Origin of the sequence: Vibrio sp. B7 (genome assembly GCF_963888765.1) — a bacterium.
In the GTDB taxonomy this organism is placed as follows: Bacteria; Pseudomonadota; Gammaproteobacteria; order Enterobacterales; family Vibrionaceae; genus Vibrio; species Vibrio anguillarum.
The window spans coordinates 115,343-173,013 of the sequence record NZ_CAWPKR010000011.1 but is presented as its reverse complement, the minus strand read 5'-3'; the positions used below and the strand labels follow the sequence as shown (position 1 = coordinate 173,013).

Below are 57,671 nucleotides of genomic sequence, written 5' to 3'. Positions count from 1 at the left end.
CATCTCTTTACCCATAGTACTTGGTGATGCTGGCTGTCCGTGGGTACGAGACAATAACGGAATATCGCGATACTCTTCTGCTAAGTGACGAATCGCATCAATAATGTTGCGCATTTCAGGAAGAAGCACGGTATCGCGCGCTTCTTTGAGCATTAGCGCGTGAGATGTGTTGTTGATATCTTCTGAAGTACAAGCAAAGTGAATGAATTCATTAACGGCGTGCAGCTCAGGAACACCCGCTACTTTTTCTTTTAAGAAATACTCTACAGCCTTAACATCATGGTTCGTTGTGCGTTCAATTTCTTTAATACGAGCGGCATCTTCTTCGCTAAAATTGTCTGCTATCGCATTAAGAAATTGATTGGCTTCATCACTGAATGCTGGAACTTCGGAAATTCCAGCAGTGGCTGAAAGCTTCTGTAACCAACGAATTTCAACAATGGTCCGATACTTGAGGAGACCAAACTCACTAAAGATACTGCGTAACGCAATCGTTTTACTTCCGTAGCGGCCGTCTACCGGTGAAACAGCAGTCAAGGCTGACAGTTCCATGTTTTTCTCCTGAATTTTGAGGTTAAGTGTGAGAGTGAATTCTTTGCGTCAATATTAGACTCGAGCTAATAAAATCTGAGCTTGTTCGATCATTTTCTTACGACCGAAGATCAGATGGCGACGCTTTCCTCCAACCTGACGCCACAAGACAGCGCAACGAATTCCTGAAAGGAGTAAGGCGCGCACTTTGTGCTGGGTTGAAGTTTGTTGAAGTATGGTAGGGGTTCCAGTGACTTGGATTCTCGGGCCAATAGGGCTGATAACATCCAAGTAGATACTGGCAAGGTTGCTGATCATTTGATCATCAAGCAAGTCAAAGTGGTTGACTTGACGTTCAATCGTTTGAATACGATCGCCCAGCTGTGACATCGCATCACGACGAGCGCTTAATTTACGCTCTAATGCCATCAGGCTAATGATATAGCGAGTGATTTCACTCCCTGATGGCGTGCTATCAATACCTTTCACCAAACATTCGAGGCCAATTTTTAAGTTGGCCTCAGAGCCGAAGACATCAAGTGTATTGTTTGGATTAGTACTTAAGATAGCCGTTAGAGAAGTTTCAAACGCGTCTGAATCACAGTGACCATTTTTTGCTACGTGTTGCACTAAAGCGACAGCTTGGCAGATACCCGCAAAAGCGATGGTACGGTCATAAAGGGTGTTAGCCACGTTTATTACTCCTAAGTTGTTTAAATTCGCTGCTCAATAATTCCACCGCCAAGACACACATCGCCTTGATAGAAAACCGCGGATTGACCAGGCGTGACGGCCACTTGTGGCTCATCAAAAATGACTTTAATGTTTTCATCATCAATAGGGATGATGGTACACGCTATATCCGTTTGACGGTAACGCGTTTTTACCGTGCAGCTTAGCGTTGCTTGGATTGGTGTACGATCAACCCAGTGTAATTGGGAAGCGATCAAGCCATGAGATTTCAATAATGGGTGATCAGCGCCTTGGACTGCAATCAAAACGTTACGTTTAAGATCTTTATCAGCGACATACCATGGGTCTTCGTTACCGCCACCGCCTTTTTGGCCACCAATGTGTAACCCTTTGCGTTGACCTAAAGTGTGGTACATCAGGCCTTGATGTTCACCAATAACGAGACCTTCTGGTGTTTCAATTTTACCCGGTTGTGCTGGTAAATAGCGAGACAAGAAGTCGGTAAATTTGCGCTCGCCGATGAAACAGATACCAGTTGAATCTTTTTTCTTCGCCGTCACCAAACCTTGTTCTTCCGCAATGCGTCGAACTTCGGGTTTTTCTAAATCACCGACAGGAAATAAGCTACGAGCCACTTGTTCATGGCTTAGTGTATAGAGGAAGTAGCTTTGGTCTTTGTTGTTGTCCAAGCCGCGCAGCATTTTTGGTTTGTCATTACCTTCAGGGAAGGTGCGTCGAACATAGTGGCCCATGGCGATATAATCGGCATCTAGCACTTCATCTGCAAACTCTAAAAAGGCTTTAAACTTGATTTCTTTGTTACAAAGAATGTCTGGGTTGGGAGTTCGCCCTGCTTTATATTCCTCAAGGAAATATTCAAATACGTTGTCCCAATATTCGGCGGCAAAATTAATGGTATGAAGAGGGATGTCTAACTTATCGCACACGGCTTGTGCATCGGCTAAATCTTCCGCCGCTGTACAATATTCCTCGTTATCATCTTCTTCCCAGTTCTTCATGAACAGGCCTTCGACTTGATAACCTTGCTCTTTGAGAAGATACGCCGAAACGGAGGAGTCAACACCACCGGACATGCCGACGATGACTTTCTTTTGGCTGTTTGCGCTGCGGTTGTCTGACATTACTTAATACCACTCAATTGACTTGGTCGCAGATTCTAGCAGAAAGATTTTCGTCGCGACAGATCCGAGACAGCAATCACACTTCTATCTGGTTTAATTGGCGTCGTATCTGTCAATGTCAGCAGAAATTAGTTTTAGAATTCTACAATGGCTTATGGCATAGTGCGTGCCATTTTAAAGCGTAACAAAAGGCCACAAAATGCAAGATGACAATCAGATTATGGATGACGCGTTCCTCATCGAAACAGTAGAGAATCAACTCGCGGACGGAAATCCGTTAAAGGTCAAAGAAACCTTGATGCGCTTGATGATGACAGGTCACTCAAGGGAGGATGCTGTTGCCTCTATTGCTTGTGCGCTTGCAATTGAGATTTTTGATGTGATGAAAAACGAAGGGCAATTTGACCTAAAACGCTATTCAGAGCATTTAGATAGGTTACCTGATCTCAGCTTTATGGAAGGTGAATAAAAATAATTAAGAGCAAACGTTTGCTATAATTGCCTTAGTTGCCGCGCTAATGGGTGCGCGGTAGAATCGCGCATCTTTTTCTCCTCTACTCAGACTGACGTTATGAAATTTCCTGGCCAACGCAAATCAAAGCATTACTTTCCTGTTCATGCACGTGACCCACTTGTTATCCAAGCACAAGAAAATAAAAAAATGTCACGTACACATATTATTGGTATTGACCAGACCTTGGTGGATATAGAAGCGAAAGTAAATACTGACCTCATCGAAAAATATGAGCTTAGTAAAGGCCATTCGTTAGTGATTGACGATCAGAAGGCCGAAGCTTTGTACACTGAGCTCAAACAAAATGGTCTGATTACTAACGAATATGCTGGGGGAACGATTGGCAACACATTACACAATTATTCGGTGCTGGCAGATGATCGCTCAACGTTGTTAGGCGTGATGAGCCAAGATATCAAAATTGGTAGCTACGGTTATCGTTATTTATGTAATACATCAAGTCGGATGGATCTGAATTATTTACAAGCGGTCGATGGAGCGATTGGGCGCTGCTTTGCCTTGATCACAGAGGATGGAGAAAGAACCTTTGCTATTAGTGAAGGGCAAATGAACCAACTTCGCGCAGAAAGTGTTCCAGAAAAAATATTTAAAAGTGCTTCAGCCTTAGTATTGACTGCTTATTTAATTCGCTGCAAAACTGGTGATCCAATGCCAGAGGCAACAATGAGAGCGATTGAATATGCTAAGAAATATGATGTACCTGTTGTTTTAACCTTAGGTACTAAATTTGTTATTCAAGATGACCCTCAATTTTGGCAAAATTTTTTGCGTGATCATGTCACTGTTGTTGCCATGAATGAAGATGAAGCCGAAGCATTAACCGGGGAAAGTGATCCTCTTGCAGCGTCAAATAAAGCTTTAGATTGGGTCGATCTTGTATTATGCACCGCAGGACCAGTCGGTTTATTTATGGCAGGATATACTGAAGATGCAGCGAAACGTGAAACATCGTTGCCACTATTACCTGGTTCTATTGCTGAATTCAATCGTTATGAATTTAGTCGCCCAGCATCAAAAATAAGTTGTGAAAATCCGATACGTGTTTATTCTCATATTTCACCGTATATGGGTGGGCCTGAGAAAATTAAAAATACTAATGGTGCGGGAGATGCGGCGTTGTCGGCATTGCTGCATGATATGGCAGCCAATAAATATCATAAAGAGAACGTCCCTAATTCGAGCAAGCATCAGAATAACTTTTTAACCTATTCATCCTTCTCGCAAGTTTGCAAATATTCCAACCGTGCCAGTTATGAGGTGCTAGCCCAGCATTCACCTCGTCTGTCACGTGGTTTACCTGAACGTGAAGACAGCTTAGAAGAAGCGTATTGGGAAAGATAAAAGATTAAAATAATAAAAAGGCTCCGTTAGGAGCCTTTTTATTTGCTAAAGAGTTATTAAATCTCGAATTCTTCTAGAGATTTACCTGCATCAAGTTGCTCTTGAATTGCAGAAGGTGTGCGACCTTGACCTGTCCATGTTTTTTCTTGGCCATTGGCATCAAGATATTTGTATTTTGCTGGACGAGGTGCGCGTTTGCCTTGAACTTTAACTTTGTTCTTAGTTTCACCAGAAAGTGCAGAAATTAATGCGCTTACATCAATACCGTCTTTGGCAATCTGTTCTGCAATCGCAGCCAGCTTCGCTTCTTGTTCTGCGCGAGCAGAGCGTTCTTCTTCTTCCGCTTCTCTGCGTTCTTGAACAACGATCGTTAATTTATCTAGTGCTTCTTCAAGCTGCTCTAGAGTGAGTTCACGGGAAAAAGCGCGTAGGCTACGAATATTAAGTAGAGTTTTTGTTAATTCAGACATGACTATTCCTATTTGATTTAATTTAGTCGACACAGCAATAATAAACTGCTGAATTGGTACTTACAATATTAGATTCAAATATTAATGAAAATTTTATAGATAAATAAAAATCAAAAAAATATGAACTTGTTAGTGATGAGCTAATTTCATACATAAGTAGTAGTATCAAGAAGATCATCAATGATTTTTAGATAGACTTATAATTAATGTTTTTTATTATAATCTTCGTGATATTCATTGCACCACATTATGAAAGAAGTCTCAATGTTTCTTAATGAATGTGACCAATAATTGATGCACTTTGATGACATGATCGGTTGCAATGCATTCGTTGTTAAGTACAATGTCATTTACCTAAAGCGAAGTAAGACATTTATCATTGTTAAAATGACTTAATAACGGTGATTTATTGTACTTTCTTTGACGTAGAGGTGCGGTAAAAAATAGTAACTTTTGTTGGGGTAATGCCAATGAACAAAAGTGAAAGGTTTTATCGCCGAAGTAAGTATGCACATTAAAGCAGCTTGCTGGGGTTGTATTCGAATAGGAACAACACTGCCATAGTCTATTCTTTTTTTAAACTATGGAGCGCTACTGTAGGGTTGGGTGAAGTGTTCGCTTCCCTTTCGCTTAGTTCAACATGAATTACGTGGTTATCTTAGCTCGTAATTTGTCTGCAGTAGATCTCTAACCATTTACTTACTGGTTTTTGAAGATCATGAATTTAATCGATTTTGCATCATCTCCTCTGTCGCTGTTACCGCCTCTGGTAGCATTAAGTTTGGCTGTTCTTACACGCAGAGTACTTGTTTCATTAGGTGTCGGTATTGTATTAGGCGCGGTATTACTCGCGGATTATTCTTTTGGTAGTGCATTCAGTTATGTTGCTACTAAGGTATCAAGCGTCTTTGTTGCTGATGGCGGCATTAATACTTGGAATATGAGTATCGTCGGATTTTTGCTTTTATTAGGTATGATGACCGCGCTATTAACTTTGTCTGGCGGTACTCGTGCTTTTGCCGAATGGGCACAAGTCCGCGTAAAAAGTAAACGTGGCTCAAAACTGCTGGCGGCATTTTTGGGTGTGTTTATTTTCGTTGATGATTATTTTAACAGTTTAGCCGTAGGTTCTATTTCTCGTCCTGTGACTGACCGCTTTTATGTATCTCGCGCTAAACTTGCCTATATCCTTGATTCAACTGCAGCACCAATGTGCGTTGTGATGCCAGCTTCTAGCTGGGGCGCGTACATTATGACGATTATTGGCGGTATTCTCGTTTCTCACGGGATTACCGAATATTCGGCATTGGGCGCGTACATGCGTTTAGTACCAATGAATTTTTATGCCATTTTTGCATTACTGATGGTGTTTGCGGTGGTGTGGTTCCAATTAGATATTGGTCAAATGCGCCAGCATGAAATTAATGCCTCCCAAGGCCGTGGATTTGACGACGCAAATGAAAACGATAGCCAAGACGCACATGAGTTAAATGAAGAGCTTGATATCAAAGAGAGCGAACATGGCAAAGTGTTGGATCTGGTTCTGCCTATCGTATTACTCATCATTGCAACGGTTTCAGCCATGTTATTTACGGGTGGTCAATCTTTAGCCGCAGACGGTAAAGCATTTGATCTACTGGGTGCGTTTGAAAACACCAATGTCGGCGCTTCATTGATTTACGGCGGGCTAGTTGGCTTGGCGATGGCTCTGTTTACTGTATTTAAGCAAAAGCTGCCAATGAATGACATCAGTAATACATTGTGGATCGGTGCTAAATCGATGTTTGGTGCGATTTTGATCCTGATTTTTGCGTGGACAATTGGCTCTGTTATTGGGGACATGAAAACCGGTGCGTACATGTCATCTTTGGTTCAAGGTAATATTGATCCGCATTGGCTACCGGTCATCTTATTCTTACTATCGGGCGTGATGGCGTTTTCAACCGGCACTTCTTGGGGAACGTTTGGCATCATGTTGCCCATTGCTGGAGATATGGCTGCGGCGACCGATATCGCTCTAATACTCCCTATGCTGAGCGCGGTGCTCGCTGGTTCCGTTTTTGGTGACCACTGTTCTCCTATTTCTGACACCACCATTTTATCGTCGACAGGCGCGCGTTGTAACCATATCGATCACGTTGCGACACAATTGCCGTATGCACTGGCTACGGCCTTGGTTTCGAGTGTCGGTTTTGTTGTTTTAGGAATGACAGCGTCAGTGCTGATCTCGTTGGCTTGTGCTTCTGTTGCATTTATCATTGTGTGCATGATTATGGCCGCTATGGCGAAATCAAAAATGACACATTGCGAGACGTTGTAGCCGTATTTTGGTTAAATAGAGTTGATAAAAGGGAAACGAAAGTTTCCCTTTTTTATTACTGGTGCACGACGGCGAAAAAAGATTTTAAAAAAGCAAAATTTTTAGTTGAAAAAGAACATCAGCTTGGTTAGTGTGGAGTCAAGACAGCAAACCAATAAGAGCTGATAAGTATGCGTAATTTTGTAATGAACATTCATCATCACCATCACCCTAAATAATCTTTCGGGGAGATGTACGCATACCCGGGAGGCAGGAAACTCCCGGTGGTTAAGTCAAAGCATTTAGATTAAAACCCTCGGGAGAACGCAAATCTCCCGAGGGTTTTTTCATTTTGCTTTAACTCAATTCCAAATACATTCAATACATTGCACAGGGAAATTGTCATGCAAACACAACGCCTAAGAATTGCCATCCAGAAGAAAGGCCGCTTGAGCTCAGAGTGCCAAGACTTACTTAAAAAATGCGGAGTGAAATTCAATATCATGGGTGAGCGTCTTGTCGTTCACTCTCTCAATATGCCGATCGACCTACTGCTAGTGCGTGATGACGACATACCCGGGCTGGTGATGGACGGTGTGGTTGATCTCGGTTTCATTGGTGAGAATGAACTGGAAGAGGTGCGTTTAGAACGCTTGTCGCAAAATAAGAAAAGTGAGTTTGTTTCACTGCGCCGTCTTGATTTTGGTGGTTGCCGCTTATCCATCGCGATCAATAAAGATCAGCAATACAACGGTCCTCAAGATTTGGCGGGTAAACGCATCGCCACAACTTATCCGCAGCTACTCAAAGCGTACATGGATGAAAAGGGCATTGATTTTAGCACTTGTGTGCTCACAGGCTCTGTTGAGGTTGCGCCACGAGCTGGCTTAGCTGATGCGATTGCTGACCTTGTTTCTACCGGCGCAACATTAGAAGCGAATGGTCTCAAAGAGGCTGAAGTTATCTTCCAATCCAAAGCAACACTCATTCAGCGTCAAGGTGAATTCAGTGAAGATAAGCAAGCATTGATTGCTCGTTTATTGACGCGTATGCAAGGCGTGATTCAAGCCAAAGAGTCCAAATACATCATGCTGCATGCCCCGGTTGATCAATTAGAAGCGATTAAAGACTTACTTCCGGGAGCGGAAGACCCAACAGTGCTGCCTTTATCGGCGGAGAAAAATCGCGTTGCAGTACATGTGGTCAGTACCGAGAACCTATTTTGGGAAACCATGGAGCGCCTAAAAGCATTAGGGGCGAGTTCTATTTTGGTTTTACCTATCGATAAAATGATGGAGTAACGGCGATGAGAACTGTCGTTTGGCAATCGTTGAGTGAAACTCAGCAAGATTCAATTTTAGAACGCCCGGCCATTACTGAAGGAGCCAATGTCACTGCTGCCGTGAGCGCCGTGATTGCGCAGGTGAAAGCGCAAGGTGACCAAGCTTTAATTGAGTTAACTGAAAAATTTGACCGCGTGAAACCGGATTCAATTCGCGTTTCAAGTGGTGAGATTGATGCGGCGTGCGAGCGTCTTTCTGACAAGATGAAACAAGCGCTTCAACAAGCTTATGAGAACATTACTAAGTTCCATAAAGCACAAAAGCTGCAACCGATCAAAGTGGAAACGCAGCCGGGAGTGGTGTGTGAACAAGTCACGCGTCCAATTAATACGGTGGGTTTGTACATTCCCGGAGGCAGTGCGCCTTTACCTTCTACCGTATTAATGTTGGGTGTTCCTGCACAAATTGCAAGGTGTCGTAAAGTGGTGCTCTGCTCACCGCCACCGATTGCGGACGAAATCCTCTACGTGGCCAAGCTGTGTAACATTGATGAGGTGTACAACATTGGTGGTGGTCAAGCGGTTGCAGCAATGGCTTATGGGACTAAATCCGTTGCTAAAGTAGACAAAATCTTCGGCCCCGGCAATGCCTACGTGACAGAAGCAAAACGTCAAGTGAGTAATGATTTTCGCGGTGCAGCGATTGATATGCCAGCGGGTCCTTCGGAAGTGTTGGTGATTGCTGATGATACGGCTGATGCCGATTTCATCGCGGCTGATCTGCTTAGCCAAGCTGAGCACGGACCTGATTCACAAGTTGTGTTAGTGACCCCTTCAGCGGTGATTGCCGATCAAGTAACAGATGCAGTGCAAAAGCAGCTAAAAAGCTTATCTCGCGCCGCCATTGCAGAAAAAGCCTTGGCTTCTAGTTTGATTATCATCGCTGAGTCTTTGACCCAAGCTGTTTCTATCTCGAACTACTACGGTCCTGAGCACTTAATTGTGCAAACGCGGAACCCTCGTGAGCTGTTGCCGTTACTTGATAACGCTGGCTCAATTTTCTTAGGTGAGTGGTCACCAGAATCAGCCGGTGACTACGCTTCGGGTACCAACCACGTTTTGCCAACATACGGCTACACGCGTACTTATTCTAGCCTTGGTTTAGCTGATTTTAGTAAGCGCATGACGGTGCAAGAACTCAGCGCAGAGGGCTTACAAGGGTTAGCGCCAACTGTGGTCACAATGGCAGAAGCTGAAGGATTGGATGCACACAAACGTGCGGTCACCATTCGAGTCGAAAAATTGCAAAAGGCGAAAAAATAATGGAAAAACTGGCTCGTAAGCAAATTCAAGCACTAAAACCTTACTTATCGGCTCGCCGTATTGGCGGCAGTGGTGATGTGTGGCTCAATGCCAACGAATCGCCATTCAATAATGAGTACAAAACCGATTTTGTACGTTTGAACCGTTACAGTGATTGCCAACCTAAAGCTATGATCGATGCGTATGCGGCTTATGCCAAGGTACAACCAGAGCAGGTGTTGACCTCACGTGGTGCCGATGAAGGGATTGAACTTTTGATCCGCGCATTTTGTGAGCCCAATCAAGACGCTATTTTATACTGTCCGCCGACTTATGGTATGTACGCGATTAGCGCTGAAACGTTCGGTGTCGAGCGTAAAGTTGTGCCATTAACAGCGGATTGGCAGCTCGACCTGTCAGCCATTCGTGCCAATTTGGACCGCGTGAAGTTGATCTTCGTTTGTAGTCCTAATAATCCAACCGGCAATTTGGTTAAGCGCCAAGATATTATTGCTTTGCTGGAAATGACTAAAGACCGCGCTATTGTCGTGATGGATGAAGCCTACATTGATTTTTGTCCAGAAGCCTCAACCGTTGATTTATTAGCGCAATACCCGAATTTGGCGATTTTACGCACCTTATCTAAAGCGTTTGCGCTTGCAGGTTTGCGCTGCGGTTTTACCTTGGCCAATAAAGAGCTGATTGATGTGCTGCAGAAGGTAATTGCACCTTATCCCGTGCCAATTCCGGTAGCAGACATTGCCGTGCAAGCGTTATCGGAAGCTGGGCTGGCTCGTACCAAATTCCAAGTGTTGGATCTCAATGCAAACCGTGCTTACTTACAAGCAGGGTTGTATATGGTGCCCAATTTAACTGTGTTTGAAGGGTGGGGAAACTACCTATTAGTGAAATTTCCCGATGGTGATGCGCTGTTTAAAGCCGCTTGGGATCACGGCATTATTTTACGCAATTCTCCGATTGAAAATTGCGTGAGGATCAGTATCGGTAATCGTGAAGAGTGTGAAAAAACACTCGCTTTTATTCGCAATTATTATCAGTAATCGAGCACCATAAATAGCCCAAAATGAATAAGAGCCAGTCGTTTAAGTGACGTTACTGGCCAATAGAAAAGGATATTCCAGTGAGCAAACAGCAAAAAATTCTCTTTATTGATCGTGACGGAACCTTAATTGTTGAGCCTCCGGTCGATTTCCAAGTTGATCGTTTAGACAAACTGAAACTAGAGCCGTATGTGATCCCAAGCCTACTGGCTTTGCAGGCTGCGGGTTATCGGCTGGTGATGGTCACCAACCAAGATGGACTGGGGACGGATAGCTATCCTCAAGCGGATTTCGATGCCCCTCATGCGATGATGATAGACATTTTTCAGTCCCAAGGAGTGATCTTTGATGATGTGCTGATTTGCCCGCACTTTGAAAAAGATAATTGCTCTTGCCGCAAACCCAAACTGGGGATGGTTAAAGAGTATCTGCAAGGAGGCAAAGTCGATTTTCAGCAATCAGTGGTGATTGGCGATCGAATGACCGACCTGCAACTGGCTGAAAATATGGCGATCCGTGGTATTCAATATCATCCGAAAAGTATGGGATGGCGTGAAATAGTTAAAGACTTAACCGTGAAAGCGCGCAGCGCCGAAGTGGTAAGAACCACTAAAGAGACCGACATTAAAGTTGCGGTCAATTTGGATGAAACTGGTGGTAATCAAATTACAACGGGGTTAGGTTTTTTTGACCATATGCTTGACCAAATCGCAACCCATGGTGGTTTTCAATTGAAGTTGAGCGTCAATGGTGATCTGCACATTGATGATCACCACACCATTGAAGATACCGCATTAGCACTCGGGCAAGCCTTAAAAGAGGCATTAGGCGATAAGCGTGGCATTGGTCGTTTTGGTTTTTCGTTGCCGATGGATGAGTGTTTAGCACAATGCGCGCTCGATCTATCGGGTCGCCCTTATCTGAAATTTGAGGCCACCTTTACACGTGAGCAAGTGGGCGATCTCTCCACTGAAATGGTATATCACTTCTTCCGTTCATTAACCGACACTTTGGCCTGTACGCTGCATCTCTCATCCAGTGGTGAGAATGATCACCATATTATTGAAAGTTTGTTTAAGGCTTTTGGCCGCACATTGCGCCAAGCCATTAAAGTGGAAGGCAATGAACTACCTAGCAGCAAAGGAGTACTGTAATGTCGTCAGTCCGCGAAGCGATGAGTGATCACAGCAGCCAGCCGCAAAAGGTCGTCATCATTGATACAGGCTGCGCTAATGTTTCTTCCGTGAAATTTGCCATCGAACGCTTGGGTTACCCAGTCACTATTTCAAAAGATCCTGATGTGGTGTTGACGGCAGATAAGCTGTTTTTACCCGGTGTCGGTACGGCAAGTGAGGCGATGAAAAATCTGCAACAGCGCGATTTAATCACCTTGGTGAAACAGGTTGAAAAGCCACTGCTCGGCATCTGCTTAGGCATGCAACTGTTAGGTCAGCTGTCAGAAGAAAAAGGACAGCAAGCTAACGATCAAGCTAATGACATTGTTGAATGCTTGGGGTTATGTGACGGCGAGGTTCGCCTGATGGATACAGGCGATTTACCACTGCCACATATGGGTTGGAACACGGTCAATGCCGAAAGAGGCCATCCTCTGTTTAAAGGCATTGAGCAAGGCGAATATTTCTATTTTGTCCATAGCTACGCCATGCCCGTCGGTGAATACACGATTGCCGAATGTGAATACGGTAAGCCTTTCACCGCGGCGCTGCAAAGCGGTAATTACTATGGTGTCCAATTTCACCCAGAGCGCTCATCCAAAGCAGGCTCAGCACTGATCAAGAACTTCTTGGAATTATAAAAGGGAATTAGCAATGATTATTCCAGCATTAGATTTAATTGATGGCCAAGTGGTTCGCTTATTTCAAGGCGATTATGGTCAAGTTACCGAATACAAAGTGGACCCTGCAGAGCAGTTTCGCCTCTATCATCAGGCTGGAGCTAACTGGTTGCACCTTGTCGATTTAACGGGTGCAAAAGATACCTCCGCCCGACAGCTTGATCTGATTGCCAAACTGCTTGCCAGTACCCCTGCCAATATTCAAATTGGTGGGGGTGTGCGTAGTGAGCAAGATGTGGTGGATTTATTAAATGCGGGTGCGCAGCGCGTGGTTGTCGGTTCTACGGCCGTAAAACAGCCTGAATTAGTCAAAGGATGGATGGAAAAGTATGGCGCAGAAAAAATTGTGCTAGCGCTCGACATCAACATTGATCAAGACGGCACACGTAAAGTGGCCATTTCAGGTTGGCAAGAAGATTCAGGTGTAACGATAGAAGCCTTGATTGATGATTACCTAACGGTCGGTTTGACACACGTATTGTGCACTGATATTTCCCGCGATGGCACACTAGCCGGTTCTAACGTTGAGTTGTATATCGATTTATGCAAACAGTACCCACAAGTACAGTTTCAATCCTCAGGTGGTATCGGTAGCTTAGCGGACATCAAAGCCTTAACAGGCAGTGGCGTCGCAGGCGTGATTGTCGGTCGTGCCTTATTAGATGGTAAGTTCACCGCTCAGGAGGCATTCGAATGTTGGCAAAACGCATAATTCCTTGTTTGGATGTCCGCGATGGACAAGTCGTGAAAGGGGTGCAGTTTCGCAACCACGAAATCATTGGTGATATCGTACCGCTTGCAAAACGCTACGCCGAAGAGGGTGCGGATGAGTTGGTGTTTTACGACATTACCGCGTCGAGTGATGGCCGAGTGGTGGATAAAAGTTGGGTTGCGCGTGTCGCGGCAGTGATTGATATTCCATTTTGCGTCGCGGGCGGTATTAAATCTGCCGAAGATGCTGCGCGAATTTTAGAATTTGGAGCAGATAAAGTCTCCATTAACTCTCCAGCACTCGCTAACCCACAGTTGATTACTGACTTGGCGGATAAATTTGGCGTGCAATGTATTGTAGTCGGCATCGACTCTTACTTCGATCAAGAAACGGGTCAGTATCAGGTCTATCAATTTACTGGCGATGAGACGCGCACCAAAGCAACACAGTGGCAAACTTGCGATTGGGTACAAGAGGTACAAAAACGTGGTGCGGGTGAAATCGTATTGAATATGATGAACCAAGACGGCGTGCGTAATGGTTATGATCTACAGCAACTCCAGAAGGTACGTGCTGTGTGTCGCGTGCCACTTATCGCTTCTGGTGGGGCGGGAACGATGGAGCACTTTGCGCAAGCTTACCAACAAGCTCATGTCGATGGCGCGTTGGCGGCATCGGTTTTTCACAAGCAGATCATCAATATCGGCGAATTAAAACAATATTTACAAGCAGAAGGTGTAGAGGTAAGACGATGAGTTTTCAAGTATCGAGTGCGGTTGCACTTTCTGAGCGTATTGATTGGAACAAAGTTGATGGCCTTGTTCCGGCGATAGTGCAAGATTTTCAATCAAGTCAAGTGCTTATGATGGGTTACATGAACCAAGATGCGTTGCAAAAAACCGCGCAAACAGGCCAAGTGACGTTCTTTTCTCGCAGCAAACAGCGCCTTTGGACCAAAGGAGAGACCTCTGGTCATGTGTTACAGTTGAAAAACATGGCGCTCGATTGTGATAATGACACTTTATTGGTCAAAGTGAATCCCATTGGGCCAACGTGCCATACTGGAACCACAACCTGTTGGGATAACGATGCACAAGAAGAGTCTCAAATGGTGTGGCTTCATCAGCTTGAGCAACTATTGGCTGCCCGCAAGAGTGCCGACCCTGATTCCTCTTACACCGCTAGCCTTTATGCCCGTGGAACAAAGCGTATTTCGCAGAAAGTGGGCGAAGAGGGCGTTGAAGTTGCACTTGCGGCGACGTCGGGCGATAAGGCGGAGTTAGTGTGTGAGTCTGCTGATTTGATTTATCACTTATTGGTGCTATTGCAAGACCAAGGATTAGCGTTGAGTGATGTGATTGATAAGCTTAAAGAACGCCATAAATAAACACAGTGAAGCCTCTTAAATAAAGAGGCTTCCGTTTTTTGAGAGCGGTGTTAGAGGGTAATTTCTTTCCACTCACCGGGTTGTAGATCGCCTAAAACAATGTCGCCCATCGCGTAGCGCACTAAGCGCAGTGTTGGAAAGCCAATATGCGCTGTCATACGTCGTACTTGCCGGTTTTTACCTTCAGTAATGGTAATCGCAAGCCATGTGGTTGGGATTTGTGCGCGAAAACGAACCGGTGGATTACGTTCCCACAAGGTAGGCGGTTGCAAAATCTCAACCTTGGCAGGCAGCGTCATGCCATCTTTTAGCTCTACACCTTGGCGCAATTTATCTAAATCGTTTTGAGCGGGTTCTCCTTCTACTTGAACCCAATACGTTTTTGGTAATTTTGACTGCGGCTGCGTTAGTCTTGCTTGCAAGATGCCGTCATTGGTGAGCACCATCAAACCTTCGCTGTCTCTGTCCAAGCGACCTGCGGCATACACCTCTTTTACGGGAATAAAATCAGCGAGAGTTTTGCGCCCATCACCATCAGTAAACTGGCTTAGTGTATCAAAAGGCTTATTAAAGATGATGACTTTTCGATCAGCAAGTGATATTCGTTTTTTTACCTCTTCTGCAGATGAAGAGGAGCGGGCGGTTGAGCGCTGATGTGGATCGCGCCGTTTAAAATGAGAAGAGCCAGAGGGTTTTGATACTGATGAAGAATCACGACGCAAGCGGGATGACATGTTAACTACCTTGCAAAAATGTAAATGAAGTGTGTTTGAAAGTTTTCTGAACTTTGGATTTAAGCTATGATTTGCGCGCCCAGAAACAGGATTGACGCACAAGATAATAGACTATTATCCTAGTTTTGTTTAATTATACTCAACCCATGCTATTTGGATTCAGTATCAATAAAGGGTTTGGGTGTATACGTATTTTCACTCAATGACTAAAATCGGATAACGCTCAACGACATTCGATTCAGTTTTTGAAAGAGTGACGCTATCGTGTTCAAGTCGCGAGGATGCTAACCCACTTGACACGGACAATCACACAGCGCTGTTTCATCCAATGGTGCTGCTAGAACAAATAGGGAAATTTTTCATGCCTACAGAAAAACCTACAATTATTTATACCATCACAGACGAAGCACCAGCACTGGCCACTTATTCTTTATTGCCGATTATCCAATCCTTTACCGCCTCGTCAGGTATTAGCGTTGAAACCCGCGATATTTCACTGGCTGCGCGTATCCTTGCCAGCTTCCCAGAACATTTAAAAGAAAATCAACGTGTAAGTGATGCGCTTGCCGAATTAGGTGAACTGGCGACCAAACCAGAAGCGAATATTATTAAACTGCCTAACGTTTCGGCATCGGTCCCACAATTGAAAGCCGCGATTAAAGAGTTGCAGGAAAAAGGTTACGACCTACCAAATTATCCTGAAGAACCAAGTACCTACGAAGAAGAAGCGATTAAAGCGACTTACGATAAAATCAAAGGTAGTGCGGTTAACCCTGTGTTGCGTGAAGGAAACTCCGATCGCCGCGCACCACTATCAGTCAAGAATTATGCGAAGAAAAACCCACATTCAATGGGCGCATGGTCACCGCAATCCCGTTCACATGTTGCCAGCATGCAAGACAAAGATTTCTATGGAACAGAAAAGTCAGTCACCATTGAAGGTGACACTAAGGTCAAAATTGAGTTTGTCGGCCATGATGGCTCGACTAAAGTCTTAAAGAAAGAGTTTGCGCTGCTTGATAAAGAAATTATCGATGCTTCAGTTCTAAGCAAAAAAGCGTTAGTTGAGTTTTTCGAGCAACAAATCGCAGCAGCGAAACAGCAAGATGTGCTGCTTTCCTTGCACATGAAAGCAACCATGATGAAAGTGTCTGACCCAGTCATTTTCGGCCATGCCGTTAAAGTGTACTACAAGGACGTATTTGCGAAGTATGGCGCGTTGTTTGACTCATTAGGTGTTGATGTCAACAATGGCCTAGGCGATGTTTACGCGAAAATACGAGCATTGCCACAAGCACAGAAAGAAGAAATTGAAGCCGCGATTCAAGCGGTTTATAACACGCAGCCACCGCTTGCTATGGTCGATTCTGACCGAGGTATTACTAACCTACATGTCCCAAGCGATATCATTGTTGATGCGTCAATGCCAGCAATGCTGCGCGCTTCTGGTCAAATGTGGGGGCCAGATGGCAAGCAACAAGACACCAAAGCACTGATCCCCGATCGCTGCTACGCTGGCGTTTATCAAGCGGTGATTGATTTTTGTAAAAAGCACGGCGCATTTGATCCCACCACGATGGGCAGTGTGCCAAACGTGGGCCTTATGGCGCAAAAAGCTGAAGAATATGGATCGCACGATAAAACCTTTATCCTCGATGCAGCGGGTTCGGTACGTGTTGTGGATACCTCCGGCAAAGTATTGCTAGAGCAAGCTGTTGAAGCTGGTGATATTTTCCGCATGTGCCAAGTGAAAGATGCACCGATCCAAGACTGGGTGAAACTGGCCGTGACTCGCGCCAGAGCTACTGGCGTTCCTGCGATTTTCTGGTTAGACGATCAGCGTGCGCATGACCGTGAATTGATCAAAAAAGTCAACGTCTACCTTGCTGATCATGATACGGCTGGCTTAGATATTCAGATCCTATCACCCGTTGAAGCGACTCTGTTCACACTTGAGCGTCTCAAAGCGGGTAAAGATACCATCTCAGTTACGGGTAACGTACTGCGTGATTACCTCACGGATCTATTCCCCATTCTTGAGCTCGGTACTTCGGCTAAAATGTTGTCGATTGTTCCCTTGATGAATGGCGGTGGTTTGTTTGAAACAGGTGCTGGTGGCTCTGCGCCAAAACACGTTCAGCAGGTTGAGAAAGAAAACCACTTGCGTTGGGATTCGTTAGGCGAGTTTTTAGCGCTGGCGGCGTCTTTGGAACATTTGAGTGTTGTCACTGGAAATGCGAAAGCGAAAGTACTAGCCGATGCGCTTGATAAAGCCACTGGTAAGTTCCTTGATCTCAATAAATCACCATCGCGCAGAGTTGGTGAGCTTGATAACCGTGGCAGTCACTACTATCTTGCAACCTATTGGGCTGAGGCCTTAGCAGAGCAGACGGCGGATGCTGATTTAGCGGCGGAATTCGCACCGATTGCGAAGCAGCTACAAGAAAATGAACAGGTTATCGTCTCTGAGCTGAATCAGGCACAAGGTACTCCGGGTGATTTGGGTGGTTACTATGCGCCAGTGTTTGAAAAAGCATCAGCACTAATGCGTCCAAGCCAAACCTTGAACGCGATCATTGGCGCTTAACCTTCAGTTATTCACCTCTAAGCAATAAAAAAACCCGCCAGTTCGGCGGGTTTTTCATCAAATACACGTTTGGCAGCGATTATTTTGCAAGTTGACCTTCGATTGGAACAACAGCGCTAGCGTGATAACCTTTCGGCCCCTGTTCAATCTCGTAGGAAACTTGTTGGCCCGCTTTGAGTGTGCGGTAGCCTTCCATTTGAATGGTTGAATAGTGAGCAAAAATATCGGTATCCTCACCTTCTGGACAAATAAACCCAAATCCTTTGGCGTTGTTAAACCATTTTACTGTACCTGTAGCCATGCTTTACATCCCTCATTGCATTTTAGTTACTGATGTTGTTATCGAGAAACTTATCCTAAAAACGTTACCCGAATGTGAATATCAATTCAGCCGCTGCCAAATTTTTAGTCACTAATTGACCAATGTAGTCAATGATTCGGCGCAGTCAATAGGCAAAAGGTATGATACTCGACATATTTGCAAATAAATCACTTTTCAGGTTTACATTGTTGTAACGATTAAATAGGGCGTTAAGAATGAAATAGTTAAAGAAAGCAGTTGCTTTTGTTTTCTTTTTAATCAACTACGCCGTTGATAGTTCGGAATAGCAATGTTTTATTTGCAGCGATACAATTGCTGCATTAGTCTCTAAGTAAGGGTTGTTTTTCAACTGTGTCGGTAGCACTAATAACATTAATAGATTCCAACGACACAATGGTTACTGAGAGGCACACGGTTCCACTAGGTAGAGAAGCACTCTAAATACGGTCATCATGAGTAAACATTTTGAATGGGTGACTCCAGACTCAGATCTTCTGGAGAAAGAGAAGACAGCAATTAAACCACCAGCGATGTACAACGTAGTTCTCAATAACGATGACTACACGCCGATGGAGTTTGTGATTGAAATCCTTGAGCGATTTTTCTCGATGGATATCGACAAAGCAACACAGATAATGCTCAAGGTGCATTATGAAGGGAAAGCAATTTGTGGCACGTTCAGTGCCGAGATTGCAGAGACCAAAGTAGCTCAAGTTACTTTGTACTCAAGGGAAAATGAGCATCCACTGCTTTGTACTATGGAGCAAGCGTAGTCGCTTGCTGGAGCAACAAAGTGGTTCCTTAAGGAGGTACTTATGCTTAATAAAGAACTAGAGTCGAGTCTAAACGGCGCGTTCGCTCGAGCGCGAGACAAAAGACATGAATTCATGACCGTCGAGCACCTCCTACTTGCGTTATTAGAAAATGATGCAGCCAGAGAGGCCTTATTAGCCTGCCAAGCGGATTTAGATGCCTTACGCCAAGAGCTTGATATTTTTATTGATCAAACCACACCTCTTATTCCTGAAAGTGACGAAACACGTGAAACGCAACCTACATTGAGTTTTCAACGTGTGCTGCAACGTGCTGTATTTCATGTGCAATCCTCTGGCCGCAATGAAGTCACAGGAGCGAATGTACTGGTTGCAATCTTTAGTGAGCAGGAGTCACATGCGGCTTACCTACTGAAAAAAAATGACATCAGTCGCTTAGATATCGTCAACTACATTTCGCACGGCATCACTAAAGCTTCCAGCGCAAGTGATAATTCAGCCTCTTCCGACTCTTTTAGCAGCGAATCAGCTGATGAAGTCAGTTCTGATGAACGTTTGGAAAGCTTTGCCAGCAACCTCAACCAATTGGCAAAGCAAGGGTTGATTGACCCGCTAATTGGGCGTGATAAAGAGCTAGAACGAACCATTCAAGTGTTGTGTCGTCGCCGTAAAAATAATCCGCTGTTAGTGGGAGAAGCGGGAGTCGGTAAAACGGCGATTGCGGAAGGGCTGGCGTGGCGTATTGTGGAAGGCCAAGTGCCTGAAATCATTCAAAATAGCGTTATTTATTCACTGGATATTGGCTCATTACTCGCTGGAACTAAGTATCGTGGCGATTTTGAAAAGCGTTTTAAAACCATTTTGAAACAGCTTGAAAAAGAGCAGGACGCGATTCTATTTATTGATGAAATTCATACCATCATCGGTGCGGGTGCCGCTTCTGGTGGTCAGGTGGATGCGGCTAACTTAATCAAACCTCTGCTTAGCAGCGGTAAATTGCGCTGCATCGGCTCAACGACTTATCAAGAGTACAACAACATCTTTGAAAAAGAGCGCGCGCTGGCTCGCCGTTTTCAAAAAATCGATGTGGTCGAGCCATCGTTGGATGACACCACTAAAATACTTATGGGCCTGAAAACAAAATACGAGGCGCACCATGATGTACGTTACACCAATAAAGCGTTACGTGCGGCCGTAGAGCTTTCTGCAAAATACATCAATGAACGTCATTTGCCAGATAAAGCGATTGATGTGATTGATGAAGCGGGAGCACGTTCAAGATTGGCACCTGCAAGTCGCCGCAAGAAAACCGTTGGAGTGGCCGATATTGAAGCGATGGTTGCTAAAATGGCGCGTATTCCAGAAAAATCGGTCTCTTCTTCCGATAAAGACATTTTGCAGCACCTTGATAGAAAAATGAAAATGTTGGTATTTGGACAAGATGACGCTATCGATGTATTGAGTGAGGCGATCAAACTCTCACGCGCTGGCTTAGGTGCCGACAATAAGCCGGTGGGTTCATTCTTGTTTGCTGGTCCAACAGGCGTGGGTAAAACGGAAGTGACAGTGCAGTTATCGAAGCTACTTGGCATTGAGCTGCTGCGTTTTGATATGTCTGAGTATGGTGAACGCCACTCAGTGAGTCGTTTAATTGGTGCTCCTCCTGGTTATGTTGGGTATGACCAAGGTGGCTTGCTAACTGATGCTGTGATTAAACATCCACATTCAGTGGTGCTACTTGATGAGATTGAGAAAGCGCACCCTGATATTTTTAACTTGTTACTTCAAGTCATGGATAACGGCACTTTAACGGATAACAATGGACGAAAAGCGGATTTCCGTAACATCATTTTGGTGATGACAACCAACGCAGGTGTTGCAGAGACAGTGAAAAAATCGATTGGTCTTATCCAACAAGACAATAGTTTTGATGCGATGTCAGAGATTAAGAAAGTATTCACACCCGAATTTCGTAACCGTTTAGATAACATCATCTGGTTTAATCGTTTGGATGAGCGTGTAATCCATCAAGTGGTTGATAAGTTTATTGTTGAACTACAAGCTCAACTCGATGCGAGAGGTGTATCGTTAGAGGTTTCTGAGGATGCTCGTCATTGGCTTGCTGTGAAAGGCTACGATATTGAGATGGGCGCTCGTCCGATGGGCCGCGTGATTCAGGATAAGCTGAAAAAGCCATTAGCGAATGAGTTGTTGTTTGGCTCGTTGGTCGATGGTGGCACAGTGAAAGTGGATTTAGATGGCGAAGAGCTTAAGCTTAAGTACATTGGTTCTCGTGAAGAAGCGGTTCACTAATCGGTAATCCCGATGCTTATCACCTAATAACAAAAGCACGCTGAGGCGTGCTTTCTTCTATGCATTGCATTTAATCCAGTTCTATAAGTAACAAAAAACGGAGCATTTAGCTCCGTTTTTTGTTGCGTTCGAAAATCAGAGATTAACGAGCACGGAAGACGATGCGGCCTTTAGTTAGGTCGTATGGAGTCATCTCTACAGTTACTTTGTCACCAGTAAGAATACGAATGTAGTTCTTACGCATTTTACCAGAGATGTGAGCTGTTACTACGTGGCCGTTTTCTAGCTCAACACGGAACATTGTGTTTGGAAGAGTATCAAGGACAGTGCCTTGCATCTCAATTACGTCTTCTTTAGCCATTTAATCCTCTTTAGAAACTTGGCGATTTTTAACGGACGCATTCTGCCGCTAAAAGATAAATATGTAAAGTTGGGGCGTATTCTACCCTTGCCAACGTTGATTTACTAGCTTTTGATGGCGCTCAAAGCGTACTTTGTAGTTCATTGCTGGGCATTCATCAATTTGATAACCCAAATATAACCATTGTTTCTGTGTGGCTTGGCAATATTGCAGTTGAAATAAAACGCCAAGTGTCCCGAGTGACAGATCTGACTCTGGATCATAAAAGGTATAAAAGGCGCTGGCACTGTTTTGTAAAATATCCGTCACCGCAATCGCGACCAGCTGTCCATTTTGATAAATATGCAGGTATTGAGTATCTAGCCAACGACAAGCGGAAAAGGTTTCAAACTCCTGCTCGTTGGGAGGGTACATGCTGCCCTCTTTATGTCGCGCTTCAATATAGCGGGCATAGAGTGCAAACCAACCCGAATCCATGGTCGGTTTCAGCTGCCACTGAAAAGCGTGTGCCTTTTTGAGTAACCGCTTTTGGCTGGTTGATAGCTTGACTTGGTCAACAAAAACACGCAATGCTTGGCAGGCGTTGCAATTGTCACAGTGAGGTTTGTAAATGGTATCCCCACTGCGTCGAAAACCATTTGCGAGTAGAATTTCATAATTCTCAGGCGATTGCATGGCGGAGTCTAAAGTCACAGCGACACGTTCTTGCCTATCTTTTAAATAGCTACAAGGGTGGTTATTGGTTAAACCGATGCGTATTTGCTGTAAATCTGAGCTCATGGTTATCCTTCATTAGGCAAGGTGATCCACTGGGGTGTAAAGCAGCGCTCATCGACAGAGCTATCTCTAAAAGATAGCAAGGATTTGAGAAAATCGTCGCGCTCTAATTCGAAAGCTCCCAATGATGCCAGATGCGGATTCATCACCTGACAATCAATCAACTGTCCACCGTGTGATTGAAAATGCTGGCAAAAATACCAAAGCGCAATTTTTGATGCATTGGCTTTGATACTAAACATCGACTCACCGCAAAACATTTGGCCCATTTGTATGCCATAGAGCCCGCCGATCAATTTATCTTCCTGCCACACCTCAACCGAATGACAACGGCCAGAAGCCGCAAGGGCGAGGTAGGCGCTGCGCATCTCTTCATTTAGCCAAGTTTGATCTGCGGGTCTTACGTTGGCGCAACTTGTAATTACCTCTTTAGTTGCATGGTTAAGGCTTATTTTATATTGATGTTTTCGCTGGAATTTTTTAACGCTTTTAGCTGGAGAAAAAGTTTGTGGGTTAAACACAGCTCGTGGAGCGGGGCTCCACCAAAGAATAGGCTCTTGTGGGCCATACCAAGGAAAAATTCCGTGTCGATAAGCATTATAAATACGTTCTGGTTGTAAATCTCCACCAAACGCGAGCAGTCCATTTGGCTCTTCTAGCGCCTCATCAGCGGAAGGAAAAGAGAAATCATCAAGCGCAAGTTGAGGAAGGTAAATAGTCATGTTCGATCCGATCTGGGTTAACCATCAAGATAAGGCCACGGAATGAGGATAGTAGGGATTTTTCAATAGTTTGCCAATCATTACTATCAGGCCATATTTGTACTGGAGTTCGCTTTTATTTTTAGATAGGCTGCAAGTACGAAGAATTTTCATTTTCCCAGAGCAAACAGGAGCTCTTTGGAAGATGCAAGGAAACACAACTCGAATGGAAAGCCTCACGTTACAACCAATAAAAAAAATTAATGGGCAAGTCAATTTACCCGGTTCCAAAAGTGTCTCAAACCGAGCGCTACTGCTTGCCGCTCTGGCAAGTGGTACGACTAAGCTAACGAACTTGTTAGACAGTGACGATATTCGCCACATGCTCAACGCACTAGCAAAACTTGGCGTGGAGTATCGTTTGTCAGACGACAAAACGGTGTGTGAGATAAAAGGTTTGGGTCGGCCTTTTAGCATCGAGCAATCCGTTGAGCTGTTTTTAGGTAATGCAGGGACGGCAATGCGTCCACTTGCGGCAGCATTAGTCCTTGGACAGGGTGAGTTCATTTTGACTGGTGAGCCGAGGATGAAAGAACGTCCAATCGGTCATCTCGTTACAGCGTTACGTGAAGCGGGCGCTGATATTGAGTACCTTGAAAACGAAGACTTCCCGCCGTTAAAAATTACGGCAACCGGCCTTAAAGCTGGAACCGTGGCGATTGACGGTTCAATCTCGAGTCAATTTTTGACCGCCTTTTTAATGGCTGCGCCACTGTCTGATGGTGAAATGACGATAAACATCGTTGGTGACTTGGTCTCAAAGCCTTACATTGATATCACGTTACACATCATGGCGCAGTTTGGTGTAAAAGTGATCAACCATAACTACACTCAATTTGTGATCCCAGCTGGGCAATCGTATGTTTCTCCTGGGCAGTTTTTGGTGGAAGGAGATGCATCCTCTGCTTCTTACTTCCTCGCGGCGGCGGCTATCAAAGGTGGCGAAGTAAAAGTTACTGGTATTGGTAAAAACAGTATCCAAGGAGATATTCAATTTGCCGATGCGCTAGAAAAAATGGGCGCACTCATCGAATGGGGGAATGATTATGTCATCGCTCGTCGTGGAGAGCTTAATGCGGTTGATCTCGATTTTAATCACATTCCTGATGCGGCTATGACCATTGCGACGACCGCATTATTTGCCAAAGGCACCACAGCCATTCGCAACGTATATAATTGGCGTGTTAAAGAAACTGATCGTTTAGCCGCAATGGCGACGGAGCTGCGTAAAGTGGGTGCAGAGGTTGAGGAAGGGGATGATTACATTATCATCACACCACCAACGTCATTACAGCATGCGGCAATCGACACTTATGACGATCATCGAATGGCGATGTGTTTTTCGCTGGTTGCACTGAGCGATACCGCAGTGACGATTAATGATCCTAAATGTACTTCGAAAACGTTTCCTGATTATTTTGAACAGCTTGCGCAACTAAGCCACTAGGCATTGAGTGTTTAAACCCAAGAATGAAAAGCCTCGAATGAGGCTTTTTTTCATCAAGAATTACGATTGAACGAGAGTAAATTGCTTTGATAAATGCAAGGCAAGGTACTTGAACATGTTAAATACCGCAGTGGTATTAGGTGTTGGCAGCCCCTTGTCGTCTAAAAAGTAGTTGCCTTTAAAAACTAATACATCCTCTTTTTCTTCAACGCTATCGGCGCGCATGCCAACGATATAAGCGTCATGTTCTTGAATGATTTGGTTTGCAATAAGTAACAAATCAAATTCAGTAATAGATTGTTTTTCGCTCATCTTTTACGGTCCTATGAGTAGATGTGCGAGGATAGTGCCGTAAAAGGGTAGGTAATTTCAATGATTTCAAATAGAATTCGGCGCAAAATTCGATGGAGTGGATTCTCAAGCTTTGACCAAAGAGAGAAGTCACGTCTAAGCTTAATCAAGAAAGCCGATTTTTTATGCAATGAGAATGTGTGACTTACGGCATATTTCATTGGATTTATTTCGCGAACTGATAATACTCACTTTAGTATGAGCGCCAAAGCACGTTTAGTAGAGTGCTGCAGCAATGAAAGTCAAGCTCACAAGTACCACAGGATTCGATTTTAAACTTCTCAATTTAGGTTGGAAGGCTGGCGGAGAATAGACCACTGAGCTCTGGTTGCATTTTGACCAATTATTGAGTGGTTGAATTTTATTTTTAAAAAACATGTTGATCTTCTTGTTAACTGGCTCGATAGTAAAAAAAGAAGCAATAATTTAGAACGTCATGCGATTTACTTTCGCGTAATGATTAAGGGCATTTGAGTCAATTATGGGTAAATCACTCGTTATAGTGGAATCGCCAGCCAAGGCTAAAACGATCAATAAATATCTTGGTAAAGATTTTATTGTTAAGTCGAGCGTAGGGCATGTTCGTGATCTTCCAACCGCAGGTCAAAGTACCGCTAAAAAAGCAACGCCTAGTTCTTCTTCAAAGAACCTTAGCGCTGAAGAGAAAGCACGCTTGAAAAGCGAGAAAGACCGCAGTTCGTTAATTAAGAAGATGGGCATCGACCCTTATCACGGCTGGGAAGCGAATTACCAAATTTTGCCGGGTAAAGAAAAAGTAGTGGCGGAATTGCAAAAGCTTGCTAAAGATGCCGACTGCATTTATCTCGCAACCGATTTGGACCGCGAAGGAGAGGCCATCGCTTGGCACCTTCGTGAGATCATCGGTGGCGATGAACAGCGATACAAACGAGTTGTATTTAACGAAATTACTAAAAATGCAATCCAACAAGCCTTCCAAACACCGGGTGAATTGAATATCGACGGTGTAAACGCCCAACAAGCGCGTCGTTTCATGGACCGTGTGGTGGGTTTTATGGTCTCTCCATTACTTTGGAAAAAAGTGGCGCGTGGCTTGTCTGCGGGTCGCGTCCAATCGGTGGCGGTGAAATTACTTGTTGAGCGTGAGCGTGAAATTAACGCGTTTGTCCCTGAAGAGTTCTGGGATATCCATGCTGATACGAAAACGCAAGATAAAACGGATTTCCGTCTGTTGGTTGCGCAAAAAAATGATGTAGCGTTTAAACCTGTCAACGAAGCGGAAGCTAAATCAGCGGTTTCGATTTTAGAAAAAGCTTCTTACGAAGTGTGTAAACGTGAAGACCGCCCAACCAGCAGTAAACCTTCCGCTCCTTTTATCACCTCGACGTTACAGCAAGCAGCCAGTACTCGCTTGGGTTACGGAGTGAAGAAAACGATGATGCTAGCTCAGCGCTTGTATGAGGCAGGTTACATCACTTATATGCGTACCGATTCAACCAACTTAAGTGCTGAAGCGGTTGAAGCGGTTCGCAGCTATATTGGTAGTGAGTTTGGACAAGCCTACTTACCTGAGAATCCGTTAGCTTATGGAAGTAAGCAGGGCGCTCAAGAAGCGCACGAAGCGATTCGTCCATCCAGTGTGGATGTTAAAGCCGATGATTTACAAGGTATGGAAGCGGATGCTCATAAGCTATACGCGCTAATCTGGAATCAGTTTGTTGCTTGCCAAATGACGCCAGCTCAATACGATTCGACCACTGTGAGCGTGAAAGCGGCAGAATTTACCCTTAAGGCGAAAGGTCGCATCCTTAAATTTGATGGTTGGACACGAGTTCAACGTCCAATGGGTAAGAATGAAGACCAAATTTTACCTCCAGTGAAAGTGGGCGAAACGTTGTTATTGCAAACGTTAGATCCAAAACAACATTTCACTAAGCCACCGGCACGTTATACGGAAGCTGCGCTGGTAAAAGAGCTTGAAAAGCGTGGTATAGGCCGACCATCGACGTATGCTTCTATCATCTCTACCATTCAAGATCGCGGCTATGTGAAAGTGGATCAGCGACGTTTTTATGCTGAGAAAATGGGTGAAATCGTCACCGATCGTCTGGATGACAGTTTCAATGACTTGATGAACTATGACTTCACCGCGCGAATGGAAGAAAAGCTGGACCAAATTGCAGCAGGATCTGCAAATTGGAAAGGAGTCTTGGACGATTTCTTTAAAGATTTCACTGCAGATTTAGAAACGGCTGAACTGGATGAAGAACAAGGTGGTATGAAACCCAACCACATCGTGATGACCGACATTCAATGTCCGACATGTTCACGTCCAATGGGAATTCGTACAGCCTCTACAGGGGTGTTCCTCGGCTGTTCTGGTTATGCACTGCCGCCTAAAGAGCGTTGTAAAACCACCATTAACCTAGGTGACGAAGAAGGCGTCATCAATGTCTTGGAAGAAGATGTTGAAACGGCTGCACTGCGCGCTAAAAAACGTTGTCCTATCTGTGAAACGGCGATGGATGCGTACCTAATCGATGACACACGTAAAATGCATGTGTGCGGGAACAATCCGAACTGCGAAGGTTACGTTGTAGAATTCGGTGAGTTTAAAGTTAAAGGCTATGATGGCCCAGTTGTCGAGTGTGACAAGTGTGGGTCAAACATGGTGCTGAAAAATGGCCGTTTTGGTAAGTACATGGATTGCACCAGCGATGACTGTAAAAATACGCGTAAGATCTTAAGAAGCGGCGAAGTTGCTCCACCAAAAGAAGATCCTATCCATTTCCCAGAATTGCCTTGTGAAAACTCGGATGCGTATTTTGTACTGCGTGATGGCGCTTCAGGTCTGTTTCTTGCAGCGAGCAATTTCCCGAAATCTCGTGAGACACGTGCGCCATTGGTTGAAGAATTGGCTCGTTTCAAAGAGCGCCTAGCACCAAAGTATCAATACTTAGCGGATGCGCCTGTACATGATCCTGATGGTGTGGCGGCGGTTGTACGCTTTAGTCGTAAGTCAAAAGAACACTATGTACGCACTGAGATAGAGGGTAAACCCTCAGGTTGGACGGCGTTGTACGATAATGGGCGGTGGGAAATTACCGATAAGCGTAAAAACGCTAAAAAATAGCCTTTAATGTGATCAATGCGAAAAGGTAGCCTTCGGGCTACCTTTTTTTTGGCTGGAGTTTGAGCAAGTTCAACTATTCATACTATTCATGGAGAATGTGTCGCCAATATTTTGACATTCCATGTGTAAGGCAGTATTGATTAACTATCCGTGAGCGGGCGGGGTGTCGGATGTTCAGAGTCTTGTGCACAGGAGATAGCCTTATTGCACCAGCATGTTGTGAATTGTTCAGTCGGTTCAACAACTAAAATGGAGCTATTTGGTGTAATTAATATTTATGTCTTTAACCTAGTAAACATAGCGTCATAAATTCGTTGTATTTTTAATAAAAAGAGAGTGTATATAAAATTAAGAATGCATCAATAAAGTGAATAAAAATGATTAGTTAATACATTGTTATGTTTATATGTTACACCGAGCTGTAAATGTGAGCTAGGTTAGGAGTTAGCAAACTAAAGGGTTCAGACAAGTCAGAACAGCGTATTTAAAATTGTATTATTTCTTTAATTCGATAACGTATAAACAACCGATTGCATTTAGGGTGGTGAGGGAGTTTCATACAGCCCACTGCAAGTGGTCAATAAGGATAGCATCCATACATCCCCTGTAAATTAAGGTATGGAATGCAAATATAAGAATGAAATAAGGAGAATTAAAATGGCTGGTGTTTTAGGAATGATCCTTGCTGGTGGCGAAGGCTCGCGCTTGATGCCTTTAACGGAATCTCGTAGTAAACCTGCAGTGCCATTTGGTGGCAGTTATCGTTTAATCGATTTTGCTTTGAATAATTTTGTAAACGCGGATTTGATGCGTATCTACGTGCTTACACAATTTAAATCACAATCGTTGTATTTACATATGAAGAAAGGCTGGAACCTTTCGGGCATCACTGATCGGTTTATCGATTCAATCCCCGCACAGATGCGTGATGGCAAGCGCTGGTACGAAGGTACTGCGGATGCTATCTACCAGAACATTCGTTTTATTGAACTCTCTACCCCCGACCAAGTATGTATTTTTGGCTCTGATCATATCTATAAAATGGATATCCGCCAGATGCTCGATTTCCATAAACGTGTAGACGCAAAACTGACCGTTTCTGCGCTGAGAATGCCGCTGAAAGAAGCGTCTCAGTTTGGTGTGATTGAAGTTGATGAAGCCGGAAAAATGGTCGGTTTTGAAGAAAAACCTTGCAACCCTAAAGCGATCCCTGGGCACCCAGACCTTGCACTTGTTTCTATGGGTAACTACATATTCGATACAGATAAGCTCTGTGCAGAACTGCGTCGTGATGCTGAAGATAATCACTCCAGCCATGATTTTGGCAAAGATATTATTCCTAAACTTTTCCCAGAAGGAGAGGTTTATGTCTATGATTTTTCAACCAATAAAATCAAAGGCGAAAAAGACACAACTTACTGGCGTGATGTTGGTACGATTGAGGCCTACTGGGCAGCGCACATGGATCTATTAGAGCATGATGCCGATTTTTCGTTGTATAACCGTAGCTGGCCTCTCCACACTTATTATCCACCGTTACCACCTGCAACCTTTGTTGATTCACACGATCGTAAAGTACAGATCACCGACAGCTTGATCTCCGGCGGAAGCTACATTCAAGGTGCGAAAATTTATAAATCGGTACTAGGCTACCGCAGTAACATCGGAGCCAACACTTTAGTGAGTGAATCCGTGATCCTCGGTGATGTTAAAATTGGCGAAGGATGTACAATTAAGCGTACGATTATTGATAAAAATGTCGAAATAGCGCCAGGTACTATCATTGGTGAAGATTTAGAACTCGATAGACAACGTTTCCATGTTTCTGATGAGGGCATCGTTGTTATCGCAAAAGGAACAAAAGTTGGATTCTAGAATGGAAAAAATCGATGTTTGGTTTACCGTTTCAGAAGCTCAAGGTTTGATCAAAAGTGGTGGTTTGGCCGATGTGGCCAAAGCACTGCCTAAAGCACTGCAAGAGTTAGGTCATCAGGTAGCTATTGTGCTACCTGCTTATCGTTCTATATTGGGCATTTCAGATGCTCCTGTTGTGCTAGAAACTGAGCTTACCCATTGGCCTCATACTTCATATCTGGTCCGTCAGATGGAGCTAGATGGAGTGGCCGTGTACTTAATTGAATGTGAACAATATTTTGGCCGAGCACAAATGTATGGCGAGAATAACCAGGCGTACGCTGATAATGGCGAGCGTTTTGGTTTCTTTTCAGCAGCTAGCCTAGATGTTTTACCTAAGCTCGGTAAAAAACCACAGATTATCCATGCAAATGATTGGCATACAGGGTTGGTTCCATTTTTGTTGAAAACGCGTTACCAGCATGACGCTTATTTTTCTGATATGAAAAGCGTATTGACCGTTCACAACGCGATTTTTAAAGGTATTTTTTCTTATCATCAATTAGAGATCATCCCAGAATTGAACTTATCTGGCATGGAATTTTTACGCTACGGACACGATCACGTCAGTATGCTAAGAGCAGGGATTGCCTTTGCTGACAAAATTAATGCCGTTAGCCCTAATTATGCTTCCGAGCTGCTAACACCGCTTGGCTCTCATGGGTTGGTAGATGATTTTGTTCACCGAGCTAGAGATTTGCACGGTATCGTTAATGGGTGTGATTATAGCGAGTGGGATCCACAAAACGATGAATTTCTTCCTCTTGGCTACTGTGATGAAGCTGAATCACTTCAAGCGGGCAAACGGGCGAGTAAGCGCATGTTGCAAGAGGAGCTGCAATTACCTCAGCGTGACTTGCCTTTGTTTGGGATGGTTTGTCGACTCACCCACCAAAAAGGTTTCCACTACATTTTACCTATACTAGAGTCGTTCTTACGCAATGATGCTCAGCTCATTATTGTTGGCACAGGAGAGCCTGAAGTTGCTGTTCAGCTACATAAAATGGCGGCGAAGCATGCTGATAAATTTGCGTTTGTTGAAGCTTATAGCAATCGTTTTGCACATTTGGTTGAAGCCGGTTCTGATTTCTTCTTAATGCCTTCAGAATTTGAAGCTTGCGGTTTGAATCAGATCTACAGCATGGCTTATGGCACGCTGCCCATCGTTCGTGAAGTTGGTGGTTTAAAAGACACCGTGCGTGATTATGATAAGTTTCCTGAAGAAGCGACCGGCTTTGGTTTTCATGATCCTTCTCCAGAAGCACTGCTTATTGCAATGCAGCGAGCGATGCTGTTTTATCTTCAACATCCCGAAACTATGTTGGAGGTTCAGCAGAGGGCGATGCGACAAAATTTTAGCTGGCAGGATTCAGCGAAAGAGTACATCAAGATGTATCATCTCGCGTTTCATGACTGATGTTTTTATAACAAGTAAGGCGCTTTGGCGCCTTACTTGTTTAGCCGAACGAGCCCGCATGATTTTTTGCTATTCAGCCCCCGTTTTGTGGTAGTCTTGCGTTTCTCAAATTGAAGCTGATTAACGGTTTTGTATGTCTCATAGCCTACTTTTCCATAAGACCTACCTGCATCCCACCAGTGATGAATGGGTTGTTTTTGTGCATGGTGCAGGTGGAAGTTCATCCATCTGGTTTAAGCAAATCAAAGCGTACCGTGAGCATTTCAACCTGTTATTAGTTGATTTACGAGGTCATGGCAAGTCAAACCAACTGTTTAAAGAGTTGATGGCAAATCGTTACACGTTTAAATCCGTCACTCTTGATATTCTCAAAGTGCTCGATCATTTGAAAATTCAGTCTGCTCATTTTGTTGGAATGTCACTCGGCACCATTATTGTGCGTAATCTTGCTGAAATGGCGACTGGGCGAGTTTGCTCTATGGTTTTGGGGGGAGCGATAACCCGTTTGAATGTGCGCTCTCAAGTGCTCGTAAAGTTGGGTAATTTGAGTAAGCACATCATTCCTTACATGTGGCTTTATCGTCTGTTTGCTTACATTGTAATGCCACAACGCAACCAAAAAGAGTCACGCCATCTTTTTATTCGAGAAGCGAAGAAGCTGTGCCAAAAAGAGTTTAAACGCTGGTTTATGCTGACTTCCGAAGTCAATCCTCTGATGAAATGCTTCAAAGAGAAAGAGCTACCCATTCCCACTCTTTATCTTATGGGAGAGAGAGACTATATGTTCATTCAACCTGTTAAAGACATGGTGGCAATGCATAGACAAAGTGTGTTATTAGAAATCCCAGATTGCGGCCACGTGTGTAATGTTGAACAATCTGAGATGTTTAACCGCCATTCAATTGAGTTCATCCGCCAGCATCAGACTCGTTAGTCTGAATCTAAACAACCGCAGTACCAGCAGGCTGCAAACTGCGGCCCATTTTCCTCGTTGCACTGTCCACAAACCCAGTTAGGTTCTTCGTTTATCTCTTCTATCTGATAGGCCAATAATTGTGCTTGAGCCTCGGCGATTTGAGCTTCATCCAACAGCCATATATAAGGCAAGGTTTCTTCTGAAAAAGGGAGCTCTCCACCTAAGCCGTATAAGTTATCGCCTCTCACTTCACAGCGAATATTGAATTGCTGTAAATACTGACAAACTATATATGCCTCTATCGGGTGGTTTGAAACACAAATTTTCATCATTATTCACTTCAGGCGGAAGTTGGGTTTTTGTTCAATCTGGCCATAATCCACTTGGTGAGAATAGGAAAAAGACCTAATAGAGCAAATGAAAGCAAAACCGAAGGAGATACAATGCCGGATAAGCTTTCAATTTCAGCTAGTTGAGTACCAGCATTCAGATAAACGGCAGTGCCGGGCAGCATACCGAGTTGGCTAATCAGGTAAAAGCGAGCGGTTGATATGGGTGTTAGGCCCATTAATAAATTAATCAAGAAAAAAGGGAAAACCGGAATTAAGCGCAGTGAGAATAGATAAAATGCCCCATCTTTTGCAACGCCTTGATTAATCGTTTGCAGCTTTTGACCAAATTTTGTTTGAATCCATTCACGCAGTAAGAAACGGCTACTCAAAAAGGCGATAGTTGCGCCTATGGTGCTGGCAAAGGAGACAAGCAGTAAGCTAGTCCAAAAACCAAACAGCGCAGCGCCCAGTAACGTGACGACCGCCGCTCCTGGGATAGAGAAAGCGGTGAGCACAATATAGAGTGAGAAATAGATCAAAGCAGCGCTGATCACGTTTTGGCTAATGTATTCGTTTAATAGCATTTGCTGTGCTTTGGCATTATCTAACGTTAGATAGTGGCCAAAATTTACAATCAAAAAGATAATAAAGGCAAATAAAGCCAAGCCTAAGAGAAGTTTTTTATTCATGGTATTCCTCAAAACGACATATTTTACTAGATATAGTGAAGAAGACAGAGGAAGTCGAATTTATATTTCAAAACGGGATTAAAAAAACGCCCGCATGGTGATGCGAGCGTATTTGATTATTTAATCGAGATATTTATTTACTCGGAAGTTAAAGGCTTTTAGCTAATTCATCGCGTCGAGATTGTGGGATAACCGACCAATGCTTGCCTTCAATAGCACCTTCAAGGGCCCATAGCAATTCAAGACTGATTGAAGAAGAATGGGTTTGCTGAATCGCTTTATAGGCTTCCAGAGCCCCCTTTGTATGCAAATCCGTTACAGATTCTATCCCTGCTTTCTTAAGCATACGTTCGGTGGCGAGTCGAAGGTTCGGGAGATCTTTTAGGCGTTCTGGCTTCGTTTGGGCTTGAACTTCTCGTTCTTGTTTGGCGATTTCGAGTGCGACAGCAGCATCTCGTAAAATGAGCGAAGGGTTTTCCCAACAATTGTCAGGTAATGCGAAGTATTTTGTGACGACAGGGAACCCACGTTTTTTATAGATATAGGGCTCATAGCCTTGCTCTTTAAAGCGAGAGGTTGATAGATCGTCTGCGCGAATATGAAGTTTATCGTTTACGACCAAAGCAAACATGGTGTCATCGACAAAAATGCCGAAGCCGCCAAACATTGAACGAGACTTAACGCGTCCAAGTTGTTCGAAGAGTCGCATTGAATCTTTAAGTACTGGTTTATCCATGCTGTAAATTCTCGGTGTATGGGAAAAACGCCACCAAAATCAGGTCCGAGAGATTAGCAAACTTATGCAGAAAGAGTGTCAGTAAGGGGTAAACTTAACGTTTGCATATTTGCCATCGGCAACCCCGCTACCTACCGAATAGTCGGTTTAGGCCGGAGGCTTTGCGTCCCATCTTTTCAAATGGTTTGCCCTGTGCGTGACTTCTAATAGTAAGAATATATAAATTTTTGGATGAGCATCACGTTTATTTATTATTTGCGTGATGCTCATTCCAAATTTACTATTATTTAATACGGCGTTCTGTCTCGAATATAGGAAAGTCCATAAAATTGACATTTGTCGCTTGCTTTAAATAATGACACTATTTCGTTATGTTTTTTACTGTGTTGCGTTCAACAATCTCGGGATGCATCTCAAACACACGACGTTCATGCTCTTTGTCTTTAATGCGTTCCAATAGGATTTCAAAGGCGTTTTTCCCTACTCGTCGTTTTGGCTGGTGAACTGTGGTTAACGGTGGCGAGAAATACTCAGCAAGTTCAATATTGTCATAACCAATAACAGACATGTCATCAGGAATACGGATGCCTTTTTGTTGCAAGCGACTCATTAAACCGAGAGCCATTGTATCGTTAAAGCAAAAAACAGCCGTTGGGCGCTTGTCCATGGCGGCGATCTTGTCGGCGGCGAGCACCGCAGTATCACACTCGAAGTTACCTTCCAAAATCCAATCTTCATGAACGGTTAGGCTTGCTTCGGCAAGAGCACGCTTAAACCCTTGAATACGCTCTTGGCACGCCGCTTTTTCGAAGTGTCCACTTAAGCAAGCAATGTCAGTATGGCCATGATCAATAAGGTATTTGGTGGCGAGATATCCGCCTTCCTCTGAGTTATCAATAATTTTATCGGCTTGAGAACTTTCAGGGCCCCAGTCCATGATCACTTTCGGAATGTCTGAATGACGATCAAGCATCTCAAGCAGTTCTTGGGTGAGGTCCGAGCACATGACCAACATACCATCGACACGTTTTTCCGCTAGCATGCGGATGTAGTCGCGTTGCTTCTCGTAAATACCGCCGGTATTGCACAAAATAAGTGTGTAGCCTTGGCGGTAGCAGTAGCTTTCAACACCATCGATAACCTCAGAAAAAAATAAGTTTGTCGATTGGGTCACTAACATACCAATGGTACGGGTGGTGTTGCATTTTAAGCTGCGAGCGACTGCACTTGGTGCATAGTTAAGCTCTGATACCGCTTCCATCACTCGTTCTTGGGTTGCTTCAGCCACAAAGCGAGTTTTATTGATTACATGCGATACCGTGGTGGTTGATACGCCCGCTAAGCGTGCAACGTCTTTAATCGTAGCCATAAATTCTCTGTCCTGTCGATAACTGCTGAAAGTGATAGTCACGAAGAGCAATTCAGCGGTATTAGGCCTATCGGTGCTATATTGAAGCCTAAAAGTAGTAAAAACACAAAAACCGCCTCTAATCAGCGGTTGCATCTTAAATTCATTTTTTATCGTTTGCGGTCAAGATTCTAGTCCGCAAATGTCCATCAAGCAACGAAAAATCCACCGAATAAATCGGTCAACAGTCACAATTGACCGATTTAGTAATAGGTATTAACTAGGTTATCTCATTAGTTTGATAAATAGTCGCGGTCTAAGTGAAGAAACGCGACCAACAATTCGCTTGCGGCACCGTAAAAACCAAATTGATCAATTTGTTGGCAGCGAAGATGGAATTGTGGGATCCAAGAGAGCAAATGTTGTTCAATAAAATCACACTGCTGTGTAAAGGCTTGTTCAAGGTGTGTCTCTTGTTCAAGCTCATTGGAGCGAATGATCAAGTTACCTAAGAAATCCAGTTCAATCGCAATGTGGTCGGCGGGTTCGTTGAGTGTATCGTTGACTGCAATGTGATGGGCTGCCATCAAATCCGACATTGCTCTGGCTGGTTCGTCATTGAGCAACCCTGATTTTCCAATGTAAATTGAGGCATAGGGTAGCGCGGACTCCTTATTGGATTTTAAAAAAAGATCACAGAAATCGGCTGCGAGCTCAAGCTGTGCGTCTTCTTTGTCTTGTAATCGGTTCAGTGCATCAACTAATTTATCAATGGCAGGTTTAAGTGTCGCGTTTTCTGCTAATCCTGAAAGAAATGTGCGAATAGCGGACGTATAGTATTGCTCTAATTCATGTTCCGAAAGTTCTTTCACAAATAAGCTCGAAAGCCACCAATAAATCTCGGCACGCTGTTCATTAAAAGCTTTGATGTCTTGCATGGTATTGGCTCTCCAAGGGGTGGTTTTGCGAAAATCGTTTTTAAAAAGTAATTGATCTAAGTGTAACTAATAAAAATGAATAGCAGTCGCTAAGAAAATGAAAAAATATGAGTGATTTTTTCATTAAGTTAATGGATGTCTGGAAGGTTGTTTTGAATCAATAAACTCTCATCTTTCTTAATTTTAAAAGTGATACGACTAGAATTATGACTATTTATGAATAGAATGGCTTTGTACAGAATCTCGAGCCGAGGTTTGAACATTTCTATAGAGTAAAGTGGTGTAAATGAGCTATCACGTATTAGTAGTTGAAGATGATGCAGTCACTCGCAGCAAGCTAGCTGGATACTTTCAAAGCGAAGGTTATATGGTAACGCAAGCGGAAAGCGGTACTCAGATGAGAGATGCTTTGAAAAACAGCGCGATAGATCTGATTATGCTAGACATTAATTTACCCGGTGAAGATGGTTTAATGTTAACGCGTGAGCTACGCAGCCAATCTGATATTGGCATCATATTAGTGACAGGGCGCACGGATAGCATTGATAAGATTGTTGGTCTTGAAATGGGGGCCGATGATTACGTAACGAAACCTTTTGAATTGCGCGAGTTGCTGGTGAGAGTGAAAAACTTGCTGTGGCGGATCTCGACCGCAAAAAACAAACTGAACGAAGAGAGCGGTGTATCTCACAATGCGAATTTAGTGCGCTTTAGCGAGTGGACCTTTGATATCCAGCGCCGAGCGCTGAGCCGTAATGGTGAGCCCGTAAAACTGACCAAAGCGGAATATGAGCTATTAGTTGCCTTGTCGTCATATCCGAATCAAGTCCTTAGCCGTGAACGTATTTTAAATATGATCAGCCATCGTGTGGATGCACCTAACGATCGAACGATTGATGTACTGATTCGACGCATGAGGGCGAAGATGGAGTTTGATCCCAAGAATCCGCAAATCTTTGTGACTGTGCACGGTGAAGGTTATATGTTCGCTGGTGATTAGCTGAGTGGTCGCGTGTGTAAAATTGGCGTTGGGCCGTGCCTTTTTATTCCCATGATTTTTTGTAGCCGCGATTACCAAGAAAAACGGAGCACATAAGTGGCTCCGTTTTGGGTTGAATATAATAGCTAATTGCTATTGATGTCTAACTCTGTATCGCCATGCCCGGACGCCCAATCACGTAAGTCTTGCCACAGCAGCCCTAACGTTTCATACCAGTAACGCTCAGTTTGTTCTAAATAACGTGCTCGAGGAGCGTATTTTTCCCAAGGTTGCTCAATATTCGTTTGCGCTAAGAAATTGGTTGGCGCAGGTATTGGGTCAATACCTGCAGAATTAAACTCTTTTAACGCTCTTTCCATATGACTGGCTGACGTTACCAAAACCAGCCTACGCTGTTGAACAAAGGCGGCGGCTTGTCGTGCTTCTTCCCAAGTATCTTTAGCTGTTTCTAGCAAAATAATATCGGATTTACTCACTCCAAGCGCGAGTGCCACCACGGCTAGCATGCGCGCATGGCTAAATTCCGACCCGCCAGAGTAGCCTGATAAAATCAACTTTGAGCCGGGGTACATACGCATGACACGTATGCCTTCGTTTAGGCGTACCAACGCAGTGCGGCTGAGTTCCGAGGTCGGTGGTATTTGGTCATCCACTACGTGGCCGCTGCCTAAAACCATCACATAATCGATGGTGCCATCAACGGGGAGAAAAGCCGAGTATTGTCTTTCCAAAGGCATTAACATGCGTGTTGCAAAGGGTTGGAAAGAGATAAGAAATATCCCCACTAAAGAGAAGAGGACAAACATACAGCCAGTCTTACGTCTGACGGTGAACATTATGAGCATTAATCCGACAAAACCGAGGATTAGCATTGCCGGAAGAGGCATTAATAATGAGGAAACAACTTTTTTCAGCTCAAACATATACAAAATAGTCCGAAAAAACACCACTTGATAATAAAAAGGAACAAAGCCCCTTTATTCCTGCCATTCCTATGACAGAATAGCAGCACGATTCGCTATCATAACTCAAGCCACTGTGACTGAAGACCGGAATTTCGACGATATTGCCCACAAATTTGCAAAAAACATATACGGCTCTGACAAAGGTGAAATTCGTCAAGTCATTGTTTGGCAAGATCTTGAGCAACTGCTCGCTTTGTTGAGCAACCACCCAAAACCTTTGCAAGTGCTTGATGCTGGCGGCGGTTTGGCACAAATGTCACAAAAAATAGCCAAGCTTGGACACCAAATCACGCTGTGTGATTTATCCTCTGAAATGCTTCAACTTGCGGAACAAGAGATCCGCAAAAATGGTCTGCTTGAGCAGTATCGGTTGGTACATTCCCCCGTGCAATCCATCCAATCGCACCTTATTGCGCCAGTGGATGTGTTGTTGTTTCACGCGGTGATGGAATGGTTAGCCGAGCCAAAACCCGCATTGCAGAATTTGTTAGAGCAAGTTAGGCCAGGTGGTATGGCATCAATCATGTTCTATAACCATCATGGCTTGGTGTACAAAAACGTTGTCTGTGGCAACATTCCCCATGTATTGGAGGGTATGCCGCATCGCAAGCGGTTTAAGCTCCAGCCTCAGCAAGGGCTAAAACCTGAAGAAGTGTATCAATGGATCGAAGAATCAGGATTTGAGATTTGTGGAAAATCGGGCATCCGATCATTCAGTGACTATATTGGGAATGTGAAAAATATGGGTGACTACCAATATGAAGATGTACTGGCACTCGAACAACAATTATGTAGACAAGAGCCGTACCTCTCACTAGGTCGATACATTCATGTATGGGCGAAAAAGAAAATAGAGCAGGAATAACAATGAGTGAGATGACTCAGAACGCTGCACAGCAACCTATTGATGAATTGGTTAGTTGGGTAAAGCAGCATGATTTCTCATTGAACCTGACGACAGAACGACTGGCGTTCCTTATTGCCATCGCAGTATTGAGTAACGAAAGGTTTGATGAAGAATTAGGTGAAGGTGAGTTACACGATGCGTTTGCCATCGTAACTCGCTTATTTGAAGAAACCGGTGAAGCCTCGGCGTTTCGTGCCAATAATGCGATCAATGAGTTGGTAAAACAGCGCTTAATGAGCCGCTTCACCAGCGAGATGACTGATGGCGTTAGTATTTACCGTTTGTCACCGTTGGCTATTGGTATTACGGACTATTACGTCCGCCATAGAGAATTTTCCAAGCTGAAGCTCTCAATTCAGCTTTCTATGGTCGCTGATGAAATGGCCAAGGCGATTGAAGCCGCAAATAAAGGTGGTACTCCCGGGCATTGGAAAAAGAACGTTTACGGCGTATTAAAATACTCGGTAGGGGAAATTTTTGATCGTATCGATTTAAACCAACGTGTGATGGACGAGCAGCAGCAATCGGTCAAACTGCAAATCGCAGAGTTGCTGAATAAAGATTGGCGTGAAGCGATCAACAACTGTGAATCGTTATTGTCTGAAACCTCTTCAACGCTGCGTGAACTGCAAGACACTTTACAAGCGGCGGGGGATGAGCTGCAAACGCAAATTTTGGATATTCAAGAATTGGTTTATGGCGAAGCCGAACTCGAATTTATTGAAGAAATCCTGTTTGGATTACAGATGAAACTTGATCGCATCACCAGTTGGGGACAACAGGCGATCGATCTCTGGATTGGCTACGACCGCCATGTCCATAAATTCATTCGTACCGCCATTGATATGGACCAAAACCGAGCGTTTAGCCAGCGTTTACGTCAATCACTCAGCGACTATTTTGACGCGCCTTGGTATCTCACTTATGCCGATGCTGAGCGTTTAACCGACCTGCGTGATGAAGCTCTCGTGTTAAGAGATGATGAGGTGATGGGGCAAGTGCCTCCAGAAGTGGAGTACGAAGAGTTCCAGCAAGTCAATGATGAGCTCTCCTTGCGTATCGGCAGCATGCTCAAAGGTCATAAAGATCAAGGGATGCCAATTGATTTAGGACGAGTACTGAGAGACTACCTCGCCACTCATCCCCATACACATCATTTTGATTTAGCCCGAATTATTGTTGATCAAGCGGTGAGGCTTGGCTACTCAGAGCAAGATTACCAAGCCATCCAACCTGACTGGCAAGCGATCAACGATTTTGGTGCAAAGGTACAAGCAAATGTCATCGACAGATATTAATGAATACATGCCAGAAAATCTGGTTAAAGCGATTTCAAATCCTTTATTTCCTGCGCTAGATAGCCAGCTTCGAGCTGGGCGTCATGTTTCTAGTGATGATTTGGATAATCACACCTTTTTATTGGATTTTGAGCCCGATTTAGCGCTGTTTTACCAACGCTATAACACCGAATTAGTCAAAGCGCCGGAAGGCTTTTTTTACCTGCGTCCTCGCTCTACTGCTTTAATCAATCGTAGCGTGCTGTCTGAGTTGGATATGCTGGTCGGCAAAGTGCTCTGTTTTCTTTATTTGAGTCCGGAACGCCTTGCGCACGAAGGCATCTTTACTAATCAAGAATTGTACGAAGAGCTACTGTCTCTGGCCGATGAAAAAAAACTGATGAAGCTCGTCACCAACCGAGCCAGCGGTTCAGACTTAGACAAAGAAAAGCTGTTTGAAAAAGTGCGTACCTCATTGCGTCGTTTACGTCGTTTGGGGATGATCATCCATTTAGGTGATACCAATAAATTCCGCATTAGCGAAGCCGTATTTCGTTTTGGTGCCGATGTGCGTATTGGTGACGACATGCGTGAAGCACAACTGCGTTTGATCCGCGATGGTGAAGCGGTTGTCCACGCCCAAGAGCCGAATCAAGGCAGCTTGCTGGATAACGAAGACGAGATTGAAGAACAAAATGTTAACGAGCAAACAGAATGGGAAGGTGAAGCATGATTGAGAGAGGTAAATATCAATCGCTAACCATGATCAATTGGAACGGCTTTTTTGCTCGTACTTTTGATATTGATGGATTAGTTACCACCTTGTCAGGCGGTAACGGTGCGGGCAAATCGACCACCATGGCGGCATTTATCACCACCTTGATCCCAGATCAAAGTTTGCTCCATTTTAGAAACACCACCGAAGCGGGCAGCTCACAAGCGTCTCGAGATAAAGGCTTATACGGTAAACTGCAAGCGGGCGCATGTTACGCCGCGTTGGATGTAGTGAATTCACGCAAACAGCGTTTACTGTTTGGCGTTAAGCTACAACAGGTGGCGGGGCGCGATAAAAAAGTTGATATCAAACCGTTTGTGATTCAAGGCTTGCCAAGCCATGTCAAACCAACCGATGTGCTGATTGAAAACGTCTCAGACAACCACGCGCGCGTGCGTCAACTCAATGAAGTGAAAGAGATTGTCGCGAAAATTGAAGGGGCGCATTTTAAAGCGTTTAGCTCCATTGTAGATTATCACGCGCAGATGTTTGAATTTGGCGTGGTGCCGAAAAAACTGCGTAACAGTAGTGACCGTTCAAAATTCTATCGCTTGATTGAGGCTTCTTTATACGGCGGTATTTCTAGTGCCATTACTCGCTCGTTGCGTGATTATCTATTACCACAAAATGGCGGAGTGAAGAAAGCATTTCAAGATATGGAATCGGCGTTGCGTGAAAACCGCATGACGTTAGAAGCGATCAAAACCACGCAAGCGGATCGCGATCTCTTCAAGCACCTGATTACCGAATCGACAAATTACGTGGCAGCGGATTACATGCGTCACGCCAACGATCGCCACAATAAGCTAGAGCAAACGCTCGCGTTGCGTAACGAGTTGTTCGGCTCTCGCCATACATTGATTGAGCAAAATCGATTACTCAATCAAGTTCAAGAAGAGCTTGAACTGCTGTTAGAGCAAGAATCTACCTTAGAGCAAGATTACCAAGCCGCTTCTGATCACTTGCAACTGGTGCAAAACGCACTGCGTCAGCAAGAGAAAATTGAACGCTATCAAGAGGATTTGCAAGAGCTCACTATTCGCCTTGAAGAGCAGATGATGGTGGTGGAAGAGGCGCAAGATCGCGTCATGATGGCTGAAGAGCAAGCGATTATCTCTGAAGATGAGGTCGATAGCTTAAAGAGTCAATTGGCCGATTACCAACAAGCATTAGATGTTCAACAAACGCGAGCATTGCAATATCAACAAGCCGTACAGGCGCTTGATAAAGCCAAACAGTTGCTAGATGATGATCAGTTAACACCAGAGCGTGCCCAAGCGCAGGTTTCTGATCTCAAGCATCAGCAAGACGCTAACACCACCACCTTATTAGCGTTAAAGCATAAATTGGACATGTCTTCGGCAGCGGTCGAACAGTTTGAGCAGGCACTGAAACTGGTGCGCAGTGTGGTGGGTGAAGTGTCTCGTCACGATGCCGCTCAGTATGCAAAAGCCATCATGCAGCAAGCGCGTAACGCCCAGCAAATTAGCCAAAATGAAGCACAGTGGTATGCGCAGCAGCGAGATCTGGAACGTCGCTTAAATCAGCAGCAAGTGGCGCGTCAGTCCGTGGCTGAATACCAAAAGCAACACCATATTGACTTGCACGATGAGCTAGCACTAGAGCAAGAGCGCGAGCGCCACGCCGCTCTGATTGAATCGCTGGAATATGAACAAGAAGCGCTACGTGAACAGCGCAGTGAGCAGCGCCGTACCGAGCAAGATAAACAGGCTGAAATTCAACGACTGGAATCGATCGCTCCGACTTGGATTGCTGCCAACGATGCATTGCATACCTTACGCGAACAAAGTGGTGCAACATTAGAAAATAGCCAAGCTGTGATGGCGCAGATGCAACAAGTGCTTGAGCAAGAAAAAGCACAATCAATCGCTAAAGATAAACTGGCAGAACGTCGCGCGCAGCTTGAAAATGAAATCGAGCGCTTGGCGTCTCCTGGTGGTTCAAATGATCCTCGCTTGAAAGGATTAGCGGATAGCTTAGGCGGCGTTTTACTGTCTGAAATTTACGATGACATCACGATTGACGATGCACCTTATTTCAGTGCCATGTACGGCCCAGCTCGCCATGCGATTGTAGTTTCGGATTTATCTGGCATCAAAGAGAAGCTGGTCGAGCTTGATGACTGCCCAGAAGATCTGTACATCATTGAAGGGGATGTCGATGCCTTTGATGACAGCTCGTTCAATGCTGACGAATTGGAAGGAGCAGTATGTGTACAGCTCAATAACCGCCAAATGCGTTATTCTCGTTTACCTGAGATCCCACTCTTTGGCCGAGCTGCGCGCGAACAACGTTTAGAGTTACTGCGTAACGAGCGCGAAGAAGTGGTGGAAGAGCACGCAAAAGCGGCGTTTGATTCACAAAAACTGCAACGTCTATACCACAGCTTTAACCAATTTGTTGCTTCACACATCCAAGTCGCTTTTGAAGCCGATCCAGAACAAGCGTTGCAAGCTGCACGTGAGCAACGCAATCAACTGGTCCGTGTATTGGCTGAATTGGACGCAAAAGAGCAGCAGCAGCGCAACCAGTTACAGTTGAGCAAACACGCGTTAACGATGCTCGATAAGCTGGCTCCTAACATGTTGCTCATTGAAGATGAGGCATTGCAAGCACGTTTCGATGAAGCTGAGCAGAACATTAATCAACTGGCGGAAGCGAAAGCGTTTTTAAACTCGCACGGTAAAGCCATCGCGAAGTTAGAACAGCTTGCCTCAGCGCTTGAGGTTGACCCGCAGCAATTTGATGAACTCACTGCACAATATCAGCAAGCGGATCAAGCTCTTCAGACATTGAAAGTGCAGATCTTTGCACTCTCAGACGTGATTGAACGCCGCCACTATTTTAGCTATTCCGATTCGGTTGATCTGCTCAGTAAAAGCAGCGAGCTAAGTGAGCAGCTCAAAAACAAATTGGCCGAGGCAGAAAGCGCCCGTACTCGTACTCGTGATGAGCTCAAACAGGCTCAAAGTCAAATGAACCAATATAACCAAGTACTAGCAGCCTTAAAAAGCTCACATCAAGCTAAGTTGGAAACGGTTCAAGAGTTCAAGCAGGAGCTACAAGAGTTTGGTGTGCATGCCGATGAAGGTGCGCAAGAGCGTGCTGAACGTCGTCGTGATGAATTGCAACAGCGTCTGCATGCCTCACGCACCCGTAAGAGCGAGTATGAACGTACACTGACCGCAACCGATCTTGAAATGAAAGCGTTAGTTAAACGGTTGAAAAAGGTGCAGAAAGATTATCAAGATCTGCGCACATTTGTGGTGAATGCAAAAGCAGGGTGGTGCTCTGTATTACGTTTGGCGCGTGATCACGATGTTGAGCGCCGCTTGCATAAACGTGAGCTGGCGTATTTATCGGCCGATGAACTGCGTTCCATGTCGGATAAATCGTTGGGCGCGCTGCGTTTAGCGGTCGCAAGTAATGACGGCCTGCGTGATGCACTGCGTTTGTCGGAAGATAACGCACATCCAGAACGCAAAGTTTTGTTCTACATCGCCGTGTATCAACATCTGCGTGAGCGTATTCGCCAAGACATCATTCGCACTGATGATCCTGTTGAAGCGATTGAAGAGATGGAAGTGGAGCTTGCGCGTTTAACTGAAGAGTTGACTCAACGTGAAAACCGTTTAGCGATCAGCTCTGAATCGGTGGCCAGCATCATCAAAAAAACCATTCAACGTGAGCAAAATCGTATTCGGATGCTCAACCAAGGTTTGTCTAACATTAACTTTGGTCAGGTGAAAGGCGTTCGCCTTAACGTGAAAGTACGCGAGAGCCATGAAATCCTACTCGCGGGATTATCTGAAAAACAGAGTCAGCATAAAGATCTGTTTGAGAGTACTCGTTATACCTTCTCCGAAGCGATGGCGAAATTGTTCCAGCGTGTTAACCCGCATATCGATATGGGGCAACGTTCACCGCAAGTATTGGGTGAAGAGCTATTGGATTACCGCAACTACTTAGAGCTGAGTGTTGAAGTAAATCGCGGATCTGATGGCTGGTTGCAAGCGGAATCTGGCGCATTATCGACTGGTGAAGCGATTGGTACTGGGCAGTCTATTTTATTGATGGTAATTCAAAGTTGGGAAGAGGAATCTCGTCGTCTACGCAGTAAAGACATCGTCCCATGTCGTTTACTGTTTTTAGATGAAGCGGCGCGTTTAGATGCCAAATCCATCTCAACCTTGTTTGAACTGTGTGAGCGTCTGGACATGCAACTCTTGATTGCTGCGCCAGAGAACATTAGCCCTGAGAAAGGCACGACCTATAAATTAGTGCGCAAAGTGTTTAAAGATCACGAACACGTTCATGTGGTCGGTCTGCGGGGTTTTGGTCAAACTGAAAAACCAAAATCAGAAGCACAGCAGATGGCCGAAATGCTGTAAGCATCGCCTCCATCGCTAATAAAAAAGCCCAATACTCCTGATAGAGATTGGGCTTTTTAGTGATTAAATTTGGTGAGAGTTACTCGCTTACCTCACCAGAGCCGAATTGCTTAGCGGCATAAGCCACGCGTTCTTCTGGGCTAGGGTAGATAAGTTGCGATCCTAAACTTTCGATATGCTGCAAACGTGGCAGCAGCCCTGCGCCATTGGCTATCTGGATAGCAAGTCCAGGGCGAGCGTTAAGCTCAAGTACCATTGGTCCTTCTTCTTTATCCAGTACCATGTCGGTTCCCATATAACCAAGGCCGGTCATTTCCCAAGCACTAGAGGCTAAGGTGAGTAGCTTTTTCCAATGTGGTACTTGCAACGTTGAGAGATCTTTGCCGGTATCTGGGTGCTCAGTGATGGGTAAATTAAACTGTACGGCTCGTACTGCTTTTCCTGTGGCAATATCAAGACCTACGCCAACAGCGCCTTGATGTAAGTTGGCTTTACCATCAGAAGCCGAAGTCGAAAGGCGCATCATCGCCATGACGGGGTAGCCCTTGAAGACAATAATGCGTACATCAGGCACACCTTCATAGCTAAAGCCTTCGAAACAATCGTCAAACTTAATTAGGTTTTCAACCACCGCCACATCATTTTTACCGCCTAGTGAAAATAGTCCGGCCAAGGCATTACTGATGTGGCGCTCAACATCTTGCTGGTTGATGGTCGCACCAGAAGGTTTAGTGTACACACCATCCTTGTGCGACATAATCACTAAAATTCCTTTACCACCGCTTCCGCGTGCAGGTTTTATCACAAAGCCCGGCCACTCTTTAACCATGGCATGGATCGACTTCACATCCGCTTGATTACTGATCACACCAATCAGTTTTGGCACAGTACAACCCGCACGCTGCGCAATCAATTTGGTTTGTAACTTATCATCAACCAATGGGTATTTTGAGCGATCGTTATAGCGACCAATGTAGCTATGGTTGCGCTTGTTCATGCCCATAATGCCTTTACGGCGTAGCTTAAATGGAGAAGTGTATTCGGATAATGAAAACATCTTTACTCCTCGGCTAACGGTTTAAAACGGCGAAGTTCAGTTAAACGGTATCCAGTATAGGTTCCCAATAGCAGAATGGCAGCTAATACGATCAGCTGTAAGCCAATAAAATTAAAGGTTAGGTGTTGGACATAAGAGTTAGTCATTGCTAAGTAGATTAAGATGGAAGTAAAGAGCGAGCCGCCACCTTGTAAAATCACCTCTTTTGCTCCTTCTTCTTCCCATAGAATCGACATACGTTCGATGGTCCAAGATAGAATGATCATCGGGAAGAAGGTAATGGATAACCCTTCGGTCAGCCCGATCTTAAAGGCAACAACGGTAAAGACAGAGATGATGAGTATTACCGCAATGATGACCGCCGATATCCGTGCTACCAGTAGCAGGTTCAATTTCGATAAATAGCTACGAATGATCAAACCTGTTCCGACGATAAGCAGAAAGCCCACGATACCTGTCAGTAATTGAGTTTGAACAAACGCCACGGCGATCAGTACCGGCATGAAGGTTCCCGAAGTCTTTAGCCCAATAATCACCCGCAAGAACACCACAATTAATGCACCGATAGGAATCAACATGATGGTCTTGAACATCGCTTGCTCTTCAAGCGGCAAACTGTGAATAGAGAAGTTTAAGAGTTTGTCGGCCTCAATTTTATTATTGGTTGCCGTTTGAGGTGAAACATCTTGAGACAGCATAGTGAAGTGAACTTGGCTGTTTTGCCCACCCGTGACATCCAGCAGTGAAACGTTGGATTCATCCCAAACCAGTAGGTTAGGGTGGTTGGGCTGCGTACCTGTTTCAGGGTTAAAAAGTACCCACTGATCGCCATTCCATATTTCGTTCATGTGTTGAATCGTTTGACGGCGGCGACCATCTTCGAGCTGAATAACACCAACGACTTTATTGGGAATTTGAGAGTATGACAGCAGTTTTTGTGTGGCGTCCACTTTGCTCATTTTATTAAGCAGCAAAGAGGCGTTTTGGCTATCGGCGTCATTGAGGTTTTTAATCAGTTCGCGGGTAAAAGTGATGTTATCCGCCGAGCGTTGATTCGCTCGTTCAATTAATGCGATAGCCGCGGCTTCTTCTGGGCCGTCAAAGGTTGGCTTGACCACATCACCGATGGGGGGGATAGGGGCCGCTTTCGCTTGAGGATCGACTAAAAATTGGCTTTTGTAGTAAATAGTTTGTGGGCCAGTTGCTTTGCGGATTGACCACTCAACACGTTTGCCCGTGTCAGTAGTAACGTAAGCTACGCCATAACCTGGTGATGATGACGATTCATTGATCAAAGTATATCCATCTTGAGTATGAGGCGCAGCTAAAGAGACTTTGGCTTCTTTGCCTAACGCATTGAATTCAACACGTGCTTCAATATCCCAAATTTGGCGAGTTTCCCCGGGTGTCCATGGCACCCCGTAAGTTTGGTGGCGAACTACACTCAGTGTAATTCCTGCCACTATCAGCAATAAAACGGATAGATAAAATGGAACTCGTGACGTCATAAATGTCCTTACTACTATTTAGTTTCGGTTTGGATATACTTGCGACTGACATCGACTAACGCGATATCACGAATAAACTCGCGGCCTAGAAGAATAGGATGGCTCATTTGAGAGCGATCAGCCAAGGTGAACTGTGCTTTTTCGTGAATACTGCCTAATTTTACCCACAGCTCAACAACGGCTCTGCGTTCCATCTCATCGTTGGTCGATTGGCGAATTTTAACGTAGCGAATAATGGGTGATTCAATCCAGTTACTCTCGTCTGTTGCTCTATCACCATCGGAAAGATGAAAGCGCACCCAGTTTTTCCCATTACGTTCAAACTCTTCAATATCAATCGCATTGAGTGAAGAGGTGGCGGCCCCTGTATCAACTCGAGCATCAAAGGTTTGTTTGATCGAATCAATCGTGACTTTTTCGACTTCACCTAAAATGACGTCATAGCGTGATTTTTGAATAGAGGGTGTAGCGACTGGAATTATCACATCATCATTACTGGTTGCTTCTACACGTTTTTGTTGGGTATTGGTCGTGATCTGCTTAAGTTTTGTTAGTTTTCGATCGAGTTTTGATATTTGGTTTTCAAGGCTTTCAATGTAATCATTCTGGTTACTTAGCTGAAGCTCAAGGTTGGTCATTGTGTTGCTGAGGTTCGATTCGGAAGCTTGAATCGCTGCGAGGGTAGCTTGGTGGTATTGTTCACCATTGGTTAGAGTGCAACCTGACAGTAAGGCAATGGCAATGACGGGGGCTACAGACTTAAACATTTGCGACCTTATGTGTTTGTAATGAATACGGATAAACCGAAGTTTAGCTAACAAAATTTAGCTGATAAAAAAGGATGCGTACGGCATCCTTTGACAAGGGTAGTATTATACGCATAGCCAAGCGTTAAAACTGTGTCAATTATAGTTTTTTTGCTACCAAAATAGCGCGTCGTGGTGCGGGATACCCTTCTACGGTTTTGCTTGGGTCGTTTGGGTCAAGATAGTCGGGCAATGAGTTGTGCGTCATCCATTGAGTTGTTCGTTGTTCATCAACAGAGGTGACGCTTTCATCAACGATACGCACGTCACCAAAACCACATTTCTCAAGCCACACTTTGAGCGCTTTGGCGGAAGGGAAAAAATAGACGTTACGCATTTGTGCGTAGCGGTCGACAGGGACCAACACCGCATTTTCATCGCCTTCAATCACCAGCGTCTCAAGAATCAATTCGCCCCCTGTGACCAACTGATTTTTCAATTGGATCAGATGATCTAGCGGTGAGCGGCGATGGTATAGGACACCCATGCTAAATACGGTATCAAAGGCGTTCAATTCGGGTAACTGTTCAATGCCTAGTGGCAGAAGATGAGCACGTTGGTCATCACCCAATAGTTTACGCACCGCTTCAAACTGCACTAAAAACAGGTGCGAAGGGTCGATACCCACACACAGGCGAGCACCTTCGCCAAGCATACGCCACATGTGATAACCATTACCACAGCCGACATCCAGCACGGAACGGTCTTTCAGCGGTGAAATGTGGGGCAATACGCGGTCCCATTTCCAATCGGATCGCCACTCAGTGTCGATATGGATACCATGTAAGTGATAAGGGCCTTTGCGCCAAGGATGAAAAGTTTTAAGCAAACTTTCTAATTTCTTCTGTTCGCCTAACGTCAGCGGTGTGCTATTTGAGAGAGTGACTGACTGTTTGAGCTCGATCAGCTCAGGTGTACCCGAGGGGATTTTATTTAACGCACGAACCCAGCGGTCAAAGTCGCCATGCTCTGCATTTTGCCAGTCCGTCAACTGCTGTGGCAAAACGTTTAGCCAAGGTTGAAGACGGGTATCTTGAGCGATCAGTTGATAAAAATTGGCAAAGTTAAACATGCAAAGCGTATTCCTAGATTAGGTAAAAAGATCCTAGATAAATGGCTGGTCAGGTTTTGGCCCTTCTAGGGAAAAGAGCTAAAATGTCATTCTATTATTTGATAGCGAACTATTATTTAATAGCGAACATCGAGCCAAAGTTGAAACACTGGAACCACACTTCATAACTTGAAAAGCCAATGTGTTTAAAGCGAGCTTTATGTGTTGTGATGGAGTCTGGGCGCATCACATTTTCAATCGCACTGCGTTTTTGACTGATTTCTAATTCGCTGTAACCATTGGCTCGCTTGAAATCATGATGAAGGTCAATTAGCAGATCATGCGCCGTTTCATCTTCAAAAATGTACTTTTCAGATAAAATCAGTATGCCACCGGGGCGAAGACCCACGTAGATTTTTTCAAGCAGTGCTAGCCTATCTTCTGGCGATAGAAATTGCAGCGTAAAATTGAGCACCACTACTGAGGCATCATGAATTTCAATCTCACGGATGTCGGCTTCAATTACCTCGACAGGCGTATCCGAACGATAGGCGTTAATGTGCAGTTTACAACGCTCAACCATAGCAGGCGAATTATCAACCGCTACAATTTTACAACCTTCTTGGCGAATATGACGACGCATCGAAAGCGTAGCCGCGCCTAAAGAGCAACCCAAATCGTAAATGGTAGAGTGTGGCTTAACAAAGCGCTCAGCTAACATGCCGATTGCAGAGATAATATTGCTGTACCCCGGCACAGAGCGCTGAATCATATCAGGGAAGACTTCAGCAACTCGTTCATCAAAGGTGAAATCACCAATTCTATCGATTGGAGCAGAAAAAATGATGTCTTTATGATGGCTCATGGTGTACCTCATAGCGGCGCGCAACAAGTAGTGCTGACGGCTGCACTACCTTAAAAAAGGCGCACATTCTAAGAGAAAAGTGTGCGCGTGTCATTAACCTCGCACGCGATCATCAAAATAGGGTGATTTGGTGTTGGTCATCTTGGGCTGGAAATGTTGTCAATGTAGGTAATGTGAGTCGTTGTTGCAGCTGTTGGTATAGCTCGGCGGCTAATAATGGGGCTTCAATATTGTCTGGCGTGTGGACCATAAGATAAGGTTGTTTTCCTTGTTCGATCCAATGTGGCAGTTTGGTCATCCACGCTTCAAAAAAGGGGTAATTGGCCTCTAATTCTGGGTGGCCGATAAAACGGATCATCGGCGTTTGTGCCGTGGCAATGGCGTGAACAGGGACTTTAGGTTTCTTTTTCTGAGCATCAATGATGACGTCAGTTGTCGGTTTGGCCGAAAAGATAGGACGACTGTCCATAATGATTCGATCAATCGACGATTCAACTAACCATTGATTGAGCGCTTTTTCAGCTTCGCCTTTAGCAAAAAACTCAAGGTGCCGTACTTCAACGCTTAGTGGAAAACCCGCGGGAAAATAGGCGCAGAATTTTTTCAGCTGCTCTAAGTGCTGTGGGCCAAAAGTAGCTGGCAGTTGGATGGTCCATAATCCAACACGAGAGTGCAGAGGCTCCATCAGCATCATAAAATCTTTTAACTGATCTTGGCAGCCAGTGAGCTTATGTTCGTGGGTAATAGCTTTGGGCAGTTTGAACGTAAACCGAAAATCATCATGAGTGGCGGCGCGCCAGTTCTGCACTGTGTTCATGGAAGGTGACGCATAGAAAGTAGTGTTGCCTTCTACGGTATGAAAAACCCTCGCATACTTTTCAAGACGCTGCGCAGCAGGCGTTCCCGCGCCGTAAAACGTACTTTGCCAGCCCGCGTGTGACCACATGGTAAGGCCGAGTCGCAGTGGTAAATTCATCATACTGACCTTTTATCCATTACTAAAAATAAATACTCTACGAGAGTTTTGATGATTTTGGTATTTTAACGCTATAATCAGCCGCAATTTCTCAGCGGTGTTGCTATTTTGGTTGATTATTGATTTAAAAAGCAGCAACCCTTGATAAAACACAACAAATTGTATTCTGGAAGGTCGATTTTGCACATCTTTCAGCGTATAAATGGAACTTTGCGCTGCTCAGATAATGACGCTGAGCGGCTTAGAATTGATAACTAATTAGAGATTGGGAAATTCATTATGCGTAGCCATTATTGTGGTCACCTGAACAAGTCCCTCGCAGGACAAACTGTGGAGTTGTGCGGCTGGGTTAATCGCCGTCGTGATTTAGGCGGTCTTATCTTTATTGATATGCGAGATCGTGAAGGCATCGTTCAGGTGGTGGTTGATCCAGATATGGCGGATGTATTTGCAGTAGCTAACCAACTGCGTAATGAATTCTGCATTAAGTTAACTGGTGAAGTACGCGCGCGTCCAGAAAGTCAAATAAATAAAGAGATGGCGACTGGCGAAGTAGAAATTCTCGCGAGTGGGATTTCGATTATCAACCGCAGTGATGTTTTACCACTGGATTTCAACCAAAAGAACTCAGAAGAGCAACGTCTAAAATATCGTTACTTAGATCTACGCCGTCCAGAAATGAGTGATCGTATTAAGCTGCGCGCTAAGGCGTCTAGCTTTGTACGCCGCTTCCTTGATGAACACGGTTTCCTCGATATTGAAACGCCAGTTTTGACGAAAGCAACGCCAGAAGGTGCGCGTGATTACTTAGTACCAAGTCGTGTGCACAAAGGCAGTTTCTATGCACTTCCTCAATCGCCACAACTGTTTAAACAGTTGCTGATGATGTCAGGTTTTGACCGTTACTATCAAATCGTAAAATGTTTCCGTGATGAAGATTTACGTGCTGACCGTCAACCAGAATTTACTCAAATCGATATTGAAACGTCATTTATGACGGCAGATCAAGTGCGTGAAGTGACCGAAAAAATGGTTCGCAACATGTGGCTAGAACTACTAAACGTTGATCTAGGCGATTTCCCTGTGATGCCATACAGCGAAGCGATGCGTCGCTATGGTAGCGACAAGCCGGATCTGCGTAACCCACTGGAATTGGTTGATGTTGCAGACCTTGTAAAAGATGTGGATTTCAATGTTTTCTCTGGCCCAGCTAATGATGCTAAAGGACGCGTTGCGGTTATTCGTGTACCGGGTGGCGCGGCATTAACTCGTAAGCAAATTGATAGCTACGCTGAGTTTGTTGGTATTTATGGCGCGAAAGGTTTGGCGTGGATGAAAGTCAATGACCGCGCTGCTGGCTTAGAGGGTGTTCAATCTCCGGTCGCGAAATTCCTTTCGGCTGACATTGTGGAAGGTATTTTACAACGCACTCACGCTGAGTCTGGCGACATCATTTTGTTTGGTGCCGATAAAATAAAAGTGGTGACTGAAGCCTTAGGTGCGCTGCGTTTGAAATTGGGTAAAGATCTTGCGATCACCAATGAAAATTCATGGGCTCCACTATGGGTTGTTGATTTCCCAATGTTTGAGGAAGATGACGAAGGTAACTTGCATGCTATGCATCACCCATTTACCGCGCCACTTAATTTAACCGCGCAAGAGCTGCAAGCCAACCCAGCGGTTGCAAATTCAAATGCTTACGACATGGTATTAAACGGCTATGAAGTGGGCGGTGGCTCGGTGCGTATTCACAATGCTGAAATGCAATCTGTGGTGTTTGATATTTTAGGTATTGATGCGCAAGAGCAACAACTGAAATTCGGCTTCCTATTGGATGCGCTGAAATTTGGTACGCCACCACACGCAGGTCTTGCATTTGGTCTTGACCGTTTGGTGATGCTGTTGTGTGGTACGGAAAATATTCGCGATGTGATTGCCTTCCCTAAAACAACCGCAGCCGCTTGTTTGCTAACGGATGCACCGAGTCTGGCTAACCCAGCGTCGCTCGAAGAGTTGGCGATTGCGGTGACGGTCGCAAAAGAAAAAGCGCAATAAACGCAACGGTAACAGGGTGGCGAAAGTCACCCTCTTTTTTGCCCCCGCGTAGGGTTATCCTTTTTTATTTGAGTGAACCTTGTTCTCTCGCCAATTGACTTAGTGACAGGAATCTCTCTTTTGGCTCAAATGTATTTCTATTACTCTGCGATGAATGCAGGTAAATCAACCACTCTTCTACAATCTTCTTTCAACTACCAAGAGCGTGGTATGACGCCCGTGATCTATACCGCTGCCATCGACGACCGCTATGGTGTTGGTAAAGTAAGCTCAAGAATAGGATTGGAATCAGACGCCCAGCTTTTTACCGCTGAAACGAATTTGTATGATGAGATCAACGCACTGCACGAGCAACAAAAGCGTCACTGCATTTTGGTTGATGAGTGCCAATTCTTAACCAAAGATCAAGTCTATCAATTGACTGAAGTGGTCGATAAAATCGGCATTCCGGTACTGTGCTATGGCTTGCGTACCGATTTCTTAGGTGAGCTATTTGAAGGGAGTAAATATCTACTTTCTTGGGCCGATAAGCTGGTGGAATTGAAAACAATTTGTCATTGTGGTCGTAAAGCGAACATGGTCATTCGCACCGATGAACATGGAGTGGCGATTGCCGAAGGTGATCAAGTCTCTATTGGTGGTAACGATAAATACGTGTCGGTATGTCGTCAGCACTATAAAGAAGCCTTGGGTAAGTAAATTCATTACTTCTGCGCCTTGAACAAATTATTCGATAGGGAGGTTTAAGCCTCCCTATCTATTTTGTATGCTCCACAACTTTGTATGCCCCACAACTTGTGTTACCACTCAAATTGACTCAGAACTTGGTAAGCAAGTGTCACATCGTCTGGGATCGGTTGCTCAATCTGAAATCCTTGTGCTGGGTAGTCGCGGACTCGCACAAAATCGTCTAATAGCGCACTCAGTACAACATCAACGGTGAAATCCTCATCAAGATAATCGAAAAATGTTTCTCCGCTAGAGGTCACCATCAATGACTCAAATGGGGCGGGCCACTGCTGAACAAATGTGGCGTAGGCACGACGTTCCATGAAGGGTTTCTGAACCACAATAAATCGTTGCGCAGTGATCGATTTTTCTACCAATAGATGGTGACTAAATCGTACATTTTCTCCAGAGTGAGTCGCCTCTTTTTCCAGTAAAATCGCGTGGGTTGGTACGCCACAATCTTTGGCTATGTCAGCAAAGGTTTCTGCTTCGCTTTTAGCAAATTTACCCTCAGTAAAACGCCCTTGTCCGCCAGAGAAAAGAAGGTAGGGAGCCAGATTTTGTTGGTACAAATGAGCAGCATACTCAGCCACGCGCAAATCATTGCTGCAAAACACCATAATGATATCGGCCGCGACGAGCTCATGCTTCATCTGCATGTACTGCCACAAGGTTTCAATGTGTTGGTAGAGATGTTTACTCATTCAGTGCCAGTGCCTCTAACGTGTGTGAATAATGAAATTGATAGCCCAATTGGCTCAGCTTGTCGCTTAAGATACGTTTGTCTGCAATATCGACAATTGGCGGCAATGGTGAGTCTAGCTCGGCGGCCGCCAACGCGGCTTGATAAAACTCAGCTTTACTCACGGTTTGTGGTGTGGTGGCGTTAACGACCTGTTTGGAGAGTTTTTCGCTGGCAAAAATCAGTGCACCAATGGCGTCTTTTTGATGCAACATATTAGCTGGTGCAAGCTTGCTGACTTGCGCCAAACGCGCTGCAAATCGTGAGGGATGACGTTTTGGTCCGATCAAGCCACTACAGCGTACAATGACATAATCCAGCCCTGAATCGATAACGTGTTGCTCGGCTTGCAACATGATTCGTGCTCCTTCACTGAAGTGTGAGTCATTTTGCGCCAGTGACAAGGAGGCATGCTGTTCACTCATTGGCTGTGCAATGTCAGGATAGACGCTGGTTGAGCTGACCATGACGATTTTACGCACATTAGCCAGCTTTGCTTGTGCGACTAAATGCTGCCACTGCTGCGCATACTCTTGCCCTCTTCCATTGCGAAAACCGGGTGGAAAGCTGCCTATCACAATCTCACTTTTTTGAGCAATAAAATGCTGCGATAAGCTTTGGTCGCGTAGAGAAAGATCGCATACAAAGCCTGTGATGCCATGTTGCGTTAACTCAAGCATTCCTGCCGTTTGGGTGCGGCTGGCGTAGACTTGGTGGTTTTCGGTAAGAGCTTGCGCTAGAGGAAGGCCTAGCCAACCTGCGCCAATGAGGGTAATGGTGTTCATAAAATGTACATCCTGTATTGATTGTATGCCGATCAGGCATCGGTGAGTGGACTAAGCTGGCGCAACAACTGCCTGACCATTTTATGGATAGGATCGGCGCTCATGCGCTGGTGCTGAATGACATCAATGTTGGTATACCAAGCCAGCTGTTCAAACTCAACAGGGACACGCACTAATTTCCCCATCGCTTGTTCACTTTCGGCTAAATAGCTTGGCAGCAAACACCATCCTAAACCGCTTAACGCCATCTCTAATAATAGATAGTAGTTATCGGCGTACCATATCTCTGGGCTAAAGGCTTGATGGAAACTGCTGGTTTTATGGCTGCGTGAGCGGATAACGAGTTGGCGATGCAATCTTAGCATATCGATATGGGGCGCTTGATGCTGAGCCAATTCATGCTCTGCGGCCACATAAACATCAAAACGGATTGAACCGACATTTTCAAAATCAAGGTTATTCGGTAAGGCCAATTCACTGAAGATGATCCCACAGCTAGCGCGACCTTGTTCCACCATCTCAATCACATCGGTACTTGATGCACTTAAACATTCAATTTCAATGTGTGGAAACTGTGTGGCTAACTGTTTGAATAAATGGGTTAACCCTTGTAACGGGATCCCTTCATCCATCGCGAGCGAAAGCTGTTGATTGGGTGATGAAGCAAGCAGTTGTGCTTGTTGCGCTAAGCGTTGATGTTGCTGCAACGTCGCTTGCGCATACGGTAGAAGTCGTTCGCCTTGCGCGGTTAATCGTGGATAACGGCCGGAGCGATCAAACAGTTCTACACCGCAATCAATTTCTAAATTGATGATGTGTTGGCTAACGGCCGATTGAACTTTGCCCAACTGTCTTGCCGCGCCGGAGAAAGAGCCACTCTCAACGGTTGCGGTGAAGGCTTGCAATTGATCAATACTCAACATATCTCATTTACCGATACTATCTAACTTTTTAGTATCTTCAATATAGATGAAAATGAGTCCATTCACACCTCAGACGAAGAATAAAGAGGAGAAAAATGATGTCAATGAGAGAGCTGTCGATGAAAGAGCGCCTTTTCCATGCAATAACGTTTGAAGTGACCGCATTAGCGTTAATTATTCCAATCTCCGCATTGGTGACAGGGCAGGGAACGGGGGATTTAGCCATGATAGGTATTGGTTTGAGCCTATTTGCCGTAGCGTGGAACTATCTATACAACGTTTTGTTCGACCGAGTGTTTGGTACCAACCGATTAGCGCGTACGGTTAGCTTACGTTTGTTACACACGACCGGTTTTGAAGGTGGGCTCGTCTTTATTTCTATTCCGGTGATCGCTTGGGT

Annotated in this window: 52 protein-coding genes, 2 riboswitches and 1 other annotated feature (2 of these 55 running past the window's edge); of the genes, 27 read left to right on the top strand and 25 right to left on the bottom strand. The window is 44.7% G+C overall.

All coding sequences use genetic code 11. The features are described 5' to 3' along the window. The 3 genes in view from purB to mnmA are tightly spaced (at most 54 nt apart) and all read right to left on the bottom strand, a layout consistent with a single transcriptional unit that may run on beyond the window. Window positions 1–552, bottom strand: the 5' end (the start) of a protein-coding gene (gene purB, locus AACV32_RS05845) for an adenylosuccinate lyase (RefSeq protein WP_017049888.1). 819 nt of this gene lie to the left of the window's left edge; only the first 552 of its 1,371 coding nucleotides appear in the window; the start codon lies at window positions 550–552; the stop codon falls past the left edge of the window. A gap of 54 nt (window positions 553–606) precedes the next feature. Next, a complete protein-coding gene (gene hflD, locus AACV32_RS05840; protein WP_013857105.1) occupies window positions 607–1,224 on the bottom strand; it encodes a high frequency lysogenization protein HflD in 618 nt (205 codons plus the stop codon). 20 nt (window positions 1,225–1,244) lie between these two features. Beyond that, window positions 1,245–2,366, bottom strand: a complete 1,122-nt coding sequence (gene mnmA / locus AACV32_RS05835; RefSeq protein ID WP_017043901.1) for a tRNA 2-thiouridine(34) synthase MnmA — start codon at window positions 2,364–2,366, stop codon at window positions 1,245–1,247. Window positions 2,367–2,565: 199 nt separating this feature from the next. On the opposite strand from mnmA, the gene AACV32_RS05830 reads away from it, so the two are divergent. After that, complete coding sequence (locus AACV32_RS05830; RefSeq protein WP_013857103.1) at window positions 2,566–2,835, top strand: hypothetical protein; 270 nt, start codon at window positions 2,566–2,568, stop codon at window positions 2,833–2,835. A 102-nt stretch (window positions 2,836–2,937) separates the two neighbouring features. Next, window positions 2,938–4,242: an inosine/guanosine kinase gene (locus tag AACV32_RS05825; protein ID WP_013857102.1), complete on the top strand. Its 1,305-nt coding sequence runs from the start codon at window positions 2,938–2,940 to the stop codon at window positions 4,240–4,242. A gap of 56 nt (window positions 4,243–4,298) precedes the next feature. Here the strand turns inward: AACV32_RS05825 and AACV32_RS05820 are convergent, their stop codons facing one another. Further along, window positions 4,299–4,712, bottom strand: a complete 414-nt coding sequence (locus AACV32_RS05820; RefSeq protein ID WP_017043902.1) for an H-NS histone family protein — start codon at window positions 4,710–4,712, stop codon at window positions 4,299–4,301. 418 nt (window positions 4,713–5,130) lie between these two features. Further along, window positions 5,131–5,314: riboswitch (Lysine riboswitch) on the top strand. A 116-nt stretch (window positions 5,315–5,430) separates the two neighbouring features. On the opposite strand from AACV32_RS05820, the gene AACV32_RS05815 reads away from it, so the two are divergent. The 9 genes from AACV32_RS05815 (at window position 5,431) to hisIE (ending at window position 14,610) form a co-directional block, all read left to right on the top strand. Beyond that, complete coding sequence (locus AACV32_RS05815) at window positions 5,431–7,032, top strand: Na+/H+ antiporter NhaC family protein (protein ID WP_026028031.1); 1,602 nt, start codon at window positions 5,431–5,433, stop codon at window positions 7,030–7,032. A 193-nt stretch (window positions 7,033–7,225) separates the two neighbouring features. Further along, window positions 7,226–7,362: a sequence feature (His leader region), on the top strand. A 53-nt stretch (window positions 7,363–7,415) separates the two neighbouring features. After that, a complete protein-coding gene (gene hisG / locus AACV32_RS05810) occupies window positions 7,416–8,312 on the top strand; it encodes an ATP phosphoribosyltransferase (RefSeq protein WP_026027608.1) in 897 nt (298 codons plus the stop codon). 5 nt (window positions 8,313–8,317) lie between these two features. Beyond that, on the top strand, window positions 8,318–9,616 hold the full coding sequence (hisD, locus tag AACV32_RS05805) for a histidinol dehydrogenase (RefSeq protein WP_170894754.1): 1,299 nt from the start codon (window positions 8,318–8,320) through the stop codon (window positions 9,614–9,616). Beyond that, window positions 9,616–10,656, top strand: a complete 1,041-nt coding sequence (gene hisC, locus AACV32_RS05800) for a histidinol-phosphate transaminase (protein ID WP_170894753.1) — start codon at window positions 9,616–9,618, stop codon at window positions 10,654–10,656. The genes hisD and hisC overlap by 1 nt, the downstream gene beginning before the upstream one ends. Window positions 10,657–10,736: 80 nt before the next feature. Next, a complete protein-coding gene (hisB, locus tag AACV32_RS05795) occupies window positions 10,737–11,810 on the top strand; it encodes a bifunctional histidinol-phosphatase/imidazoleglycerol-phosphate dehydratase HisB (RefSeq protein WP_094147097.1) in 1,074 nt (357 codons plus the stop codon). Continuing rightward, on the top strand, window positions 11,810–12,472 hold the full coding sequence (gene hisH / locus AACV32_RS05790; RefSeq protein WP_017044648.1) for an imidazole glycerol phosphate synthase subunit HisH: 663 nt from the start codon (window positions 11,810–11,812) through the stop codon (window positions 12,470–12,472). Before hisB ends, hisH begins: the two co-directional genes overlap by 1 nt. Window positions 12,473–12,485: 13 nt before the next feature. Then, window positions 12,486–13,223 (top strand): 1-(5-phosphoribosyl)-5-[(5-phosphoribosylamino)methylideneamino]imidazole-4-carboxamide isomerase, encoded by a 738-nt coding sequence (hisA, locus tag AACV32_RS05785; protein ID WP_013857092.1) that lies wholly within the window; start codon window positions 12,486–12,488, stop codon window positions 13,221–13,223. Beyond that, entirely contained in the window at window positions 13,205–13,978 is a 774-nt protein-coding gene (gene hisF, locus AACV32_RS05780; protein WP_017044649.1) for an imidazole glycerol phosphate synthase subunit HisF, read from the top strand. The genes hisA and hisF overlap by 19 nt, the downstream gene beginning before the upstream one ends. Further along, the gene (gene hisIE, locus AACV32_RS05775; RefSeq protein WP_017043909.1) at window positions 13,975–14,610 is read left to right on the top strand and encodes a bifunctional phosphoribosyl-AMP cyclohydrolase/phosphoribosyl-ATP diphosphatase HisIE; all 636 of its coding nucleotides are present in this window, start codon (window positions 13,975–13,977) and stop codon (window positions 14,608–14,610) included. The genes hisF and hisIE overlap by 4 nt, the downstream gene beginning before the upstream one ends. A 50-nt stretch (window positions 14,611–14,660) precedes the next feature. Here the strand turns inward: hisIE and AACV32_RS05770 are convergent, their stop codons facing one another. After that, window positions 14,661–15,344 carry a pseudouridine synthase gene (locus AACV32_RS05770; RefSeq protein ID WP_208871742.1) on the bottom strand — a complete coding sequence of 228 codons (684 nt, stop codon included), beginning with the start codon at window positions 15,342–15,344 and terminating at the stop codon, window positions 14,661–14,663. A gap of 361 nt (window positions 15,345–15,705) precedes the next feature. Between AACV32_RS05770 and AACV32_RS05765 the strand changes: the two genes are divergently transcribed. Next, window positions 15,706–17,931: an NADP-dependent isocitrate dehydrogenase gene (locus AACV32_RS05765; protein WP_170894752.1), complete on the top strand. Its 2,226-nt coding sequence runs from the start codon at window positions 15,706–15,708 to the stop codon at window positions 17,929–17,931. A 79-nt stretch (window positions 17,932–18,010) separates the two neighbouring features. On the opposite strand, the gene cspD is transcribed toward AACV32_RS05765, so the two are convergent. Then, window positions 18,011–18,232, bottom strand: coding sequence for a cold shock domain-containing protein CspD (gene cspD, locus AACV32_RS05760; RefSeq protein ID WP_013857087.1), 222 nt, complete (start codon window positions 18,230–18,232; stop codon window positions 18,011–18,013). A gap of 473 nt (window positions 18,233–18,705) precedes the next feature. Between cspD and clpS the strand changes: the two genes are divergently transcribed. Both clpS and clpA read left to right on the top strand, forming a co-directional pair. Continuing rightward, complete coding sequence (gene clpS, locus AACV32_RS05755; protein ID WP_010319243.1) at window positions 18,706–19,026, top strand: ATP-dependent Clp protease adapter ClpS; 321 nt, start codon at window positions 18,706–18,708, stop codon at window positions 19,024–19,026. 42 nt (window positions 19,027–19,068) lie between these two features. Then, on the top strand, window positions 19,069–21,339 hold the full coding sequence (gene clpA, locus AACV32_RS05750) for an ATP-dependent Clp protease ATP-binding subunit ClpA (RefSeq protein WP_170894751.1): 2,271 nt from the start codon (window positions 19,069–19,071) through the stop codon (window positions 21,337–21,339). A gap of 142 nt (window positions 21,340–21,481) precedes the next feature. On the opposite strand, the gene infA is transcribed toward clpA, so the two are convergent. From infA to aat, 3 genes are all read right to left on the bottom strand, one after another. After that, window positions 21,482–21,700 carry a translation initiation factor IF-1 gene (gene infA, locus AACV32_RS05745; RefSeq protein WP_006075347.1) on the bottom strand — a complete coding sequence of 73 codons (219 nt, stop codon included), beginning with the start codon at window positions 21,698–21,700 and terminating at the stop codon, window positions 21,482–21,484. A gap of 81 nt (window positions 21,701–21,781) precedes the next feature. After that, the gene (locus AACV32_RS05740; RefSeq protein WP_017047730.1) at window positions 21,782–22,480 is read right to left on the bottom strand and encodes an arginyltransferase; all 699 of its coding nucleotides are present in this window, start codon (window positions 22,478–22,480) and stop codon (window positions 21,782–21,784) included. 2 nt (window positions 22,481–22,482) lie between these two features. Next, window positions 22,483–23,199 (bottom strand): leucyl/phenylalanyl-tRNA--protein transferase, encoded by a 717-nt coding sequence (aat, locus tag AACV32_RS05735; protein WP_013857084.1) that lies wholly within the window; start codon window positions 23,197–23,199, stop codon window positions 22,483–22,485. Between the two features lie 205 nt (window positions 23,200–23,404). Here aat and aroA point away from each other — a divergent pair, with 205 nt between their 5' ends. Continuing rightward, window positions 23,405–24,685: a 3-phosphoshikimate 1-carboxyvinyltransferase gene (gene aroA, locus AACV32_RS05730; RefSeq protein WP_026028027.1), complete on the top strand. Its 1,281-nt coding sequence runs from the start codon at window positions 23,405–23,407 to the stop codon at window positions 24,683–24,685. 60 nt (window positions 24,686–24,745) lie between these two features. Here the strand turns inward: aroA and AACV32_RS05725 are convergent, their stop codons facing one another. Next, a complete protein-coding gene (locus AACV32_RS05725; RefSeq protein WP_013857082.1) occupies window positions 24,746–24,997 on the bottom strand; it encodes a YciN family protein in 252 nt (83 codons plus the stop codon). Between the two features lie 520 nt (window positions 24,998–25,517). Here AACV32_RS05725 and topA point away from each other — a divergent pair. The 4 genes from topA to AACV32_RS05705 all read left to right on the top strand — a co-directional run bounded on the left by topA (window position 25,518) and on the right by AACV32_RS05705 (window position 32,413). Then, entirely contained in the window at window positions 25,518–28,148 is a 2,631-nt protein-coding gene (gene topA / locus AACV32_RS05720; protein WP_170894750.1) for a type I DNA topoisomerase, read from the top strand. Between the two features lie 657 nt (window positions 28,149–28,805). Next, window positions 28,806–30,023 (top strand): glucose-1-phosphate adenylyltransferase, encoded by a 1,218-nt coding sequence (gene glgC, locus AACV32_RS05715; protein ID WP_013857078.1) that lies wholly within the window; start codon window positions 28,806–28,808, stop codon window positions 30,021–30,023. Window position 30,024: 1 nt separating this feature from the next. Further along, window positions 30,025–31,479, top strand: a complete 1,455-nt coding sequence (gene glgA / locus AACV32_RS05710; RefSeq protein WP_013857077.1) for a glycogen synthase GlgA — start codon at window positions 30,025–30,027, stop codon at window positions 31,477–31,479. 133 nt (window positions 31,480–31,612) lie between these two features. Further along, window positions 31,613–32,413 carry an alpha/beta fold hydrolase gene (locus tag AACV32_RS05705; protein WP_017043918.1) on the top strand — a complete coding sequence of 267 codons (801 nt, stop codon included), beginning with the start codon at window positions 31,613–31,615 and terminating at the stop codon, window positions 32,411–32,413. Here the strand turns inward: AACV32_RS05705 and AACV32_RS05700 are convergent. The 5 genes from AACV32_RS05700 to torD all read right to left on the bottom strand — a co-directional run bounded on the left by AACV32_RS05700 (window position 32,410) and on the right by torD (window position 36,438). Then, on the bottom strand, window positions 32,410–32,727 hold the full coding sequence (locus AACV32_RS05700) for a putative signal transducing protein (RefSeq protein WP_081244899.1): 318 nt from the start codon (window positions 32,725–32,727) through the stop codon (window positions 32,410–32,412). The two genes, AACV32_RS05705 and AACV32_RS05700, sit on opposite strands and share 4 nt — an antisense overlap. An 8-nt stretch (window positions 32,728–32,735) precedes the next feature. Then, window positions 32,736–33,416, bottom strand: a complete 681-nt coding sequence (locus AACV32_RS05695) for a TVP38/TMEM64 family protein (RefSeq protein ID WP_094129361.1) — start codon at window positions 33,414–33,416, stop codon at window positions 32,736–32,738. Between the two features lie 148 nt (window positions 33,417–33,564). Beyond that, on the bottom strand, window positions 33,565–34,152 hold the full coding sequence (locus AACV32_RS05690) for a TfoX/Sxy family DNA transformation protein (RefSeq protein ID WP_013857073.1): 588 nt from the start codon (window positions 34,150–34,152) through the stop codon (window positions 33,565–33,567). A 114-nt stretch (window positions 34,153–34,266) separates the two neighbouring features. After that, window positions 34,267–34,352: riboswitch (cyclic di-GMP riboswitch) on the bottom strand. Between the two features lie 161 nt (window positions 34,353–34,513). Next, window positions 34,514–35,521 carry an HTH-type transcriptional repressor PurR gene (gene purR, locus AACV32_RS05685; protein WP_026028025.1) on the bottom strand — a complete coding sequence of 336 codons (1,008 nt, stop codon included), beginning with the start codon at window positions 35,519–35,521 and terminating at the stop codon, window positions 34,514–34,516. Window positions 35,522–35,793: 272 nt separating this feature from the next. Beyond that, entirely contained in the window at window positions 35,794–36,438 is a 645-nt protein-coding gene (gene torD, locus AACV32_RS05680; RefSeq protein ID WP_017049876.1) for a molecular chaperone TorD, read from the bottom strand. A gap of 286 nt (window positions 36,439–36,724) precedes the next feature. On the opposite strand from torD, the gene torR reads away from it, so the two are divergent. Next, window positions 36,725–37,438, top strand: a complete 714-nt coding sequence (gene torR / locus AACV32_RS05675) for a two-component system response regulator TorR (RefSeq protein ID WP_013857070.1) — start codon at window positions 36,725–36,727, stop codon at window positions 37,436–37,438. A 125-nt stretch (window positions 37,439–37,563) separates the two neighbouring features. Here the strand turns inward: torR and elyC are convergent, their stop codons facing one another. Beyond that, a complete protein-coding gene (elyC, locus tag AACV32_RS05670) occupies window positions 37,564–38,388 on the bottom strand; it encodes an envelope biogenesis factor ElyC (protein ID WP_017049875.1) in 825 nt (274 codons plus the stop codon). 88 nt (window positions 38,389–38,476) lie between these two features. Here elyC and cmoM point away from each other — a divergent pair, with 88 nt between their 5' ends. From cmoM to mukB, 4 genes are read left to right on the top strand one after another with little or no spacing between them, the layout of a single operon-like run. Next, window positions 38,477–39,268 carry a tRNA uridine 5-oxyacetic acid(34) methyltransferase CmoM gene (gene cmoM / locus AACV32_RS05665; RefSeq protein WP_170894749.1) on the top strand — a complete coding sequence of 264 codons (792 nt, stop codon included), beginning with the start codon at window positions 38,477–38,479 and terminating at the stop codon, window positions 39,266–39,268. A 2-nt stretch (window positions 39,269–39,270) separates the two neighbouring features. After that, complete coding sequence (gene mukF, locus AACV32_RS05660; RefSeq protein WP_017047723.1) at window positions 39,271–40,608, top strand: chromosome partition protein MukF; 1,338 nt, start codon at window positions 39,271–39,273, stop codon at window positions 40,606–40,608. Continuing rightward, window positions 40,589–41,320: a chromosome partition protein MukE gene (gene mukE, locus AACV32_RS05655; protein WP_170894748.1), complete on the top strand. Its 732-nt coding sequence runs from the start codon at window positions 40,589–40,591 to the stop codon at window positions 41,318–41,320. The genes mukF and mukE overlap by 20 nt, the downstream gene beginning before the upstream one ends. Then, window positions 41,317–45,774, top strand: coding sequence for a chromosome partition protein MukB (gene mukB / locus AACV32_RS05650; protein ID WP_170894747.1), 4,458 nt, complete (start codon window positions 41,317–41,319; stop codon window positions 45,772–45,774). The genes mukE and mukB overlap by 4 nt, the downstream gene beginning before the upstream one ends. 79 nt (window positions 45,775–45,853) lie before the next feature. Here mukB and AACV32_RS05645 read toward each other — a convergent pair whose 3' ends face one another. The 6 genes from AACV32_RS05645 to AACV32_RS05620 all read right to left on the bottom strand — a co-directional run bounded on the left by AACV32_RS05645 (window position 45,854) and on the right by AACV32_RS05620 (window position 52,040). Continuing rightward, a complete protein-coding gene (locus AACV32_RS05645; RefSeq protein WP_170894746.1) occupies window positions 45,854–46,831 on the bottom strand; it encodes an alpha-L-glutamate ligase-like protein in 978 nt (325 codons plus the stop codon). A 2-nt stretch (window positions 46,832–46,833) separates the two neighbouring features. Continuing rightward, on the bottom strand, window positions 46,834–48,339 hold the full coding sequence (locus tag AACV32_RS05640; protein ID WP_017044665.1) for an inactive transglutaminase family protein: 1,506 nt from the start codon (window positions 48,337–48,339) through the stop codon (window positions 46,834–46,836). 14 nt (window positions 48,340–48,353) lie between these two features. Further along, a complete protein-coding gene (locus AACV32_RS05635) occupies window positions 48,354–49,106 on the bottom strand; it encodes an ATP-dependent zinc protease family protein (protein ID WP_026028024.1) in 753 nt (250 codons plus the stop codon). Window positions 49,107–49,245: 139 nt separating this feature from the next. Then, the gene (gene cmoB / locus AACV32_RS05630) at window positions 49,246–50,217 is read right to left on the bottom strand and encodes a tRNA 5-methoxyuridine(34)/uridine 5-oxyacetic acid(34) synthase CmoB (RefSeq protein WP_017043928.1); all 972 of its coding nucleotides are present in this window, start codon (window positions 50,215–50,217) and stop codon (window positions 49,246–49,248) included. Between the two features lie 112 nt (window positions 50,218–50,329). Then, window positions 50,330–51,073, bottom strand: coding sequence for a carboxy-S-adenosyl-L-methionine synthase CmoA (gene cmoA / locus AACV32_RS05625; RefSeq protein ID WP_170894745.1), 744 nt, complete (start codon window positions 51,071–51,073; stop codon window positions 50,330–50,332). Between the two features lie 100 nt (window positions 51,074–51,173). Next, entirely contained in the window at window positions 51,174–52,040 is an 867-nt protein-coding gene (locus AACV32_RS05620) for a DUF72 domain-containing protein (RefSeq protein ID WP_064625032.1), read from the bottom strand. 276 nt (window positions 52,041–52,316) lie between these two features. Between AACV32_RS05620 and aspS the strand changes: the two genes are divergently transcribed. Together aspS and AACV32_RS05610 are read left to right on the top strand one after the other, a co-directional pair. Then, window positions 52,317–54,092, top strand: a complete 1,776-nt coding sequence (gene aspS / locus AACV32_RS05615) for an aspartate--tRNA ligase (RefSeq protein WP_047690909.1) — start codon at window positions 52,317–52,319, stop codon at window positions 54,090–54,092. 120 nt (window positions 54,093–54,212) lie between these two features. Continuing rightward, window positions 54,213–54,791: a thymidine kinase gene (locus tag AACV32_RS05610; protein ID WP_026028832.1), complete on the top strand. Its 579-nt coding sequence runs from the start codon at window positions 54,213–54,215 to the stop codon at window positions 54,789–54,791. A gap of 101 nt (window positions 54,792–54,892) precedes the next feature. Here the strand turns inward: AACV32_RS05610 and AACV32_RS05605 are convergent, their stop codons facing one another. The 3 genes from AACV32_RS05605 to AACV32_RS05595 are packed head-to-tail and all read right to left on the bottom strand — an operon-like array spanning window position 54,893 to window position 57,271. Then, window positions 54,893–55,525: a YdcF family protein gene (locus AACV32_RS05605; RefSeq protein WP_105977442.1), complete on the bottom strand. Its 633-nt coding sequence runs from the start codon at window positions 55,523–55,525 to the stop codon at window positions 54,893–54,895. Then, window positions 55,518–56,348, bottom strand: coding sequence for an NAD(P)H-binding protein (locus tag AACV32_RS05600; RefSeq protein WP_170894744.1), 831 nt, complete (start codon window positions 56,346–56,348; stop codon window positions 55,518–55,520). The genes AACV32_RS05605 and AACV32_RS05600 overlap by 8 nt, the downstream gene beginning before the upstream one ends. A 32-nt stretch (window positions 56,349–56,380) precedes the next feature. Next, window positions 56,381–57,271, bottom strand: a complete 891-nt coding sequence (locus AACV32_RS05595; protein WP_010318618.1) for a LysR family transcriptional regulator — start codon at window positions 57,269–57,271, stop codon at window positions 56,381–56,383. 95 nt (window positions 57,272–57,366) lie between these two features. On the opposite strand from AACV32_RS05595, the gene AACV32_RS05590 reads away from it, so the two are divergent. Continuing rightward, a protein-coding gene (locus tag AACV32_RS05590; protein ID WP_013857051.1) for a PACE efflux transporter crosses the window boundary here: on the top strand, window positions 57,367–57,671 show its 5' portion. 139 nt of this gene lie beyond the right edge of the window; 305 of the gene's 444 nt are visible here — the first part of the coding sequence; it begins with the start codon at window positions 57,367–57,369; the stop codon falls past the right edge of the window.

Bases quoted from the DNA above. Each gene is read 5' to 3' on its own strand.
- mnmA (WP_017043901.1), bottom strand. From the start codon at position 2,366: ATGTCAGACAACCGCAGCGCAAACAGCCAAAAGAAAGTCATCGTCGGC.
- AACV32_RS05830 (WP_013857103.1), top strand. From the start codon at position 2,566: ATGCAAGATGACAATCAGATTATGGATGACGCGTTCCTCATCGAAACA.
- AACV32_RS05825 (WP_013857102.1), top strand. From the start codon at position 2,938: ATGAAATTTCCTGGCCAACGCAAATCAAAGCATTACTTTCCTGTTCAT.
- AACV32_RS05820 (WP_017043902.1), bottom strand. From the start codon at position 4,712: ATGTCTGAATTAACAAAAACTCTACTTAATATTCGTAGCCTACGCGCT.
- AACV32_RS05815 (WP_026028031.1), top strand. From the start codon at position 5,431: ATGAATTTAATCGATTTTGCATCATCTCCTCTGTCGCTGTTACCGCCT.
- hisG (WP_026027608.1), top strand. From the start codon at position 7,416: ATGCAAACACAACGCCTAAGAATTGCCATCCAGAAGAAAGGCCGCTTG.
- hisD (WP_170894754.1), top strand. From the start codon at position 8,318: ATGAGAACTGTCGTTTGGCAATCGTTGAGTGAAACTCAGCAAGATTCA.
- hisC (WP_170894753.1), top strand. From the start codon at position 9,616: ATGGAAAAACTGGCTCGTAAGCAAATTCAAGCACTAAAACCTTACTTA.
- hisH (WP_017044648.1), top strand. From the start codon at position 11,810: ATGTCGTCAGTCCGCGAAGCGATGAGTGATCACAGCAGCCAGCCGCAA.
- hisA (WP_013857092.1), top strand. From the start codon at position 12,486: ATGATTATTCCAGCATTAGATTTAATTGATGGCCAAGTGGTTCGCTTA.
- hisF (WP_017044649.1), top strand. From the start codon at position 13,205: ATGTTGGCAAAACGCATAATTCCTTGTTTGGATGTCCGCGATGGACAA.
- hisIE (WP_017043909.1), top strand. From the start codon at position 13,975: ATGAGTTTTCAAGTATCGAGTGCGGTTGCACTTTCTGAGCGTATTGAT.
- AACV32_RS05770 (WP_208871742.1), bottom strand. From the start codon at position 15,344: ATGTCATCCCGCTTGCGTCGTGATTCTTCATCAGTATCAAAACCCTCT.
- AACV32_RS05765 (WP_170894752.1), top strand. From the start codon at position 15,706: ATGCCTACAGAAAAACCTACAATTATTTATACCATCACAGACGAAGCA.
- cspD (WP_013857087.1), bottom strand. From the start codon at position 18,232: ATGGCTACAGGTACAGTAAAATGGTTTAACAACGCCAAAGGATTTGGG.
- clpS (WP_010319243.1), top strand. From the start codon at position 18,706: ATGAGTAAACATTTTGAATGGGTGACTCCAGACTCAGATCTTCTGGAG.
- clpA (WP_170894751.1), top strand. From the start codon at position 19,069: ATGCTTAATAAAGAACTAGAGTCGAGTCTAAACGGCGCGTTCGCTCGA.
- infA (WP_006075347.1), bottom strand. From the start codon at position 21,700: ATGGCTAAAGAAGACGTAATTGAGATGCAAGGCACTGTCCTTGATACT.
- AACV32_RS05740 (WP_017047730.1), bottom strand. From the start codon at position 22,480: ATGAGCTCAGATTTACAGCAAATACGCATCGGTTTAACCAATAACCAC.
- aat (WP_013857084.1), bottom strand. From the start codon at position 23,199: ATGACTATTTACCTTCCTCAACTTGCGCTTGATGATTTCTCTTTTCCT.
- aroA (WP_026028027.1), top strand. From the start codon at position 23,405: ATGGAAAGCCTCACGTTACAACCAATAAAAAAAATTAATGGGCAAGTC.
- AACV32_RS05725 (WP_013857082.1), bottom strand. From the start codon at position 24,997: ATGAGCGAAAAACAATCTATTACTGAATTTGATTTGTTACTTATTGCA.
- topA (WP_170894750.1), top strand. From the start codon at position 25,518: ATGGGTAAATCACTCGTTATAGTGGAATCGCCAGCCAAGGCTAAAACG.
- glgC (WP_013857078.1), top strand. From the start codon at position 28,806: ATGGCTGGTGTTTTAGGAATGATCCTTGCTGGTGGCGAAGGCTCGCGC.
- glgA (WP_013857077.1), top strand. From the start codon at position 30,025: ATGGAAAAAATCGATGTTTGGTTTACCGTTTCAGAAGCTCAAGGTTTG.
- AACV32_RS05705 (WP_017043918.1), top strand. From the start codon at position 31,613: ATGTCTCATAGCCTACTTTTCCATAAGACCTACCTGCATCCCACCAGT.
- AACV32_RS05700 (WP_081244899.1), bottom strand. From the start codon at position 32,727: ATGATGAAAATTTGTGTTTCAAACCACCCGATAGAGGCATATATAGTT.
- AACV32_RS05695 (WP_094129361.1), bottom strand. From the start codon at position 33,416: ATGAATAAAAAACTTCTCTTAGGCTTGGCTTTATTTGCCTTTATTATC.
- AACV32_RS05690 (WP_013857073.1), bottom strand. From the start codon at position 34,152: ATGGATAAACCAGTACTTAAAGATTCAATGCGACTCTTCGAACAACTT.
- purR (WP_026028025.1), bottom strand. From the start codon at position 35,521: ATGGCTACGATTAAAGACGTTGCACGCTTAGCGGGCGTATCAACCACC.
- torD (WP_017049876.1), bottom strand. From the start codon at position 36,438: ATGCAAGACATCAAAGCTTTTAATGAACAGCGTGCCGAGATTTATTGG.
- torR (WP_013857070.1), top strand. From the start codon at position 36,725: ATGAGCTATCACGTATTAGTAGTTGAAGATGATGCAGTCACTCGCAGC.
- mukF (WP_017047723.1), top strand. From the start codon at position 39,271: ATGAGTGAGATGACTCAGAACGCTGCACAGCAACCTATTGATGAATTG.
- mukE (WP_170894748.1), top strand. From the start codon at position 40,589: ATGTCATCGACAGATATTAATGAATACATGCCAGAAAATCTGGTTAAA.
- mukB (WP_170894747.1), top strand. From the start codon at position 41,317: ATGATTGAGAGAGGTAAATATCAATCGCTAACCATGATCAATTGGAAC.
- AACV32_RS05645 (WP_170894746.1), bottom strand. From the start codon at position 46,831: ATGTTTTCATTATCCGAATACACTTCTCCATTTAAGCTACGCCGTAAA.
- AACV32_RS05640 (WP_017044665.1), bottom strand. From the start codon at position 48,339: ATGACGTCACGAGTTCCATTTTATCTATCCGTTTTATTGCTGATAGTG.
- AACV32_RS05635 (WP_026028024.1), bottom strand. From the start codon at position 49,106: ATGTTTAAGTCTGTAGCCCCCGTCATTGCCATTGCCTTACTGTCAGGT.
- cmoB (WP_017043928.1), bottom strand. From the start codon at position 50,217: ATGTTTAACTTTGCCAATTTTTATCAACTGATCGCTCAAGATACCCGT.
- cmoA (WP_170894745.1), bottom strand. From the start codon at position 51,073: ATGAGGTACACCATGAGCCATCATAAAGACATCATTTTTTCTGCTCCA.
- AACV32_RS05620 (WP_064625032.1), bottom strand. From the start codon at position 52,040: ATGATGAATTTACCACTGCGACTCGGCCTTACCATGTGGTCACACGCG.
- aspS (WP_047690909.1), top strand. From the start codon at position 52,317: ATGCGTAGCCATTATTGTGGTCACCTGAACAAGTCCCTCGCAGGACAA.
- AACV32_RS05605 (WP_105977442.1), bottom strand. From the start codon at position 55,525: ATGAGTAAACATCTCTACCAACACATTGAAACCTTGTGGCAGTACATG.
- AACV32_RS05600 (WP_170894744.1), bottom strand. From the start codon at position 56,348: ATGAACACCATTACCCTCATTGGCGCAGGTTGGCTAGGCCTTCCTCTA.
- AACV32_RS05595 (WP_010318618.1), bottom strand. From the start codon at position 57,271: ATGTTGAGTATTGATCAATTGCAAGCCTTCACCGCAACCGTTGAGAGT.